The sequence below is a fragment of the Microbacterium sp. A93 genome, from assembly GCF_051842835.1.
In genome coordinates this window covers 793697-850548 of the sequence record NZ_JBPXMT010000001.1, presented here as the reverse complement: position 1 = coordinate 850548, position 56852 = coordinate 793697, and the positions used below count along the sequence as shown (strand labels likewise).

Sequence of the window (56852 nt, the reverse complement as noted above, 5' to 3'; positions counted from 1 at the left end):
TGGCGCCATGAGCGTGGTAGGCCACGGTCTCCCATGAGGTAGGTGACCTGGTGAGCGGACTCGGGCGAGAGGGTCCAGAAGTCCCACTGCATGTCGGCATCGCGCAGACCGGAGCCGGTGAGGCGCTTCTGCGAGTGGATGAAGTCGGGGAACTTGATGCCATCACGCAGGAAGAACGTCGGGGTGTTGTTGCCGACGATGTCGAGGTTGCCCTCGGTCGTGTAGAAACGCAGTGAGAAGCCGCGGACGTCGCGCCAGGTGTCGGGGGAGCCCTGCTCACCTGCGACGGAGGAGAAGCGAATCAGTGTCTCGCTCGTGGCGCCCTTCTGGAAGACGGCCGCGCGGGTGTACTGCGAGACGTCTTCGGTGATGACGAGCTCGCCGAAGGCGCCGCCACCCTTGGCGTGCGGGTTGCGCTCCGGCACACGCTCACGGTTGAACGATGCGAGCTTCTCGACCAGGTAACGGTCGTGTAGCGCGGTGGTGCCGTCAGCACCGGCAGTCAGCGAATGGGCGTCGCTGGCAACCGGGGTGCCGGTCTGGGTGGTGGTGAAGGATTGGGAAGTCATTCACTTTTCCTTTCGCAATCAGAACAGATGGCTCGATACGTCACAGAGGCTTCGATGATCCGCATCCCGTGATCGTGGGATGGGTGCAGGCAAGGGGCGGCGCCGAGAGCGCACGCGACATCTTCTACGCGCCCGCATCGGACGCACTGCAGGTGGTGATGGTTATCGTCTGCGTGCTGTACCTCGTAGAGGGCGCTCGCGGCATCGGGAAGGCTCACCCTGCGAACGATGCCCGCATTTGTGAGATCGCCAAGGATGCCGTGGACAGTGGGCAGAGCAACACCGTTGAACGTGTCGCGCAGCGCACCGTACACCGAATCGGCAGAGGTGTGTGGGCGAGAGATCAGGGCATTGAGCACGGCAACGCGCTGCACCGTCACACGAAGCCCCGCGGCGCGCAGGCGCTCGGGTGCTTCCAGCGTGACGTTCAGGTCCATACCCTCATTGTGTCACTGTTCTGAATGATTCGCAAAAAGGAATCATTCAGGAAAGCGCCTAGAGGCGGCCCGCCGCCTTGAGCTCGAGATACCGGTCGGCGATCTTCGGAGGCAGGCTCTCCGGATCAGCGGTGATCGCCTCGCCACCCGCACGGCGGACGGCATCCGCGACGTTCTCCGCGTCTCTCATGGTGCGCTCCGCGGCGGCGGCGAGGTAGATCTCCTCGCGAGAACCTCGCTGCTGTGCAAGCTCGCCGATCGCGTCATCGGTGACCGAACCGACCAGCACGGTTGTCGAGCGGGAGGGATTCGGGAACGCGCCGAGGAACCCACGCGCAGACTCGGCGGCATCCTGCGCGGTGAGTACGACAACAAGCGAAGGGCGGGTCGTGAGCGTGCGGATAGCGGCAAAGGCGCCGGCCCAGTCGGTGTCAACCAAACGCGCGTGCACCGGGGCCATCGCATCCGTCATCGCGGGCAGGAGTCCCGTTCCATCGATGCCAGTCACACGCGCACGCACTGTGCGGTCATACAGCAGCAGATGCACGTGGTCTCCGGCACGGGTCGCGAGCGCGGCGAGCAGCAGCGAGGCCTCCAACGAGGCATCCAGTCGCGTGCCGTCACCAACGCGGGCAGCGGCCGTGCGTCCCGTGTCGATCAGGATCACGACATGGCGGTCGCGTTCGGGGCGCCACGTGCGCAGCATCGTCGTGCCGGCACGCGCGGTCGCACGCCAGTCGATGGAGCGCACATCATCGCCACGCACATATTCACGCAGCGAATCGAACTCGGTTCCCTGACCGCGCACCTGGATGCTGGTGTTCCCGTCCAATTCACGCAGTCGGGCCAGGCGCGAGGGAAGGTGCTTGCGAGAGGAGAATGCGGGCAGCACGCGGATGGCCCCGCGCACCTGGTGGCGTGTTTGACGGCCGCCCAATCCGAGCGGTCCTCGTGAGCGGATGAAGACGAACTCGCTGGCGAGCTCGCCACGGCGCCGGGGGACGAGCGGCACGATGACTCGCCGGCGTTCACCTGCCGGAATCGTCGCCTGCAATCGCTGGGAGCTTGCCCCTGCTGTCGGCTGCCAGCCGTCGCGGATGAGCGCGTTCAGCGTTCGCGTGCCGTGATTGTGTACGGAGACCTGCGCATCGACCGCCTCGCCCATCCTGGCGCGGCCTGGTACCCGTCTCGCCACCGTGACCGTGCGCGCGCTCGCCGCGGCGGCGACGTCGACGATGAGGAGCGCGGCGCACAGCAGAATCCATCCACCCAGCACCGCCCACACCGGCATACCCGCCGCGGTGAGAGCGACGAGAGGGATGAGCCCGAGCCCGAGGGCCAGGGCGAGGCGAGACGAGATGAACACCTTAGATCGGCACCCGCGTCTGCTGGATCACGGATGCCAGGACGGCATCCGCAGAGACACCTTCCATCTCGGCGTCAGGGCGCAGCTGCAGACGATGACGCCACACCGGCACGAGCATGGTCTGCACGTGGTCGGGGGTGACGGCGGTGGACGCGTTCAACCATGCCCAGGCCTTCGCCGCGGCGAGCAGCCCGGTCGAGGCACGTGGACTCGCCCCCAGCAGCACAGACGGCGACTGGCGCGTGGCGCGGGCAAGATCGACGACGTAGCCGAGTACTTCGTCGGTCACCTCGACGCGTGCTGCGGCATCCTGCGCGGCGCGGATTTCCTCCGCGGTCACGGTGGGCTCGACGCCGGTCAGCGCACGGGGCGAGAATCCGCTGGCGTGCAGGCGCAATACGCCGACCTCGGCATCGCGCTCCGGCATGCCCACCACAAGCTTCATCAAGAACCGGTCAAGCTGCGCTTCGGGGAGGGAGTAGGTGCCCTCGTGCTCGATCGGGTTCTGCGTTGCTGCCACCAGGAACGGATCTGGCAGATCTCTGCTGACTCCATCGGCCGAGATCTGACGCTCTTCCATCGCTTCGAGGAGGGCCGCCTGCGTCTTCGGAGGTGTGCGGTTGATCTCGTCCGCCAGCATGATGTTCGTGAACACCGGTCCCTGGCGGAACTCGAACTCGCCGGTGCGCGCGTCGTACACGAGCGATCCGGTCACATCTCCGGGCATCAGGTCCGGGGTGAACTGCACACGTTTGGTGTCGAGTCCGAGCGCACGGGCGAATGAACGCACGACGAGCGTCTTAGCGACGCCGGGCACACCCTCCAGGAGGACGTGTCCGCGCGAGAGCAGGCAGACCAGAAGCCCGGTGACAGTGCCGGCCTGGCCGATGACGGCCTTGTCGACCTCAGCGCGCACGCGGTGCATGGCCTGGCGCAGCTCGCCCTCGTTGAACGTGGTTGATGGGGTGGTCACGGTGTGTTGTTCCTTTCCACGTGCACGGCGGTTTCAACCGCCGTTTCAAGCTCGGCAAGTCGACGGGCTGTGTCGATCAGTTCTGCGTCGTTCGCGGGCAGGGGGCCTGCGAGCAGTTGGTGAAGGGAGCCACGCGGGATACGCAGCCGATCGGATGCCGCGTCGGCCACTTCGGCGGGCGTGGAACGCGCGGTGAGCCCGAGCCGCCCGGCGAGCCGTCGCAGCGACCCGTCACGCAGCGACTCGGCAGCGTGTGCTGAGTCAGCGGCCTTCGCAGTGAGGTGGGCGCGACCATGCATCGTCTCAGAGGCTCTGACGGTAACTGGCAGCGTCTCTGCGACCAGGGGGCCGAATCGCTGTCCCCGCGAGATCACAACGACGATCCCGGCCAGCAGCAGGAGCAGAATCGCGGGTGTCACCCAAACAGGTGTGAGTGCGGCGAGCGTGTCGGCGCCCTGCGCTTCGATATCGGTGTCGGCGAACGAGGGCACGTACCAGACGATGTTGTCGGTCTGTCCGAGCAGAGCGAGGCCGAGGGCAGCGTTGCCGTTCTCGGCAAGATGCTCATTGCTGAAGAGGCTGCTGCCCTCGATCAGTGCGGTGCGGATGCCGCCGCGATCATCCACGAGCAGGCCCGCATTGCCGGCGTCATCCACGTAGCATCCGGTCACGCCTGCTGCCGGAGTGAAGAATCGTTCAGGTTGGATTGTGCCGGTCTTGGCGAGCTCGGGCACTTCGCACCGTGCGGTGAAATCGCCCGCTGCCACTGGCGCGTTCTCGCCCAGATCGAGCAGACGCAGCAGCCGGCTCGCGCTGGACAGGAAAACGGTGTGACCTGCGGGCTCGATCAGCTCGGCCACGGCATCGTCGGAGAGATTGAAGGGATCAGCCATCACCAAAGTGGTGTCATCGCTGATCGCGGCTCGCGCTTGCGCGCGGGTACGGACAACCGTGATCTCAGCTCCCTGATCGCGCATGATCTCGGCAAGGGCGAGCGCGCCGGAGTCCTTGGCGCTTTCCGGATCGAGGGTTCCGCGCGAGTCCGGGCTGGTGAAGCTGATGCCGCCGATGAAGAGCGCGAAGAGGACCACTGCGACGATGATTGCGATCCAGCCGAGTGCAGAGCGTAGCCTGCCCGTGCGCCGTACGGCGGTGCTGGGGAGGTCAGCGAATGCCACGGCATCCTGCTCTGCAGTGAGAGTCATGCCGGTACCGCCTCAGACGGAGTCGCTGTCTGCAGGGCGGTCGGATGCTGCGAGGCGAGCAGATCATCGGTGGCTGCCAGTGCTAGATAGCTCTCTTCGGATGCGGGATGGCGGAGATAGCGAACATCATCGAAGGCTCCGGCTGCAGCTGTCACCGCGACATGGTGTGCGTTGAAGACGCGCGCGGCTTCGCGAGCGATCGCTTGGGCGGTGGCTCCAGGGGCGGGGTCGATGATGTCGCGTTCCAAAAGGCCGCGTGCGAGCGCGCGGAAGCGCAGCACTGTCGCGGCGTCCCAGTCTCCACTTTTAGCGCTGCGCTCAGCGTCCGCTCGTAGCTGCGCAGCCGTGCGATCGTCACGCTCGCCGAGAAGTTCGGTGCTGTGTCGCCTCACGCGGCGCGACATGCGTGGCTTGCCCCACAGGATCAGCACGGTGATGAGCGCTGCGACGATCACAACGGTGACGATGATCAGCGCGGTGTTGCCGGCCTGCGCGCCGGTGTCGTTCGAGAAGAGACTGGCAATGAAATCCGCGACATCCTCAGCCAGATAGTCGAACCACGTCGGTTTCGCTTCGGCGTAGCGCGGATTCTGGAGTTCCTGCTCCGCCCAGCGGCGTGCTTGCTCACCGTCTGGAACGAAAGGATCAACGTCGAATCGAATCATGCACTGCCTGACCCGGGGGGAGCCCAGGGGCTCTCACTGGACGGTGGAATCGGCTGCGCTGCTGGCGGAACAGGTGTCTGCGGAGCGGGCGGGGGAGGCGTCGCACCGACATATGGCGCATTCTGCTGCTGTGGCGAGTATGGCTGCGCGGCGGGGTACGGCGGGGCAGCGGGGTACTGCTGTGGCGGGTATGGCTGCGCGGCGGGGTACCCCTGCGGCGGGTACTGGGCCCAACCGACCGGTGCCGCAGCAAACGCCGGCGTCTGCTGCTGCGGCGGCGCGCTACTCACAGCGCGGGCAGGGTCCACAGCAAACGGGTCTCCCAGCTGCTCTGCGGTTGCTCCGCGGTCGCGGCGCTCCAGATAGCTGATGAGGCTGTGGTCAAGGCCCTCATATCGCATCCGGCAGTCCAGATAGATGAAGGCGGCCGCGGCACACTGCACCACGATCGCGACAGCCTGCAGTACGTAGATCAGCAGCTGAGGAGCGATCGCTGTCAGCAGATATGCCCCGATCTCCGACGCGTCGTTGGGGCCGGTCGGGGCGATGATCGAGCCGAACAGTGAACCGATGAGAGACAGTGGAACGCTGACCAGCCCCACGGCCGTGTTCATGATCAGGCTGACGAGCAAGATGACAGCGAAGGTGTTCCAGAATCGTCCTCGCGTCAGGCGCCACGAGCGCACAAGACCTTCTCGGAGGCTGACACCTTCCAGAACCAGCACAGATGGCACCAGCAGCAGCTTGGTATTCAGCCAGACTCCCAGCGGAATCATGCCCAGCACGAGCAGTATGCCGACCACGACGGTCAGGCCGACTCCCTCTGCCGAGCCACCGGCACCGGCCAGCACACCGAGGGCGATGATGCCGCCGACGATGGCGATGAGCACGAGCGCGGCGAGCGCCTGCAACAGGCTCCAACCGATGAGACGCCACAGCGCGGGGCGCATCCGGCGCCAGAGCGTGCCCAACGACGGCTTCTCACCGAGTGCGGCGTACCCGATGTTCGCTGCGACGATGCCCTGCATGATTGCGGTGAATGCGACGCTCACCAGGCTCATGGCGATCGCCACGATGGCGTTGATCGCGATCGATCCCCACAGCACTGGGTAGAAATCCGGGCTGCTGGGGGAGAGTGACTCCATGCGTAGGAACGTGCCGTACACGACCGCACCGACCACGGCGACGGTGATCGCGGCGACAATGAGCTGCACGACGATCGCGAACCCGAACAGCACCTTGGGATTGTGCCTCAGCGCCGCGAAGGGTTTCCCCAACAGGGCACCGAAGGTAAGCGGGTGCAACGGAATGAGCCCCGGTTTCGGGGCAGGCGTCCAAATCTGTGCGCTCATGACGCTCCCTCCGACGTACAGAACCATCGTGTCATACTCGTCGCCTCTCACGGAGAATCGTCGGGAGCGCTACCGTGATCCAAACGTTGTCATGAAGTACGCTGGGAAAAGTTGCGTCCGTCCTCAACCGCAGGGCGGCGTACAAGCGAAGAAAGATGAGGCTGGGACCAGATGACCTCACGGATCCTCGTGGTCGACGATGACACCGCGCTCGCCGAGATGATCGGGATCGTGTTGCGCACCGAGGGCTTTGAGCCGGTGTTCTGCGCGGACGGCGCGAAAGCAGTCGAACAGTGGCGCACACAGCGCCCCGACCTTGTGCTGCTCGATTTGATGCTGCCCGGCATGGACGGCATAGAGATCTGCACGCGGATCAGGGCCGAGTCCGGCATCCCCATCATCATGCTCACCGCGCGCAGCGACACCGCCGATGTGGTGCGCGGGCTGGAAGTGGGGGCCGATGACTACATGGTCAAGCCCTTCAACCCGAAGGAGCTCGTCGCTCGGATTCGCACGCGACTGCGTCCGATGGCGACGGCGACCAACGAGATTCTGCGTATCGGTGATCTCGTTGTCGATGTCGATGCACACGAGGTGCGCCGTGGCACTATGGCGATTCCGCTGACTCCGCTCGAGTTTCAGTTGCTCGTTGCCTTGGCGTCGAAGCCCCAGCAGGTGTTCTCGCGCGAGATGCTTCTCGAGCAGGTCTGGGGTTATCACTACAAGGCCGATACTCGGCTGGTGAATGTGCACGTTCAGCGGCTGCGCGCGAAGGTTGAGCTTGACCCCGACGCACCGAAGATCGTGATGACGGTTCGTGGCGTTGGCTACCGGGCCGGGAGTGTCGGCTAGGAGATCGAGTTGACCGCGACGAACCCGGCGACAACGACGGTCGCGGTGTTGCGTGACTGGCGTGGATGGCTGGAGACCGTTGCGAATCTTTGGCGACGCTCGCTGCGCTTTCGCACCATCTCTGTCACGCTGCTGCTCACGTCGTTCGCGATCTTCGTCACGAGCCTGACGATGGCGCTGGTCATCCAGAACAACCTGTTCGAGTCACGCCGAGACGAAGTGCTCGCCGACGCGCGCAGCGCCGTCGCGGCGGCGCAGAGGACGCTTGATTCTGCCGACGTGTCTGATGACCCTTCGGCTCTGCGCGGAGCGTGGGGCGAGGTGCAGGACACCATCCCACGGGCTGCGGCATCCACGCATATCGCGGTGTTCCCGATCGATGAGCTTCCGGTTGGCAGCGGGGTGCGTGGCTTCACGTATGACCTCAGTGGCGACCTGCTCAGTTCGGCACTACGCCTGCAGGTGGTTTCGTTCTCCGACCGGCAGTCGTGGCAGTCTGTCGCGCTGCCGATGACTGATGGAACGATCGCGCCCGGAATCGTCGTTGGCCAGCAGCTTCTTCTCCCGGAGGTCGGTGCGTTCGAGGTCTACATCGCTTACGACCTTGCCGACTCGGAGCAGACGCTTCAATTCGTGCAGAGCACACTATGGGCGGCTGGTCTCATCCTCATCGCGATCATTGCCGGAATCTCGTGGACCGTGCTGCGGACGGTGTCCAGGCCCATCATCGAGGCATCCGAGACAAGTGCAAGGCTCGCCGCTGGCGATTTGGCAGTGCGGCTGCCGGTGTACGGGGAGGACGAGCTGGCCACCCTGGCAGGTTCGTTCAATGCGATGGCGGACAGTATCGAATCGCAGATCAAGGAGCTGGGCGAGCTCTCGCTTGTGCAGCAGCGTTTCGTTTCTGACGTCTCGCACGAGCTGCGTACGCCGCTGACCACGATCCGCCTCGCCGCCGACATGCTGAACGACCAGCGCGATCAGTTTGACCCGACCATGAACCGGACCGCTGAGCTGCTGCACACTCAGGTGCAGCGTTTCGAGACCTTGCTGTCTGACCTGCTGGAGATCAGCAGATACGACGCCGGTTCCGTGCAGTTGGAACTCGAAGCGACGAGTCTCGCCGATTTGGCGGAGGACATCATCGACCAGATGAGCACCCTTGCCGAGGAGCGCGGATCGGAGCTGCGCTTGGTCGCGCCTGGGGGATACTCTCTCGTCGACATGGACCCGCGTCGCGTACGGCGCGTTCTGCGGAACCTGATCGGAAACGCGATTGAACACGGCGAAGGACGACCGATCGTCATCACGGTCGACAGCAATCAGCATGCGGTTGCCGTCGGCGTGCGCGATTTCGGTCTCGGCATGGAACCTGCCGACGTCGAGCGCGTCTTCGACCGGTTCTGGCGGGCGGATCCTTCGCGTCAGCGCACGCTCGGCGGGACCGGTCTCGGACTCTCGATCGCTCTCGGGGATGCGCGATTGCACGGCGGCACGCTCGTGGTCTGGTCAGAGCTCGCGGTCGGCACCCACTTCGTGCTGACCCTGCCTCGGAGTTCAGGCGAACTGGAGGGGCCGTCGCCTCTCTCCGCAGAACCGCAGGAGACACTCTCCGATGTCAGTCGCGAGACTCAGCCGATTCAGCTCACCGAGCTGCGTGAGCTGTACTTCACTGACTCCATTCCGACCGCTGAGGAGAACTCATGATTCGCGGGCGACGAGGCCTCATGGTCGCTATGGTCGCGGTTTTCGCCGTCGTCCTCACGGCCTGTTCTGGGCTGCCGACATCAGGCGACGTCACACCGGGAATGCCATTGGGAGACACCGATCTGCCACCAGATATCAGCCAGATCGCAGCGGGGCCGCTGGTGGGGGCGAGCCCGGAGGAGATCGTTGAGGGCTTCATGGATGCCGCACTCACGCCGACGGACAGCTGGGCGACGGCGCGTCAGTTCCTGAGCGCCGAACTGGCCGAAACGTGGAAACCCAGCGTCGAGGTGACCATTGATTCGGGTGCGGCTCGCCGGGAGTTTGCGGCTGATCTTGACAGTGAACAGGAGACAGCGAGTTCCGCTGACGTGGAAGTTCTGATGGATCAGGTTGCGATCGTCGATGAGTTCGGCGCCTACACCGAGCTCTCGGGTGAATCCTCGGTGAAGTCTTTCGAGTTGGCGCGAGACGATGCGGGTGAATGGCGGATCACGACGGCAGCGAATGGCATCGTACTGGACGCTGAGGCCTTCCCTCAGGTGTTCCGGCGGTACGCGCTGCAGTACTACGACCAGAGCTGGACGCGTTTGATTCCGGACATCCGATGGTATCCGCGGCGTCCGCAGATCGCTACGACGCTCACCCAGGCGCTGCTTTCCGGCTCTCCCAGCGGCTGGTTGACATCCGCGGTGCGCAGCGCTTTCCCGAGCGATGTCGCGCTGGCTGGTGCTGCTGTGCCGGTCGACCCAGAGAAGGTGGCCACCGTCGAGTTGACCGCCTCCGCGCTCTCGCTGGATGCCACCGAGCTCTCGCGCATGCGGACGCAGCTGGAGGAGACGCTGCGATTGGCCGGCGTCAGCGAAGTGCGCCTGATGGTGAATGGTCGCGATCTGAATGCAGGCAAGGCAACGATCGATGTGCTGAAACCTGAGCCAGGCACAGTGGTGCTCACCGCAACCGAGTTCGGGTCATACGTGGGTGACGAGATCACTGCGTACGAGGGCATCACTCCCAAGCTCGTCGACATCGCACCATCTGTGAGAGCGGTCGATGTCGCCGTAGACGGCACTCGTACGGCCGTGCAGTTGGATACCGGCGCGGTCTGGACAATGGCGAGTGGCAGCGCCGACGTGTTGGATTCGAGGGAGGGACTCATCGAGCCGTCGATGGACCCGTATGGCTACACGTGGTCTGTGCCGACAGGTTCTCCGCAGGCGCTGACGGCCTGGCGGTCAGATGTCACGTCCTTCGAGATCGCGGATGCGTTCCCTGAGGCGGCCTCGATTTCACACATCCGTGTGGGACCGGACGGTGTTCGTCTTGCCGCGATCGTGATGGTGGGCGGGCAGCGCTGGATCGGGCTTGCCGCGATCATCCGTGATGAGGACGAGGTTCCTGTGGAGCTCGGCGCGATGCACATGGTCGCCCAGCTCGACACCACAGCGCTGGGCTTGTCCTGGGTTGGTGAAGACACACTCAGCGTGCTGCTTGATGTGGAAGGGAACCGAACGGTGCTCACTCAGGATGTCGGCGGGCCGGGCACGTTTGCCGCGGCACCGGCGGGTGCGCAATCGCTCTCCGGCGGTCGTACGTTGACGGCGGTGCGAATTCTCAACGGTGATGGGGTGCTTTTCGCCCAACGTGGCACGACGTGGCAGATCGGGCTATCGGATGTCCTGGTGCTCGGCACTCACGCAGGCCAGTAGTTCTGCAGGCCACCACTTCTGCACTGGTATTGCTGGCGGCGAGTTCTCCCCAGATGCGGCGTTCTCGCACATGACGACGTCCAGGGCGAGAGCACAATCGGGTCATGTGGAACCCGAGCTGGTGGGTAGGGCTTGCCGACGAGCTGGCGGCGTTCCTGCTGTCCGGGTGCTGTGCCGGCTGTGACACGCCCGGCACGCTGCTCTGTGCCGCCTGCACGCAGGAGCTGATCGCCATACCCGTGCACAGCCAGACGCCGGAGGGGATTCCGGTGGTGTCTGCCTTCACGTACGAGTCGGTGGCCGCGCGTTGCATCCGCCGTGTCAAGGAAGACGGTGAGACGCTGCTCACGCGCCCGTTAGGAGCGGCGCTCGCGGCCGCGGTGGGTGAGATCGCGGTGAGTGAAGGTGCGGTGGGTGGCCCAGCGCCGCTGATGGTCCCTATGCCCACAGGAAGGGCAGCGTTCAGGCGACGCGGCTATCGCGTACCGGAGTTGTTGATGCGACGCGCCGGGCTGCCGGTCAGCCGAATCCTCACACAGACGCGGCGCACCGCAGATCAGCGAGGTCTCGATATCGCGGAGCGTGGACGCAACGTGTCGATGAGCATGCGCGCACGACACGCCCGGGAATCTCAGGACGTGCTGCTATTTGACGACGTAGTGACAACCGGAGCAACTCTCGACGAGGCCGCGCGTGCCCTGAGAGAGGCGGGATACCGCGTGTGTGGTGCGGTCACGCTCGCTGCGACTCCGAAACATCAGCACTTCAATACGAACACCTCGTGAATGAGTGGTGACATCTGGGGAAACGGGGACTACGTTGGGGGTCACAAGGCGACCACGGTCCGCCCTTGGCCGGGAGGACCGGGACAAGGAGGCAGCAATGGAAACAAGCATCGTTGGCGTCGGGGTGGGTATCACCGATCGCTTCCGAACCGTTGTCGAGGAGAAGATCGCCCGCGTTCAGCAGTTCGCGGCAAAGGCGCAGCGTCTGGATGTGAAGGTCACGCATCGTGCGTATCGAGGCGGGCGCGTTCCAGATGAGACCGTTGAGCTCACGCTCGTCGGCAAGGGTCCGGTCGTGCGAGCGGAGGCTGTCGACGGAGACAAATTCGTCGCCCTCGATCTCGCGGTCGACAAAATGTCGGAGCAGTTGCGTCGAGCGAAGGAGAAGCGCGTCGACGGACGTCAGCATCCGCGTGGGGCGCACTACGAGAAGGGTAGTGGTTCCCTGGAGGGAATTGATGTGCAGCCCGCATCCGCTGACCTCCTGCACGCGGTTGCGACCGGTGCCGTGCCCGTTCAAGTTGACGAGGAAGAGGCGTACTCGCCCGTCGTCATCCGCACCAAGAACTTCGATGCGGAATGGATGTCGGTGGAGGAAGCAGTCGACCGGATGGAGCTGGTCGGACACGACTTCTTCCTGTTCGTCGATGTCCGCACCGACCACCCCAGTGTCGTTTACCGCCGCAAGGGCTGGGACTACGGTGTGATCTCGCTTACCGCGCAGGCTCCACCGGAGCAGGCGCTCGCGTCCTGACCTCGAGTCAACAAAACCACGCCGAGAATGCAGCGTTTCACCGCATTCTCGGCGTGGTTTTGTCGTTTCGTGAGATCGTCGGAACGTCAGTCGAAGAGACCGTCCAGGATGCTGCCGATGACAAGGCCGCCCATGATGCCGGAGGCGAGGTTGCTGCCGCCGCCACGGCGTCCGCCGCCCCATCCGTCATCGCCCCAGCCCTGCTGCTGCGGACGGGCAGAGTCGATGTCGTGCTGTGCGAGCTGTAGGGCCTCAGCGGCCAGCTGAGCCACGCGGCGCGAGGCAGTGAGAGCCTGCTCGCGGGTTTCCTCGGCGTCGATGAGTTCGGGGACGTCCACGCGAAGCCGCTCCGCCTCAGCAAGGCGAGTGCGAGCATCGGCGCCGATCCACCCGCGGTGCCCGGAGATCAGTCCGCGTGCAACCCCGAGCTGACGGTCCGCGTCATCGAGAGAGTGCTGCACGTGAGCGACGCTCGGCAGCGGGTTCTGTGCGCGGTAATGCGCCTTGGCGATCACTTCATCGAGAGCGGTGTTCGCGGTGCGCAACTGAGACAGCTCCGCGAAGGGATCATTACGAGTCGCGGCAGGGCTCAACGCACCAAGAGCATTCTCGAGGTCGGCGATCGCGGCGGATACGGCAGGCACCTTCGGAGCGCTGCGTGCCGCGACGATGTCGCCGCGGGAATCAGCGACAACTTCCGCGAGCGTGGACTCTGCGCGGAGCGCTTCGATCTCGAAGTCCTCGACGGCATCCAATAGGGCGCTCGCACGCCGGGTCGCTTCGGTCGCCGTCTCGAGAGCGAGGTTCGCTTCTTCGTTCTGGCGGGCGTCGCGGCGGCGCTCAGACACTTGTGCACCGTGCGTGGCGAAGGCGATGAGCTGCTCGGCCTCGTCTGCGGATGCTGAGATCTGGCGCATCGCTGAGTCTGAGTAGCGGGCGGACAAACGCTCGATGGAGGTTCGAATCTGGGGGAGACGATCGCTCAGCGTTTCGGCATCCTTGCGCACTCGCGCGATGATCTGCGGTGCCTGACGAACCCGCGAGATGGACTCAGCGAGCGTGGCCGTCTTCTCATCCAGCAGGTCTTCGGCCCACTCGCACAACTGCACGATGCGCGCGTTGCGAGTGCGAAGTTCCTCGTCGGTGTCCGGGATCTCGTCGTGATTGAGCTGATGCAGCTGGAAGGCCTCGCGCAGGTGGGTGCGGACGGCGTCAAGCGCTGTCTTTAGATCCTTGGTGAGCGATACGCCCAGCTCTGCCTCAGCGAATGCGAGTTCGTCACCGGCGGTGCGAATCCGCTCGTCGGTCGCGACCAGACCCTGTTCTGCCCTGCGTGCGAGATCGGCATCCTGCGCCGCTCGAGCTGCTTCTTCTTCGCGCTTGCGTTTACCCCAGAATCCGGCCATAACTCGATCCTACTTTCTCGGCGTATGACGCGGCTGAGTTGCGCGAGGACATTCAGCCGATGCGGCGGATCAGGATGCGCCAGCGCTCGGGCCCGCGGTCGAGGTGCTCGGTGGTGTATGTGTCGCCGTGCCGGTCGGCGAGCTGGGTCAGCAGCGGAACGGGGTCATGGGTGGCCGAGATGATCAGCCCAGAGCCCGGCTGCAGGCTCTCCAGTGCACCGAAGATCGACGCGTGTCGGATCGAGTGCGGGATCGTCTGCACGTCGAGTTCTGGTAGCTCGTCGTCGTGGCCTCCGCATGCGCAGCCCTGTGTGGGCTGGGCGACGGCGTCTGCATGTGAACGATGAATTTCGATTTCGGCCATGTCCGCTTCCTCTGGTTCGCTCAGGCGTGTTCGCCAGGTGGCTCTGAGTTTATTACAATGAAACCTGTGGAAAATACATCCCCGCAGAATCCGATGGCGCCGGTGGCTACGCCGCGTCGCACGGCATCCACCGGTCGACGGCATTCCTCGACTCGCGAATTGGTGCTGCGCATGGTCGAGGCCCAGTCCGCGCCCATTTCCACCCGCGCGATCGCGGCGGAATCTGGGCTGCACGAGAACACGGTGCGCGGTCACCTCGAGCACCTGCTCGCCGACGGATACGTGGCGTGCGATTCTGCGCCTGCGGGCGGTCGCGGTCGTCCCCGCAGACTGTGGTCCGCGCGCATCGATAGCGCTGCCGCACCCTACGCAGCACTCGCCGTAGCGCTGGCCGCCAGCCTCGCGCAGACCAGCACAGAGCCCGAAATCGTCGCCCGTGCGGCCGGCCGAGCGTGGGGTGCGCGGCTGGCCGCCGATGCGCCGCCGGCTGAGGATGGCGATGCCGCCCACCGTGCAGTCGTGGAGGTCATGCGCGAACAGGGCTTCGCGCCGCACGATGACGGCGACGTTGTGCGGCTGCGTCGCTGCCCTCTGATCGAGGCGGCCGTGCGGCATCCATCAATCGTCTGCACAGTGCATCTCGGCATGGTCGATGGCGTGCTTGATGGGATCGGACACAGTGGTGAGGTGGCGCTGTCTGCGTTCACCGCTCCGAATGAATGCACGCTCCGCCTGAACGTGGCATCGTGAGCGGTTCCCCGCCACGGGCCACCTCGAACACCGGCAGGCGACGTACGCCCTCGTGGCGGCTTGTGTGGATGCTGCCTGCCGGTTTCGCATTGCTCGCCGGACTCGATGCGGCCCTGCTGTTGCTCGGGCTCCCCGCGCCGGTGACCGCAGAGCGCCTTCCGGCCGTGCACGGAATCGTGCTCGTTCTCGGTTTCGTCGGTACCCTGATCGCGCTGGAGCGGGCCACGGCGCTGGGTCGCTGGTACGGATTCGTCGCGCCGGGCATGCTCGGACTCGGCAGCCTCCTGATTCTCATCGACAGCGTGCCCCTGACCGTCGGCAAGGTGGTGCTGGTGGTGGGCACAGCTGCTTTTACGCTGCTGTATGTGCCGCTGTGGCAGCGGCAGTACGACCATCCGCTGCTGACTCAATTGCTGGCAGCAGGTCTTGCCTGTGCAGGATCGATCCTGTGGCTCGGTGGCGTCGGGTTCGTCGATGTGCTGCCGTGGTTGATCGGATTCGTCGTCCTCACGATCGCCGCCGAGCGGGTCGAACTTGCCCGCATCACCATGGGACCGCGTGCGGGAGTGCGCCTCCTCGCGCTCGCCTGGGCCGTGACGGGTGCGCTTCTCATCGGCCTTGCGCTGCCGGATGCGGGCGCCATCATCCTTGGTGTGGTTCTGGCCATACTCACCGGCTGGCTCGTCGTGCACGACGTCGCACGCCGCACGGTCCGTGCCAGTGGTGTGACTCGCTACATGGCGGCCTGCATCCTCGCCGGCTACGTGTGGCTCGCCGTGGCCGCGGTGATCCTGTTGTTCGGGCATCCGGTCGACGCACGCTACGACGCAGTCGTGCACGCGGTGTTCCTCGGTTACACAATGTCGATGATCATGGCGCATGCGACGACGATCTTGCCCGCTGTGCTGCGCATCGCACTCCCATACCGCCCGGCCTTCTGGCTACCGGTGGCGCTGCTCCAGGTAAGTCTCCTGGTCAGGATCTGGCCGGGAGACGGCCTCGGCTGGCCTGCCGCCTGGCAGCTCGGGGGTGCCGGCAGTGTGGCAGCGCTCGTACTGTTCTTCGCCACGGCGATCGTCAGTGCGATCCTCGGTCCGCCGCGTAAGCATGCAGGCACTGTCGATACCGACCGCGCCCGCGTATCCCAGGAGGCGGGGGCATGAGCGTGAATCTGTCTGCAGGTGGGGCGAAGAAGGTCCCGACGCGCGGGTTCCAACCGCTACGAGATCTGCCCACGGTGCTCTGGTTGCTGCTCGTGGTGGCTGCGGCCCTCGCTCATCGTGAGCTCCCTGCGCCCCGGTGGCTGATGATCCACCTGTTGTTGCTCGGCGCGGTGACCCACGCGATCCTGGTGTGGAGCCAGCATTTCTCCTTCGCGCTGCTGCGCACTGCTCCCGCAAGGCAGGACCAGCGGCATCAGATGTGGCGCCTTACGCTCGCGAACAGTGGTGCGGCACTCGTCATCACCGGCGTGCTGACCTCGGTCTGGCTGGTGACGGCGGCTGGCGCAGCCGCGCTGCTCGTTGCCGTGATCTGGCATGGAACGAGTCTTGTGCTGCGCTCACGGCGGGCGCTCGCGGGACGCTTCGGGCGCACGATTCGCTACTACATCGCCGCAGCGGCGTTCCTGCCGATCGGGATCGTGATCGGTGCCTGGCTCGCTCGTGAGGCATCCGACGCTCTGACTCTCACGCACGCGCTGATCAATGTGCTCGGCTGGATCGGACTCACCGTCGCCGGCACGCTCGTCACGCTGTGGCCGACGATCCTGCGCACCAGGGCGGACGACGACGCCGCGCCCGGTGCGGCTCGGGCGCTGCCTGTGCTCGTCGCCGGGGTCGCTCTTTCTGCGGTCGGCGCCGCTGGGTCGTGGATCGTCGTGCTCGCAGTGGGCCTCATCGGTTATCTGGCTGGGCTGGGGATCATCGGGATCTCGCTGTGGCGAGCGGCGCGACGCTCACCCCCACGCACGTTCGCGGCGCTGTCGGTGGCCGCGGCGATGCTCTGGTGGATCGGTGCGATGGTGGTGCTCGTCATCGCGGTGGTCTCTGCGTGGGTAAGTGGCAACGGCCTTCCTGCCGTGCAGGCGGGCGTCGACGCCATCGTGCCGTATCTCGCGGCGGGCTTTGTCGCGCAGGTGCTCATCGGTGCGCTGAGCTACCTCGTGCCGGTCGTGTTCGGTGGTGGTCCGTCCCCAGTGCGGGTCGGCACAGCGGCGTTCGACCGCGCCGGTGCGCTGCGCATCGCAGTGGCGAACACAGCCCTTTTCGTCTGCGCACTGCCGGTGTCGAGTCTGATTCGGGTGGTGGTATCCGCTCTTTACCTCGTGGCGGTCGCATCGTTCCTGCCGATTCTGTTCGTGGCGATGCGTGCGCAACGGCGTGCCAAGGCGGACGGCGTGCGCCTGAGCGAACCACGACAGGGGCCGATCGTTCCCGAGGGTGATCGCCCACCGGGGCGGCGTGCGGGACAGGCGGTGGCGGGCATGCTCTCTGTCGTGCTCGCCGTGGCCGTCTGCGCTGCCATAGCCCCTCAGTCGATGGGGTTGACCAGTGCTCCGGTGGGCGCCGATGACGCGGACGCTCCGGTCATAACGGTCGCCGTGGAGGCAGCCAATATGCGCTTCACGCCCGACGTGATCGATGTCCCTGTGGGGACGCGCCTGGTGATCGAGTTGACCAACACCGATGCGGGACAGCTGCATGACCTGGTGTTCGCGAACGGTGCGGGCGGATCCCGGCTTGCCCCTGGAGACACCGAGACGATCGATGTCGGTGTCATCACCGCGGACGTCGACGGCTGGTGTTCGATCGCTGGTCATCGGCAGATGGGGATGACGCTGACTGTGCGGGCGACCGGAGCGGCAACCCCAGATGCCGAGGATCACGATCATGGATCGTCCGATGCCACCGGTCATGATCGTGGATCATCTGGTGCAGGGGAGTCGCTGCCGGAGATCGACCTGGCGGCGGATCCGGGCGAGGGGTTCGAGCCCTACGACGCTGTGCTGCCGTCGCTGCCGGTCTCGGACTCGCCGGTAACGCACGAGATCACACTTCCCGTGACCGAACAGGTGCAGGAGGTGGCACCCGGTATTCGGCAACGGCTGTGGACCTTCGGTGGCACGGCTCCAGGTCCTGTGCTGCACGGCAGGGTCGGCGACACGTTCGTCATCACACTCGTCAACGATGGCACGATCGGACACTCGATCGACTTCCACGCCGGCGCTCTCGCCCCTGACGAGCCGATGCGCACGATCGCCCCCGGCGAGAGTCTCACCTACACGTTCACGGCGACGCGCTCGGGCATCTGGATGTATCACTGCTCCACTGCGCCGATGTCTGCGCACATCGCCAACGGCATGTACGGAGCGGTGATCATCGAACCCGCCGAACTGCCTCCCGTCGACCGCAGTTATGTGCTGGTGCAGGGGGAGTACTACCTCGGCGCGCAGGACAGTGAGATCGACATGGATAAATTGGCTGCCGGTGACGCTGACCTGGTCACCTTCAACGGTTACGCGATGCAGTACGCGCACGCGCCTCTTCCCGCGCGAGTCGGAGAACGGGTTCGGATCTGGGTTTTGGATGCCGGACCCGACCGAGCCTCGAGCTTCCACGTCGTCGGCGGACAGTTTGACACGGTCTGGTCGGAGGGGCGGTACCTCATCGATCGCGCTGCCGACACCGGCTCTCAGGCGCTCGGATTACTGCCGGCGCAGGGCGGTTTCGTAGAGCTCGTCTTCCCAGAGGCGGGGCACTATCCGTTCGTCTCGCACATCATGACGGATGCCGAGCGCGGTGCGCATGGCATGTTCGAAGTCATCGAGTGAGCAGGCCCGGCATCATGCGATCGCCGTGCGTCGAGTGAGATCTGGCCGTCGGGTCGGAAGCAGCCAGCTCACGACCGCGATCGCGAGCGGCAGTCCCACGGCGAGCAGTACGAGCCATGGCCACGGCGTATCCGCCATCGTTGGCGCGCTGTCGTCGGTGAGGTTGCTCTGCATCGCAATGCCGAACATCGGGATCACTCCGGCGATCGTTCCGGTCACCGAACCAATTCCGACGATGATGAGTGCCTGCCAGAACGCGATGCGACGTCGGATGCCTGGGCTCGCGCCGATTGCGGCGAGAGTCGCATCGTCCGGTCGGCGCTCGACTCGCGCGAGGCCGAGGGCGACGCCGCCGGCACCGAGTACGAGCACGCCGGCGCCACCGAGTATCAGCCACAGGGCGGGAGCCGGTGACGGCGGTCCGTTTTCGACTGAGTAGGTGAACCCACCGGTTTCACCCCACGGCTGTCCGGCAGCCAGCGCCAGGCGATCCAGCGCCTGCTGCGACGGCGGCGTTGAGTACACACCGATGAGGCTCGCTGGAGAGGTTTCGTATCCGAACTCGTCGGCTACGACCGGGGAGAGGATTACCGGCCACGGCAGGGGATGCGGTGTGGAGATCTGCTGGGCTGGGACGCGCAGAGTGTCCAGCGGCTTCGGCAGCTCCGCTCCGTGGATCTGCTCCCAATGGTCGTTCGTCTCGGCGCGATCCCAGCGATTGAGTACGACATCGCCCCGATCGGTGAAGGACGCGCCGTCATCCAGCCACCAGGTCGTGTTGCTGAGTACGATCGCGCCACCGGCCGCGAACTCGTCGCGGGCGTGTTCGCCGATCGACACTCCCAACACCGCCTCCAAATCGTCCGGCACGATGACGACCGGAGGGGACGTGCCGAACAGTGCCGAGCCGCGACTCGTGCAGGCACCTTCTTCTATCGTCGTGCAATCGACGTAGTCGAAGAGTTCCGGATACACGGAGTCCTCAGGCTCTTCGTCGGTTGCGCTCTGAAAGCGGTCGATGCTCTCTCGCACGACTCCGATCGCCTCAGGTTCTGTCTGCTCCAATGCGGCGTTTGCCAGGTCGGGAATCATCTTCTCTCCGGGGCTGACCCAGACGTTCACGACGACCGATCCGAGTGGAGCCCCGTACCCGTATGCGCGGCTCTGTGACGTCATGAAGACGCCGACGGAGGTCAGCGCGAACGACGCGATGAACACGCACGCAGCGATCACCGCGAAGGCGGGGACGATCCGTGCAGGGTTCGCCGCGGCATCCCGCGCCGCGATGCGAGGAGCCAGTCCCAATCGTGACGCCCCGCGGGAGACGAGCGAGAGCAGCCAATGGCCGGCGACGATGGTACCGATCTGGAACAGCAGGGGCCCCGCGACGATCCCGACCACGCACACGGTGCGCAGTGGGTTGTTGTAATCAATAGTTTCCGCAGCGTTGAGGGCGGCGAGACCCAGACCGCCGGCGATGGTCAATGCGATCCCAACGATTCCGAGAAGCGTTCCCCAGAACGGCCGGTTCACCCGCACCTGCACGGGCTTGCGCGACCCGCGAAGAGAAGAGAGCACGTCGCCGCGTGTCGCGGCGCGCGCGGGCATGACAGCGGATGCGGTGCCCACCGCTACGGCGAACAGCACGATCCCGGCGATCCCCCACCACGGCACGTGGAAACCCCAGAAGCTGGCCGCGGCACCGTCGTCGAAGATGCGCAGCGCCGGGTAGGCGAGACCGATTCCGATGCCTGCACCGAGGATGCCGCCGATAAGGCCGAGGACGCTGCCCTGCAGCACCACGATGCGGAAGATTGATCCGCGGCCCGCGCCGACGCTGGCTACGACTGCGAGCGAACGTTGTTGCCTGCGGGCGCTGACGGCGAAGCCGGCACCTGCGAGCAGGATGACGAGATATGCCGTGCAAGCGCCGATGATCAGAGTGACTGCGGCGATGGTCCACGCCATCCCCGGGTCGATGTATTCCTGGGCATCCTCCGCGAAGACGAGATCGTGTGCGTACGCGACCACACCTGCCTGGTTCAGCGCAGGAAGATCCTCCGCGCCAGGCTGCCATTGTGGCGAGAACCACACTGTGTCAAGGGGCGCGCGATCGTCGGTAGGGACAATGGATGCCGCGACGAACAGTGACTGCTCGGTATCCCGTGCGGTGGTCTCTTTCATCACACCGACGATGGTCAGTGCCGCCGCAGGCTCGGTGAGCGTTACCGTGTCGCCGATCTGCGCGTCAAGACGTTGCAGCGTGCCGGGGGAGGCCGCGGCCTCCGAGTCGTTCTGCGGGCGCCGCCCGTCCAATAGCTCGTATCGTCCGTCCAAGGCGGGATCGATTGCGTCGCCGACAATTCCGTCAAACAGACCCACTCCGCCAGGAGTCTCCGCGACGATCTGGGCGCGAGAGACCTCGAGCAGAGGCGTGTCGGGGATGAGACCGTCGAGGCCGGTGGGTGGCGGGAGCTCCGGATTCACCGGATTCCAGTCGTTGTCGCGCTCGATGTCGTACCAGTAGGGGTCTGACGTTGATTGGCTCCGCGTCGGATCCTCGCCTCCAACGACCATGAACCACGCCTGTGCGCTGCCGAGCTCTGAGGTGATCAGTTGGCCCGGCGAGGCCACTCGACTGGTCATGAAGGTCGCGGCTCCGGCGAGAAGAGACATGGGGATGGCGACCAGTGCGATCACCAGCACGCTCGTCGTCCATGCGCGGAGAGTTTGGCGGCTTGCGAGCCGGAGCTCGACGCGTCGCCTGGGCCAGGACCCACCCCGACGCGCGGCCGCGGCCGCTGCTCTGGGGTGTTCGGCATTTTCCGGAGCGGCCCGCTCCAGGGTCGTGCTCATCGCACCGATCCACTCAGCAGGGTTTCAGCCCCGGCGCGGCGTGATTCGTCGACCAGCTTGCCGTCGCGCAGGAACACGATCCGATCAGCCCAGGCGGCGTGCCTGGCCTCATGCGTCACGAGGATCGCAGCGGCGCCGGCATCCACTCGGGATCGCAGCATTCGCAGCACGCTTTCGCCGGTCACCGAGTCCAGCGCGCCGGTCGGTTCGTCCGCGAGGATCAGTGAACGTCCGCCGACGACCGCCCTGGCGATCGCGACACGCTGCTGTTGGCCACCGGAGAGATCATCGGGGAAGGAATCCAGGCGATCGCCCAGCCCCACCGAATCCAGAGCATCACGACCGGCCCGGCGGGCGACGCGCTGCCGAAAGCCGTCCAACTCCAATGGCAGCATCACATTCTCCACGGCGGTGAGTGTGGGGATGAGGTTGAAGTCCTGGAACACAAAACCCATCGAACGGCGGCGGAGTTGGGCGACCTCCGTGGCGTTCATACCGCCCATGCGGCGTCCCTCGATGTAGACACCCCCGCCCGCCGGCGTTTGCAGGCCGCCAGCGATCGACAGCAGGGTGGATTTTCCCGAGCCGGAGGGGCCCATGATCGCGACGAGTTCACGGCGGTGCACAGACAGGTTCACGTCCTGCAGCGCCCGCACGAGCAGATCGCCCTCGCCGTACTCCTGAGTGACGCCGTCGAGGCGCAGAATCGGTTCCTGGTCCTGCTCAGCGGCGCTCATGCCCGCCCGCCCGCGCGTGCCGCATCTACCTTCGCCGGCCGTCCCCGTTTCGGACGCTCGGTTGCGAGTTCGAGGGTCATCGCATGTTGTGGATGCATGGCGAGGCGTTGCTCCGTGTGGTCGAGCCAGCGCACCTCTGCTTCGGCGGTGAAGATCATTGAATCCACAACCAACGACCAAGCGAGCTCCTCTGGGCCATCGGGATCCTCGCCGGCATACTTCGCGCGCTGAAGCGACTGCATCTGTTGCAGGGAAGCCATCCGCTGCGCCTGAATCACCGCGCCGACATCCACGCCGGGCAGCGTGGCCGCGACAGCGAGTTTGATCGCCAACTCATCCCTCGTGGCCTGGCCGCGGATGACGGGAGAGGAAAGCCACTGCGCGACTTCGGCGGATCCGGCATCCGTGATCTGCCAGTACACATGTCCGTGTTCATCGGCCTCGCCCCGGTCGACCAGACCATCGCGCTCCAGCCGCTCGAGCGTGTTGTAGATCTGCCCGACGTTCAAAGGCCACGTGGATCCCGTGCGCCGATCGAACTCGCTGCGCAACTGATAGCCGTAGCAGGGACCCTGATCCAGAATGGCAAGCAGACTCTGACGCACCGACATGGTGACCTCCCGGTCGATCAATAAGACAATACCGAGTATATACATACAGGGAAATGTGCGAGAGTCTGCGACTCGCAGGCGACGCAAAGGTCACCGGCCGGTAACATAGCGAGGTATGCCCGGCACTGAAGCCCCGATCTGGGTGGCCGGGTTTTGACCCACAACAGGGAGATGACAAAAGTGGCGAATCCTCTTGAAAAGTTGCTGCGCGCAGGCGAAGGTCGCGTTATCCGCCGCCTGAACCAAGTGGTGAAGGCAGTCAACGCGCTCGAGGCGGATTTCGAGAAGCTCACTGACGAAGAGTTGGCGAACGAGACGGCTGAGCTTCGCGCCCGGTTCGACAACGGGGAGACCCTCGACCAGCTGATGCCTGAGGCATTCGCCGCGGTCCGTCAGGCGGCCAAGCGCACCCTCGGTATGCGCGCCTACGATGTGCAGCTGATGGGTGGGGCTGCGCTTCATGAGGGCAGCATCGCCGAGATGAAGACCGGTGAGGGTAAGACACTCGTCGCTACCTTCCCCGCGTATCTCAATGCGATCGCCGGCAAGGGCGTGCACATCATCACCGTCAACGACTTCCTTGCGTCGTATCAGGCCGAGCTCATGGGTCGCGTCTTCCGCGCCCTGGGCATGAAGACGGGCATCATCGTCTCCGGTCAGACGCCGGCCGTGCGCCGGGAGCAGTACGCCGCTGATATCACTTACGGCACGAACAACGAGTTCGGCTTCGACTACCTGCGCGACAACATGGCGTGGCGCAAGGAAGATCTCGTTCAGCGCGATCACTTCTTCGCTGTGGTCGATGAGGTCGACTCGATCCTGATCGATGAGGCTCGTACCCCGTTGATCATCTCTGGGCCGTCCTCGGGCGAAGCCAACCGGTGGTTCACCGAGTTCGCGAAGATCGCACGCACCCTTGAGGCTGGCGTCGACTACGAAGTCGACGAGAAGAAGCGCACCGTGGGCGTGCTTGAGCCCGGCATCGAGAAGGTCGAGGACTACCTCGGCATCGAGAACCTCTACGAGTCGGCGAACACTCCGCTCATCTCGTTCCTGAACAACTCGATCAAGGCTCTCGCGCTGTTCAAGAAGAACACCGACTATGTCGTGATGAACGACGAGGTCATGATCGTCGATGAGCACACCGGCCGCATCCTGGTCGGGCGCCGTTACAACGAAGGCATCCACCAGGCCATCGAGGCCAAGGAAGCCGTGCCGGTCAAGGCAGAGAACCAGACCCTCGCCACGGTGACACTGCAGAACTACTTCCGCCTCTACGACAAGCTCGCCGGCATGACCGGTACAGCCGAGACCGAGGCCGCAGAGTTCATGTCGACCTACAAACTCGGCGTCGTGCAGATCCCGACGAATCGGCCGATGATCCGCAAGGACAATGCCGACCTCGTGTACAAGAACGAGGCGGCGAAGTTCACGCAGGTCGTGGAAGACATCGTCGAACGCCATGCAGCTGGTCAGCCTGTGCTGGTCGGAACGGTGAGTGTCGAAAAGAGCGAGTATCTTTCGCGGCTGCTTGCCAAGAAGGGCATCAAGCACGAGGTTCTGAACGCGAAGAACCACGCACGCGAAGCGGAGATCGTCGCCCGTGCCGGTCGCCTCGGTGGTGTGACCGTGGCCACCAACATGGCCGGTCGAGGCACCGACATCATGCTCGGCGGAAACGCCGAGTTCCTCGCCGTGCAGGAGCTGAAGGCTAAGGGACTTGACCCGGCGGAGACGCCGGAAGAGTACGAGGCGGCCTGGGACGAGGCCTATGAGTCGATGAAGGCGATCGTCGCCGAAGAAAGCACCAAGGTCACCGAGGCCGGCGGTCTCTACGTGCTCGGCACCGAGCGTCACGAGTCGCGTCGTATCGACAACCAGCTGCGCGGTCGCTCCGGTCGCCAGGGCGACCCAGGAGAGAGTCGCTTCTACCTGAGCCTCACCGACGACTTGATGCGTCTGTTCCAGTCGGGTGCAGCCGAAGCGATCCTCGCGCGCACCAACTTCCCCGATGACGTACCGATCGAATCAGGTCTGGTCTCGCGCGCCATTCGCAGCGCACAGTCGCAGGTTGAAGCTCGCAACGCTGAGATGCGTAAGAACGTCCTCAAGTACGACGACGTTCTCAACCGTCAGCGTGAAGCGATCTACACCGATCGCCGTCAGATTCTGCACGGCGATGACATCGCCGATCGTGTGCAGCACTTCATCGAGGATGCCATCAGCGGCGTCGTCACGGATCACACCGGCGAGGGGCATAACGAGAGTTGGGACTTTGATGCCCTGTGGACTGAGCTGAAGACGCTCTATCCGGTTGGTGTAACGATCGATGAGGTTGTGGCCGAGGGCGGCGGGCGCAAGGGCGGGATCACTGCGGGTGAGCTCACCCGAGAGCTGCTGTCGGATGCGAACATCGCTTACGAGAAGCGCGAAGAGACGCTCGGCGAGGCTGCCACGCGCGAGCTCGAACGGCGTGTGGTGCTTCAGGTTCTCGACCGCCGCTGGCGTGACCACCTCTACGAGATGGACTACCTCAAGGACGGCATCGGGCTTCGCGCCATGGCGCAGCGCGATCCGCTGATCGAGTATCAGCGTGAGGGCTTCGCCATGTTCCAGTCGATGATGGGCCAGATCAAGGAAGAGTCGGTCGGCTACCTCTACAACCTCGAGGTCGAGGTGCGCCGTGTCGGCGACTCGCAGGCCACCGAGGTCGAGGCGAAGGGGCTGGCCTCCGACGGCGGCGAGCAGCGACTCGAGTACTCTGCCCCTAACGACGCCGGAGACGTCGAGGTGCGTAACGATCGCGGTCAGGTGCAGCAGTCAGCAACCGATCGTCTTCAGCAAGCCGCAGCCGTGGCCGCGGCATCCGAAGGAGAAGCTCCTGCGGCGCCTCAGCAGCGGGGCGCCTTCGGACAGCCCACAGACGCCGCGGCGCCCGCACCGAACCAAGCTCAGAATCGTGAACAGCGTCGCGCTACGGGTAAGAAGAAGAAGAAGTAGGCGCGAGCTGAGTTGAGTTGAGAAAGCCTGCCGGCATAAGCCGGTAGGCTTTCTCAATGACCCCTACGCGCCACTTCGATCAATCGTCGAAGCTCAAGAACGTCCTGTACGAGATTCGCGGTAAAGCGCTCGTCGAGGCGGCGCACCTGGAGGCCGAGGGGCATAACATCCTCAAGCTCCACACCGGCAACCCCGCAATCTTCGGCTTCGATGCACCGCATCAGATCGTGCACGACATGCTTGCGGCGCTGCCCACCGCGCACGGTTACAGCGACAGCCGCGGCATCATCTCCGCGCGACGGGCGGTAGTGAGCCGCTATGAGCAGATCGAAGGCTTCCCACAGTTTGGCCCCGATGACGTCTATCTCGGCAACGGTGTCTCCGAGCTGATCACGATGACCATGCAGGCGCTCCTCGACGAGGGGGATGAGGTGCTCATCCCGGCCCCGGACTATCCGCTGTGGACGGCCATGACCAGCCTGGCTGGTGGCACCCCGGTGCACTACGTCTGTGATGAGCAGAGCGGCTGGGAGCCTGACCTGGAGGATATCCGGTCCAAGGTGACGCCGCAGACGAAAGCGATCGTCATCATCAACCCGAACAATCCGACCGGTGCGGTCTACTCCCGTGAGGTGCTCGAAGGCATCGTGCAGATAGCCCGTGAACACGAGCTGCTGCTCCTGTCAGATGAGATCTACGATCGGATCCTGTTCGACGACGCGGTGCACATTCCTACAGCCACGCTCGCGCCCGACCTGCTGTGCCTGACGTTCAACGGTCTGTCCAAGACGTATCGGGTTGCCGGGTACCGTTCCGGGTGGGTCGTCGTCACAGGTCCGCAGCAGTATGCGAAGGGCTTCCTGGAGGGAATCACGCTCCTCGCCTCGACCCGCCTCTGCCCGAACGTGCCCGGTCAGCACGCTGTGCAGGCAGCTCTCGGTGGCGTGCAGTCGATCGACAGCCTCATCGCCCCGAGCGGTCGCCTGCACGAGCAGCGTGACGTCGCATGGCAGGCTCTGGAGTCGATTCCCGGCGTCTCATGCGTGAAGCCGCAGGGAGCGCTATACGCCTTCCCGCGCTTGGATCCGAACGTCCACGCGATCCACGATGATGAGAAGTTCATCTACGACCTGCTTGTCTCTGAGCACATCCTTCTCGTGCAGGGCACCGGGTTCAATTGGCCCACTCCGGATCACTTCCGCGTGGTGACGCTGCCAGAGCCGCGCGTCCTGGGCGAAGCCATTGAGCGACTCGGGAACTTCCTCGCAAGCTACCGGCAGTGACTTCGGCGTGGTGCGCCCGTGGCGGTTCCAGACCCTCCGCGAGTCGACGGATGGCAGAGACCAGCGCTGATCGAGGGGTGATATCCGCCATCGGGCGAGCGTGCAGCAGCGCGGCGTCGGCTGCGCGCTGATCGAACGGTAGGAAGGTCACATCGGTGATGCTCGCGAACCGTTCGAGGGCGCGCCGAATCTGACCGCGCGCATCGATGCCGAGCGGCCCAGGCCGCACCTGATTGGCGACGACCGCGATCCGCGTGGTTGAACCGATGAGACCGCGAAGCTCGGCATGGTCGCGGAGGAATCGCGACATCGACAGCGGATCGGCAGCAGTGACTGCCACGACCACGTCTGCTTCTTGCAGCACCGCTGTGGTCGCGGCATGCCTTCTGGGTCCGGTGAGATCATCCGAGATCTCCTCGTCCGCGTCGAAGGACGCGGAAACATCGACGATCGTCTCATCCACCCAGTCCCTGCAGAGCCGGAGCGCTGTGCTCAGTCGAGTGGCAGAGAGCTCGGGCCAGCGAGAGGGGCGATTAAGACCGCCCAGAACCTCGAGGCTGCCGGCGCTCGTCTCCACCCTGGTGGCGAGTCTGCTGAGCTCGGTGGCATCCAACCCGCCCAGTTCAGCACGTCGGCAGGCGGCGGCGATTCCAGGAGCATCGTCGCCGAGTCCGAGCAGGAGCGCCAGCGCGGGCGCGACGGTGTCGGCATCGATCAGAGCGCAATTGCGTCCTGATCGGGTCAGCTCGACGGCCAGCTGGATGGCGACGGTGGAGCGCCCCGGTGCGCCGTGCGCTCCCCACACGGCGATGATGCGTCGCCGTGACGGCAGCACAGGCGGCGCGATTTCCGGATCCTCTTCAGCGAGTGCATCGGCGATCTGCCAGGATTCGGCATCCTCGGGGAGTGCCTCGGGGAGACCGTACCGGCTCAGCAGACGAGACTCGCCGACGCCGAGGGTCACGATTCGAACGCCCGCGCGGTCGCAGGAAGCCACCAGCTCGCCCGTGAGGGCCGCGCGTGTGGCAGGAAGGATGATCGCGTCTGCGGCAGACAGCAGCGCCGTGGTGACGCGCGCAGGCGACACAATATCGATGACCCGAATGCCATCCCGTTCGAGCGCGGCGCCGAGCGATGAGGCGCGCGGCTCATCCAGTGCGATCAGTACCGCCGTCATGAGCTTGACCCGAGGGGCACCACAGACAACGCAGCGCCTCCGGTGATCGCAGCCAGCACCGCGGCGACATCCGCACGATCGATCACGAGCTCAACTGCCGCGCTGCGTTGCGTGAGCATGCCGTTCGCCTCTGGGACGGACGCGACCACGACGTCAGCCGCGAGAATCCTCGGGGCATCGAAGCTATCGCCATCCGCGACGAGCGGCGAATACCAGAGCTCGACCGGCGTCCCTGCCCCAACGGTCTCAGGCAGGCCGACACTGCTCTCGACCACGATGTTGGTGGTGCGGCTGCTCTGCGCGTCGACAGCAGCTGCTGCCGGGAGGAGTTCACCGTCTGCCAGTGTGCGCGAGGCGATCAACCCGGCGATCAAGTCTTGTGGGGACAGATAGCCGTCCACGACGCTGCCAAGACTGACTTCCACCACGCGGAAGTCATCAGAGACCAGCGCCTCGCCCTGAGTGATCGTGCGGTTCGCCTGCAGCACAGGGGTGGTTTGTCGCGCCGAAGACACGATGAGCCAGACCCCGAGAATCGAAAGAATCACCAGGGCGAGCCCGACAAGGAATCGGACGTCGCCCCAGAAGGCGCGACGGACGCGCGGTTGGGTCGTCATGCACACATCGTCACAGAATCCGCAGATTCGAGTAAGAAGTTATCCACAGGGCTTGAAAGCCGTTAGGGGACAGGCCTTGGGCACGACAGAATGGTGGCATGGTCGATACGCCCGCATCTCCTCCTCGTTTCCTCGCTCCTGCGCAGGTTGCCGAGCTGCTCGGTGTTGAGGTCGACGAGATCATTGCGCTTGTCATGGCCGGCCGGCTCCGTGGAGCGCAGCTCGGCTCCCCTGCGCGCTGGCGAGTGGAAGAGCAGAGCATCTCCGACTATCTGGCTGAGCAGACCGAACAGGCGCGGCGCATGGCGCTGTGGCATCAGGCAGACGAGGCGAGCTTCCCCGAGGTGTGGGGACCCCAAACGCGGTAGCTCGTTAGTTACTGGAGAGTCGGTTGTGAGGGCGCCGGTAGCTAGATCGCCGTGCTGTCGGTACGCGCCCACACGAGCGCATCGAACGGCACGATGCGAAATGTGCGCACCGCAGCAGCTCGTCGTGCCTCACCGGCGTCATGCACGGCCAGATCGAGATGGTCGCTGCCGGCGCGGTCGATCGTTCCGTGAAGCGTCTCACCGTCGCGGAGTGCGATGTGCAGCGGGATGCGACGGCGAGCGAGGTCTCGCAGGAGGAATCCCAGCGTCATCCGATCGCGTAGCCCGTCTGAGGGCAGGGGAGAGTCCTCCAAGGTCTCCAACAGTGCGCCATGGTGTGTCTCTACGCTTGTCAGCGCCGCCAGTGGAACGATCATGGCGGTCGGTGCATCCTGTAGCTGCACGGCTATCCAATCGGCGCCGACGGCCTGGAGCAGCACGGATCGACGCTCACCGTCGACCAGCCGCAGCATGAGCGGAGCCCCTCGCAGCTCGAGCACGCGCAATCTCGTGCGAAGGCTGAGCCTCGCGATGCGCAGGCGTTCGGATTCGGCATCCAACACGGCCCGCTCCGCCTCCCATTCGGCGGCGAGCTGACCTTCGAGGTCTTCGAACAAGCGATCCCAGTGCACGCGACCGAGCGTAGAGGACAACCGCCGAGCGCGTACGAGTTATCCACATCTTGCGCTCGCAGGCCTGCGAGCGGGAGGTGTCGCGTGATCTACTGGCTCGCATCAAAGACTGAAAGTGACAACGATGACGCTTCATGAGTACTTTGCCCCGCAGCCGACCGCTGCCACCGAGCTTCCCAACCCCACGCAGCTGCTGCGCAGCCTGACCCAGGGTGTTCTGGAGGTGTTCGCCGGGGTACGAGAGCTGGATCAGCTGGCGCGTTGGTTCAGCGAGGACGCGTATCGAAAGCTGGGAGCGCGGTCGAATCTCTCCGCTCGAGCGCGAAGCGCGCGGGACACGCACCCGACCCGACCCGTCTTCGAGATCCTGTCGATCCGTCAGACGACACCTGCCGACGGGGTTGTCGAAGCCGTGGTCATCGTCGCAGGGCCAGGCCGGACGAGGGCCGTGGCGATCCGGCTCGAGGGGTTGGACCACCGATGGCGGGCGACGTCCTTCGCCGTGCTCTGATCGGGGCCTGTTGCGTCTCGACACCCGAGCTGTCGCGGCGTGGCACGAGCTGTGGCCTTGGGGTTCTAGGCTGGAGTCGTGTCAACCCTCAGTGATCTCGTCCATGCCCAGGGCTGCCTGACCGATAACGACGTCGAGTGGCTTCATCGCCTCTCCGGGGACGGTCAGCTGCTCGCTGATCTCGCATCCGCCGACATCGTCATCTGGGTTGCTACGAATGACGGCTCCTTTGTGGCCGTGGCGCACACGCGCCCGAGCGGCGCCGCGACGCTTTTCTACCGCGACATCGTGGGAGATCAAGTGCGGCCGCAGTGGCGCACTCAGGTGCAGGGTGCGTTCGATTCGGGCGACATCGTCGACTCATCATCGCCGGACTGGTTCGAAGAGACACCTACCAGGGTGCGCGCCGTGCCGATCGTGCGCGAGCGGGGCAAGGCGGGTGAGCGTCCGCCGGTGATCGGCGTGGTGACCAGGCACACCAACCTCGGTGAGGCGCGGGTTCCGTCCCGGCAGCAGATCACCTTCGACGAGTGCGCGAATGACCTGTTCCGGATGATCCGCTCGGGTGAGTTTCCTGATCTCGCGGCCCCGACATCGCCCCGTCGTGGTGCGCCCCGTGCCTCAGACGGTCTGATCCGCATTGATGTGGACGGCATCAGCACGTTCGCCAGTCCCAACGCGCTGTCCGCGTTCAACAGGATGGGCTTCGAGGACGAACTGGAGGGGGAGTCTCTGGCCGAAGTCACGACCGGAATCCTGCCAGTGACTCGTCAGGTAGACGAATCGCTTCCTGTCGTGGTGACCGGGCGCGCGCCGTGGCGCACGGATATCGAAGCACGCGGAGTCACAGTGTCTCTGCGGGCGATTCCGCTGAAGGATCACGGCAACCGTATCGGCGCGATCATCCTGTGCCGTGACGTGAGTGAACTGCGTCACCAGGAGCAGGAGTTGATCACGAAGGATGCCACGATTCGTGAGATCCACCACCGCGTCAAGAACAACCTGCAGACGGTGGCATCTCTGTTGCGCATCCAGGCACGACGCACGCACTCGGATGAGGCTCGCGACGCGCTCACCCAGGCGATGCGTCGGGTCGACGCCATTGCCGTCGTGCACGACACCCTGGCGCAGGGACTCACACAGACGGTCGACTTCGATGAGGTCTTCCACCGCGTGCTCAAGCTGGTCGCCGAGGTGGCCGCTGCCCCCAACACCAGAGCGAGCACCAAGTTCACGGGACATTTCGGAGTTCTGCCGAGCGAGTACGCCACCCCACTGGCGCTCGCGCTGACCGAGGTGGTCACCAACGCCGTCGAGCACGGTCTTGCGGGCAAGGAAGGCACGATCACGATCGATGCCGTGCGCACCGACGAGAACCTGCATGTCTCTGTACACGACACCGGACACGGGCTTCCGGAAGGGCGGATCGGTCAGGGCCTTGGCACGCAGATCATCCGCACGCTGATCCAGGGAGAGCTGAGCGGCACGATCGAGTGGCGCGGCAGCGAGGGTGAGGGCACCGAGGTGGTCATCAACCTGCCAATGCGCTGGCTCAAGAAGTAGCGCCACTTACGTGAAAACGGCCGGTCCCGCATCAGCGGGACCGGCCGTTTCTCAGTGTGGAAAGCTCAGGATGCGCGGCGGGCGCGCGCAGCACGGCGCTTGAGAGCGCGACGCTCGTCCTCAGAGAGACCGCCCCATACACCCGAGTCCTGGCTGGTCTCCAGGGCGTACTGCAGGCAGACCTCGGTGACTGTGCACGTAGCGCAGACAGCCTTGGCCTTTTCAATCTGGTCGACAGCCGGCCCGGTGTTCCCGACGGGGAAGAACAGCTCGGGGTCGACGGTGAGGCAGGCGGATTTATCGCGCCAGTCCATTGGGGCTCCTTGGGTGGATCTCGGTGAGCGTTCGCGGTACGAATGCTCAGTTCGGGCGACGAAATCGGGTATCGTCGCTCAGTTGAGTGCGAGCGGATGCTCGCCCCACGCCGCTGTGGGAGCACATGACTGTTAACATTGTGTTACAGCTCGGGCTCGAAATCAAGGATTTTGTGCCTACAAATCTGATTTCTCAGGAGACATTGTGCATTCACCCGTCCTGGCGGCTGCTGCAGCGGCGGTGTTGGCCCTCGAAGGTGCCGTTCTGACCGTGCTTATGGTGATGGAATTCATCGGCTTGGGATCCGGAGATGCAGCCTCGCTTCCCACTGCGATCGCGCTCATCGTGCTGACCCTGATCGGGGCTGTGGCGCTGTTTGCCTTCGCTGTGGGTACGCGCCGAGGTTACATGTGGGCGCGCTCTGGCGGTGTGGTGCTGCAGATTCTGGCGATTGCACTGGCGCTCGCGTCGCTCACCGTGCCGCCGGTGGCGTGGGCCTTCGTGCTCGGCGTCGGAATCCCCGGACTCCTTGGACTCATCCTGCTGGTCGCCAGCACTCGTAAAGAGTCAATCCGCACGGACGAGCCCACCCAGGATGAGCCCACCCAGGATGATCCAGGCAAGGGGCCGGTCTCGGACTAAGGCGTCAAGGCGTCAAGACGTCAGGCGTCGAGGCCGAGCGTCTTGCGCAGTCGGGCGACGTGACCCGTGGCCTTCACGTTGTACTGGGCATGTGTGAGCGTGCTGTTCTCGTCCAGCACGAATGTCGAGCGGATGACTCCCTCGATGACCTTTCCGTAGTTCATCTTCTCGCCCCAGACGCCGTACGCCGTGTGCACAGCGTGGTCTGGGTCGCTCAGCAGCGTGAACGGGAGAGCGTCGCGGTCGCGGAACTGCGCGAGCTTGCTTGGCTCGTCGCGTGAGATGCCGATGACGCGGTAGCCGGCACCCTGCAACGAGGCGATGCTGTCGCGGAAGTCGCACGCCTGAGTTGTGCAGCCGGGCGTCATCGCAGCGGGGTAGAAGTAGAGGATCACCTTCTGCCCGCGCAGGTCGGAAAGGCTTACAGCGGAGCCATCCTGATCCTGCAGGGTGAAGTCGGGGGCGGCGGTACCGGGTTCCAGGCGCAGATTCGTCACGTTCTCCAGCCTATCGACCGGAAGAAGATCCTGTGCTCGCATCCGCTTTGTCCGCGAACGTCTGCAGCATGCGTTGTAGCGAATCCAGGCGAGACCGCTCGGCGTCGTTCAATCTGCCTTCCGCGGCCGCTTCGATCAGAGCGCAGTCCGGGGCATCCGTCAGGTGTGTACACCCCCGCGGGCAGTTCTCAGCGATGCCGGCGAGCTCGGTGAACGACGCGAGGATGTTCGCTGGGTCCACATGTCCGAGCCCAAACGAGCGCACTCCAGGCGTGTCGATCACCCAGCCGGTGCCGCCCACACCCTCGTAGCGGAGCGAGACCGTTGAGGACGACGTGTGGCGTCCACGCCCGGTGACCTGGTTCACATGCCCCGTCGCACGCTGTGCGGACGGTACGAGGGCATTCACCAGGGTGGACTTACCCACTCCCGAGTGGCCGACGAAGACCGTCGAGTGCCCGATCAGCGCGGCACCGATCTCGTCGAGCGGCATCTGATCGTTCGCGCTCGTGAACACCCGCAGATCGAGCCCGTCAAAGTGCGACAGGAACGCTGTCGGGTCGGCGAGATCGGTCTTCGTGACGACGAGGAGAGGGCGGATGCCAGCATCCAGGGCCGCCACGAGATAGCGATCGACCAGGCGGGCTCTCGGTTCGGGGTCGGCGGCCGCGACGACGATAAGCATCTGGTCGGCGTTGGCCACGATGACGCGCTCGACCAGATCAGTGTCATCGGCGCTGCGCCGTAGCAAGGACGTGCGTTCGACGATCCCGACGATGCGCGCCAGCGTTCCCTCCGCGCCGGAGACGTCGCCGACAACGCGGGCCTGATCGCCCGTCACGATCGGGGTGCGGCGCAGTTCCCGCGCACGTGTGGTCGTGATGGCGCGTTCGTCAGCGGTGTGCTCATCCATCATCACGCTGTAACGGCCGCGATCGACTCCGAGAACGCGACCGATCTGTGCGTCATCGTGTGCGGGGCGCCGCTTTGTGCGCGGACGATTCGCCTTGGGATTCGGGCGCGTGCGGAAGCTGTTCTCGTCGAAACCCTCGAAGCCGTCTTCGAGGTCGTCATCTGGAGGGAGCCAGCTCACGCGGTGGTGCCTCCCAGCATCCGCTCCCAGAGCTGGGTGAACTCCGGCAGTGTCTTCGCGGTCGTGCCGATGTCGTCGATGACGACGCCGGGCACGCGGAGACCGACCAGCGCACCGGTTGTGGCCATGCGGTGATCGTTGTGCGCGGCCCAGTGCCCGCCGTGCAGGGGACGGGGAATGACGCGCAGGCCGTCGGAGAGCTCCTCCACTTCGCCGCCCAGCGCAGTGAGGTTGCCGATCAGTGCGGCAATCCGGTCGGTTTCATGCATGCGGATATGACCGATACCGCGGATCGTTGTCGGAGCATTCGCGAAAGCAGCGAGGCCGACGATGGTCGGAGACAACTCGCTAGCGGCAGAGAGATCGAGATCCAGACCGCGGATGCTGTCACCCGCACGCACGGTCATCGTGCCGCTATGGCGGCCGACGTGAGCGCCCATCGCCTGCAGGATGTCGGGCAGTAGTGCGCCGGGCTGCGTGGAGTGCAGCGGCCAGTTGGTGATCGAGACCTCGCCGCCAGTCACCATCGCGGCCGCGAGGAACGGCGCCGCATTGGAGAGATCCGGTTCGATCGAGATCTCTTTGGCACGCGGGACACCGGCCTCGACGAGCCATTCGCCTGTTGCGGGCCGCTCGATGCGGATGCCGCGACGGCTGAGTGACTCGATGGTCATATCGATGTGCGGCAGGCTCGGCAGGTGATCACCGGTGTGCACCAGGTGCAGCCCGACGTCGAAGCGAGGAGCCGCGAGGAGGAGACCGGAGACGAACTGGCTTGATGCGGAAGCATCGATCTCGAGGCGGCCACCGCGGATGCGACCCTGACCACGGATCGTGAAGGGCAGTGACCAGGTGCCTTCGTCATCGATGTCGACTCCGAGGTCGCGCAGGGCGGTGATCATGGCACCCATCGGACGGTGCAGAGCATTCTCGTGCGCCGTGACATGCACGTCGTGTGCGGCGAGTCCCGCAAGCGGGGCGATGAACCGCATGACGGTGCCGGCCTGGCCGCAGTCGACGGTGGCGCCGCCGCGCAGGGGAGCAGGAGTTACGAGCAGGTCGGGACCGAACTCGCCCGCGCCTTCGATCTCTTCTATGCCGATGCCGAGGGCGCGCAGCGCTTCGACCATCCGCAGCGAATCGTCCGAGTGCAACGGGGCAAGCAGACGGCCGGGGCCGTCCGCGATCGCCGCGATAATCAGCTCGCGGTTGGTGAGTGACTTCGACCCCGGAATGGTCAGCGTCGAGTTCACAGCGCTCGTTGTTTCGGGCGCGGCATAGGCGCCCCGGGCGGGGGATGGGGAATACCTTGTGTCGCTCATCGGTTCCACCTTAGTGAATGGTGCCGAAAGCGCCGAGAAGGAGTGGGGATGATCGCGACGCTGGAAAGAGAAGTGGAAGACATCTCAGGCCTAGACTGGCCAGTGATGGATGACACGGCACCCGCAGACACACTCCGCGACGCGCAGCGCGAGTTCGAGGAACAGGCGATTCCTTTCATGGATCAGCTGTATGCGGCGGCGATGCGCATGACGCGCAACCCCGCCGACGCGGCAGACCTTGTGCAGGAGACCTTCGTCAAGGCTTTCGCGTCCTGGGCGTCGTTCACGCAGGGCACGAATCTGAAGGCGTGGCTCTACCGCATCCTCACGAACACTTACATCAACATCTACCGCAAAAAGCAGCGTGAGCCGTTCCAAGGCACCATCGATGAGCTGGAAGACTGGCAGATGGGTGGCGCAGAGTCGACCACCGCATCCCACAGCCGTTCTGCCGAGGCCGAAGCGATCGACCGCATGCCTGCTTCCGTGGTGAAAGACGCGCTCCAGGAGGTCCCTGAGGACTTCCGTCTGGCGGTGTACCTGGCCGATGTCGAAGGATTCGCATACCAGGAGATCGCGGACATCATGAAGACCCCCATCGGCACCGTAATGAGTCGTCTGCATCGTGGCAGACGGATGCTGCGGGAGATGCTGGCTGACTATGCCGCTGAGCGAGGAATTGCCACGGCCGCTACAAGGAGCAAGAAATGAGCGATTGCGGCTGCGACAAGGCCCGTAAGGACCTGGAGGAATACCTCCGCAACGAGGTGTGCAGCACCGAGCACACCGAGATTCGTGAGCACATCGAGAACTGCCCCTCCTGCCAGGGAGAGGCATTGGTCGCCAGCACGCTGACCGAGGTCGTGGCTCGCGCCTGCAAGGAGACCGCTCCGGAGGAGCTGCGCGATCAGGTGCTCGCTAAGCTTCGAGCTGCCCAGGCCGCAGCGCACTGACGCCTGGCACTGACACCGCTGGGGCTTCCCGTCAGTGTTCATGAAGGCGCCTGCCTTTAGGCTGGTGTGATGACCGACGCACGCACTGTCCCCGTCGACCCCACGTCCTTTGAGCGCCTCGATGCTCAGCAGCTGACCTACCGGCTGATTGATACGTCAGCGGATGCCGATACTGAAGCGTTCGTCCGGGCGGATGCGCGCGGGTTCCTGGACGTCGATCCGGCAGCTGACCTCGTTGCCGCCGATAGTGGCGCGATTGCAGATCGTCGCAACATCGGGGTCTTCGAGGCTGACTCTCCGGTCGGCACCTGGCCCGTCGCGACGGTGAATTCCTGGGTGACGCCGCTGACCATCCCCGGTGGCGAGATCGGTATGTGGGCGATCAGCTCTGTCACAGTGTCCGGTACTCACCGTCGTCGCGGCATTGCTCGGGCGCTCCTTGAGGGCGAGCTTCGTGCCGCGGCATCCGCCGGCGTGGCGATTGCCGGCCTCACCGTCTCCGAGGCAACAATCTACGGCCGCTACGGTTTCGCATCCGCGGTTCCGGTCGCACGGATCACGGTCGACACCCGCCGCGCTGGGTGGGCCGGCGGAACACCCGCAGGTCGCTTGGAGTACCTCGACAAAAACGCGTTGAAGACCAACATCGCCACGCTGCATGAGGTCGAGCGCACTCAGCGATCCGGACAGATCGCCGGGTGGGATCGTCGGTGGGATCGAGTTGCCGGACTTGCGCCTGGGCACTCTGCGCCCGCGGCGGTGCGCGGGGTGCGCTACCTCGACGAACAGGGCGCGGTTCGCGGTGTTATGGCGTACAAGCTTGCCGAGATCCCGGGTACCTTCCACTCAGAGATGACCATCTTCCAGATGTCGACGGTGACTCCGGATGCGCTTCGGGCGCTCTGGGGCTTCGCTCTGCAGCATGATCTGGTCGACAAGGTGAACGTCGATCTGCGTCCGATCGATGACCCGCTTCCGTGGCTGGTGAATGATCGCCGTGGCGTTGAGGTCACAGTGCACGACCACGGCTGGCTACGCATTCTTGACGTTGCTGCCGCCCTCACCGCACGCACCTACCGGGCGCCACTCGATGTCGTGCTGCTGGTGGAAGATGCGCTCGGCTTCGCCGTGGGGTCGTGGCGAGTCAGTGTGGTCGATGGCCATGCCACGGTCACCGCGGCTGACGGCGATACAGCAGACGTGACACTCGACGTCGGCGCGCTTTCCGCGCTGTACGCCGGGGGAGTGAGTGCGGTCGAGTTGCGCGCCGCGGGCCGGCTGGATGCCACAGCAGAGCGCGCGGCATCCATCGACGATGCATTCCGTGCCGCCGAGGCACCGGTTCTGGGTATCTGGTACTAGGCAGGAACGCGCATCGTCAGTGCCTGCGGCAGCAGGTCGACGGTGATCGGTAGAGCGCCCATCGGGTCGCCGTCGGCGTAGCCGGTGAGCCCTGCCGATTCGAGGCGGATGCTGCGCACGCGGTGCGTGATGACCTCTGGCTCGTGCACGTGTCTGCCACGGAACGCCTTGGCGAGCACGCCGACCAGTCGCAGGCGTGACGCAGGGCGGACGAAGGTGAGATCGAGCAGCCCGTCGGATGGATCGGCGTTCGGCGAGATCGGTACTCCGCCGCCGTAGGTCGTGGTGTTCGCGACGGCGGTGAGCAGCAGCGGTCCGTCGTACTCGCCGGGATTGCCCTGGTCATCGATCCACGAGAGTCGATACTCGATCGGCCGGAGCAGAGCGAATTCGATTGCGATGGCGATGTTGTAGCGCGCGCGGCCCTGTGGCCAGCGCATCCGGTTGGCGCGCTCGTTGACCTTGGAATCGAAGCCACTGGCGAGGATCGTGGCGAACAGCTGGGATGAGCCGTCGGCGCGCGTCGCTCGTGCGATATCAAGGCTCGTGAGCCGGCCGTCGAAGGCGAGATCGGCGGCGACGAGCGGATCGCGGGGGATGCCCAGCGCGGTCGCGAAGTCGTTGCCAGTACCCACCGGAATCAGAGTGAGCGGTATCTGTGTGCCGTGCAGCGCCTCGACAGCCAGACGCATCGTTCCATCGCCGCCCACGACCACGACAGCGTCTGGGCGGCCGGTGCGTGCCTCATCGAGTGCGCGACGCGTGTCCTCGAACGAGCGGCCGTCGTCGACGGTCACCGATGCACCGCGTTCGCGCAGCCGCTCGATTGCTCGAACGGCTGCGCGTCCCGCTGTGCCGCCGCGTGCCGTCGGGTTGATGACGACCATCACGCGCAGCGCGGCGATGGTCAGTCCAGAGTGAGGGCGCGCTTGAGCAGATCAGCCTGCTCAGCCGCGTGCACCTTCGACGAACCGGTCGCGGGCGAAGCGGACGCCGCACGAGCGATCACGCGGAAGCCGCGCTCACGCACTGCAGCGAACTCCAGAGCCAGGAACGGCCATGCGCCCTGGTTCTCGGGCTCGTCCTGCACCCACACCAGTTCCGCGTTGGGGTACGAGTTGGTGAGAGTCCTCAGCGTGTCGAGCGGCGTCGGGTACAGCTGCTCGAGCCGCACCAGTGCGATCTCTGGGTTCGGGTTCTTGTCGAGTTCGCTGCGCAGATCCCAATGGATCTTGCCGGAGTGCACCAGCACGCGCTTGACGGCATCGCGGTCCAGGCCGCGGTCGTCGTCCAGCACCGGCTCGAAGCGACCGCTCGTGAAGTCCTCGACCGCGCTGGTCGCGCCGCGCAGGCGCAGCATGGCCTTCGGTGTGAAGACGATGAGCGGCTTGCGGGGGCGTGCATATGCCTGACGACGCAGCAGGTGGAAGTGCGATGCCGGTGTCGACGGTCGTGCCACGATCATGTTCTCCTGGGCGCACAGCTGCAGGAAACGTTCGATGCGTGCCGAGGAGTGGTCCGGCCCCTGGCCCTCGTAGCCGTGCGGCAGCAGCAACGTGAGGCCGGACTGCTGGCCCCACTTCTGCTCAGCGGACGAGATGTACTCGTCGATAACGGCCTGCGCGGTGTTGGCAAAGTCGCCGAACTGCGCCTCCCAGAGCACGAGTGCTTCCGGAGCCTCCACCGAGTAGCCATACTCGTACGCCATGGCGGCGTACTCGCTCAGCAACGAGTCATAGACGAAGAAACGGCCCTGGCTCTCGGACAGGTTCGACAGCGGCAGCCATTCCTGGCCGTTCGCGCGATCGTGCATGACAGCGTGACGCTGCACGAACGTGCCGCGGCGCGAATCCTGCCCGACAAGGCGCACCGACGTGCCCTCAGCAAGCACCGAACCGAAGGCAAGAAGCTCGCCGAAGCCCCAGTCGATCTTGCCACTGCGCGTCATCTCGACACGCTTGTCGAGAAGCTGCTGGATCTTCGGGTGCACGGTGAAGCCTTCGGGCTTGTTCGCGAACGCTTCAGCGATGAGGCCGACGACCTCGGTCGAGATGCCGGTGACCTCTGGTGCTCCGACGACCTCGTCCACAGGGGGCAGTTCAGGGGCAATCGGAGTCGCACCGGTCTCTGCGGCGTGCGTCTCGGCAAAGGCGATCTCCAGACGACCCTGGAAGTCGTCCTTCGCCTGCTCATACTCTTCTTCGGTGATGTCACCGCGGCCGACGAGCGCCTCGGTGTAGAGCTTGCGCACCGAACGCTTCGCCTGGATGAGATCCGTCATGAGTGGCTGCGTCATCGAGGGATCGTCGCCCTCGTTGTGGCCGCGACGGCGGTAGCAGATGAGGTCGATCACGACGTCGCTGTGGAAGCGCTCGCGGTACTCGAACGCAAGCTGGGCGACGCGGATGACGGACTCTGGGTCATCGCCGTTCACATGGAAGATCGGTGACTGGATGGTCTTGGCGACGTCGGTCGCGTAGACCGAGGTGCGAGCATCCGTCGGTGTCGTCGTAAAGCCGACCTGGTTGTTGACGACCACGTGAATCGTGCCGCCGATACGGTAACCGCGCAGCTGAGACATCTGCAGGGATTCGACGACGACGCCCTGGCCCGCGAAGGCAGCGTCGCCGTGGACGAGGATCGGTAGCCACGAGAACGTGCCGATGGGCTTGCGGTCCTGCTTGGCGCGGACGATGCCCTCAAGCACGCCGTCGACAGTCTCGAGGTGCGAGGGGTTCGCAGCGAGATAGATCGGCAGCTCGGACTTGTCGTCGGCCACGAAGGTTCCCTCGGTGCCGAGGTGGTACTTCACGTCACCGGAACCGCGCTGGTTGCCTGTCGCCTGAAGGCCTTCGAACTCGCGGAACACATGACCGTAGGTCTTGCCGGCGATGTTGGTCAGCACATTCAGACGGCCACGGTGGGCCATGCCGATCGCAGCACCTTCAAGACCGGAGGAGGCCGCGCCCTGAAGGATCTCGTCGAGCAGCGGGATCAGCGACTCGCCACCTTCGAGAGAGAACCGCTTCTGACCGACGAACTTCGTCTGCAGGAAGGTCTCGAATGCCTCTGCTTCGTTGAGCTTGCGGAGGACCCGCAGTTGCTCATCGTGGCCGGGCTTCTGATACTTGATCTCGAGCTGCTCCTGGAACCAACGACGCTGCTCCGGGTCCTGGATGTGCATGTACTCGATGCCGAGGGTGCGGCAGTAAGAGTCGCGGAGCACGCCGAGGATTTCGCGAAGCTTCATCACGCGCTTGCCGCCGAAGCCGCCGGTGACGAACTCACGGTCAAGGTCCCAGAAAGTGAGGCCGTGGCTCTCGATCTCCAGGTCAGGGTGCGAGCGCTGCACGTACTCGAGCGGGTCGATATCGGCCATGAGGTGGCCGCGCACACGATACGAGTTGATGAGCTCCTGCACGCGGGACTGCTTGTCGACGCGCTCGGCAAGGTCGACAGCGATGTCGGAGTTCCAGCGGATCGGCGCGTACGGGATGCGCATTGCCGCGAAGATGCCGTCGTAGAAGCCGCGCTGACCGATGAGGGCCTCGTGCACCTTCTTCAGGAACTCGCCGGAGCCGGCACCCTGGATGACACGGTGGTCGTAGGTGCTGGTCAGGGTGATCGTTTTGCCGATGCCGAGCTCAGCCAGCGTCCTGCTGCTCGAGCCCTGGAACTCGGCCGGGTAATCAAGGGCGCCGGCGCCGATGATGCAGCCCTGGCCCTTCATCAGGCGCGGAACGGAGTGCACTGTTCCGATACCGCCCGGGTTCGTGAGCGAGACCGTCGTACCGGCGAAGTCAGTGGCAGTGAGCTTGTTGGCGCGGGCGCGGGTGACGAGGTCTTCGTAGGCGGCGAGGAACTCGGTGAACGTCAGCGTGTCGGCGCGCTTGATGCTCGGCACCATGAGGGCACGGGTGCCATCAGGCTTGGGCAGGTCGATGGCAATGCCGAGGTTGACGTGCGCCGGGGCGACGACGGACGGCTTGCCCTCGATCTCTGCGTAGAAGACGTTCTGGCTCGGGAACTCCTTCAGCGTCTGGATGAGTGCCCAGCCGATGAGGTGCGTGAAGCTGATCTTGCCGCCGCGTGTGCGTGACATGTGGTTGTTGATGACGATGCGGTTGTCGATCATCAACTTCGCGGGGATCGTGCGCACGCTGGTTGCGGTGGGAACCGTCAGTGACTGGTCCATGTTCGCGGCGAGGGTCTTCGTCATTCCGCGCAGCGGGGTGACTTTGTCTTCGTCAGCGGACTCTTCGGCGGTCTTCGCCACGGGCTTGGGCGCCTGAGCCGGGATCGGCGCTGGCGCGGCAGGCTTGGCAGTGGTGCGAGCCACCGGCTGCGAGCCGATCACGGGGATCGGTGCCGTGACCGGGTGCTCAGCGGCGGCGGCAGAAGCTGCCGGACTGGTCACCGCGGGAGACGCGGGAGCTGTCTCCGGCTTGTAGTTCTCCAGGATCGGCCACCACTCCTTGTCAACGGAGTTGCGGTCAATCTTGAACTGTTCGTAGAGTTCGTCGACGAGCCACGAATTGGCTCCGAAATCCCCGTCGTCTGAACCCCCGACGCCGGCTGCCTGGTTCGCCACGCGCTATCGCCCTCTTTCATCGCTGAAGCTTTAGTTCGTGCGCGCCCCGGAGTCCCCGGATTCGCGCACCGTACGTTCTAGCCTAACGTGTTCTTGCACATGAATACGCGTGCAGACCCGCGCGTTTTGCGCCGCGGAAAGCTACCGTGGAGACATGAAGTTCGTCAACGAGCAACCCGCCGTAGATCTCACCTATTCGGACGTCTTTTTGGTGCCACGACGTTCGGACATCACGAGCAGGCTTGAGGTGGACCTCGCGCCCCACGACGGTACCCCCGCGACCATTCCGCTCGTGGCATCAAACATGAACTCGGTCACAGGGCCCCGGCTCGCCGCCGTGCTGGCGCGGCGAGGTGGTCTCGGCATCCTTCCGCAAGACATGCCATTGCAGGATCTGGATGCCGCTATTCGTGAGGTCAAGGCACAACCGGTCGCCTGGGACACCCCACTCGTGCTGTCTCCTGCTGCCTCGGTTGCAGATGCGCTGCGCCTGCTGCCGCCGACTGCCGGACATGGCATCGTCGTTGCCGAGGGCTCCTTCGTCGATGGTGGAATGCGCATCGACGCGGCCGGGGTGCGTGGCATCGTGCCTGCCACGCGACTCGGAGTGGCGCTTCCGGACGCGCAGCTGGGTGACCTGGTGCACTCTGGCACACCTGCATTGGCCGCCGAAGACATCACGGACGCACGCGCGGCGTTCGACGTCATCACTGAGACCGGTGCGGATTTGGTCACGGTCGTCGATCACGGACATCTGGTCGGAACGCTCAGCGCACGCAGCGCCCTGCGCTCGACTCTGTACTCTCCATCGCTCGATGCCGACGGGCGCCTCGCAGTGGGGGCAGCCGTAGGGATCAATGGTGACGTCGCTGCGAAGGCTCGAGCTCTGGCCGCCGCTGGCGTCGACGTGCTCGTCATTGATACTGCGCACGGACACCAGGAGGGGATGCTGCGTGCTCTGTCTGCGGTGGCCGCACTGAACCTCGGCATCCCACTTGTGGCAGGCAACATCGTCACTGCGGACGGCGTGCACGATCTCGTCAATGCAGGGGCATCGATTCTCAAGGTCGGCGTCGGTCCCGGCGCGATGTGCACCACGCGCATGATGACCGCGGTTGGTCGGCCGCAGTTCTCCGCGGTGCTGGAAACTGCCGAGGCAGCGCGATCGCTGGGCGCACACGTGTGGGCCGACGGGGGAGTGCGGTACCCGCGCGATGTTGCGCTCGCACTCGCGGCTGGCGCGGCATCCGTCATGATCGGCTCCTGGTTCGCTGGCACGATCGAGGCACCAGGGCAGCTGCAGACTGATGCCGAAGGACGCATCTACAAGGAGTCGTGGGGCATGGCATCGACCAAGGCCGTGCAGGCGCGATTCGGACGGCTCGACGCCTACGATCGTGCGCGCAAGGAGCTCTTCGCCGAGGGGATCTCGTCGTCGAAGATCTACCTCGACCCGCTGCGCCCTGGCCTTGAGGACCTGCTGGATATGATCACTTCCGGCGTGCGCTCCTCGTTCACATACGCCGGTGCGGCATCGGTTTCGCAGTTCCACGACCGAGCCCTGGTCGGCCGCCAGTCGGCTGCCGGGTACGAAGAAGGAAAAGCGCTGCCGGTCAGCTGGTAGCGGCCTGCGGACCTTCGCACGGCCAAGGGCGAGCTGACAGGACTGGTTCTGTAGAATCGAAGCACCATGGATGACCCTCCCAGTAGTAGTACACAGCCCCACAGCCTGCCGTTCTTCTCTGAGGAGGGGAGCGACTGATGGATTACGTCATGCTGGGCGTGGGGCTCCTTCTCACGGTAGGAACGGGATTGTTCGTCGCGAGTGAGTTCGCGCTCGTCAACCTCGACCGGGCTGAACTCGAGGCACGCCAGGCCCGCGGAGAATCGCGACTGGCGCTCACGATCAGCGCACTGAAGCACACGTCGACCCATCTTTCGTCCGCGCAGCTCGGCATCACGCTGACCACGCTGCTCACCGGTTACACGATGGAACCGGCACTTTCTAACCTGCTCGGACCGGTGCTGATGTCATGGGGCATCGCCGAAGCCACCGTCCGTCCCATTGCGACCGTGGTGGCCATGACCATCGCTACCGTTCTGTCGATGATTCTCGGCGAACTGGTGCCGAAGAACTTCGCCCTTGCGTTGCCGCGCCAGACCGCCAAACTTGTGATCCCGTTCCAGACCGGATTCACGGCCGTCTTCCGACCGATTATCGTGGTGCTCAACGGCAGTGCCAACGGCGTTCTACGCTCGATGGGCATCGAGCCCAAGGAAGAGCTTTCCGGCGCTCGAACGGCCGAGGAGCTCTCTTCGCTCGTGCGCCGCTCTGCCAGCGCTGGCTTTCTGGAGGCGGACACTGCCAGCCTGCTCGACCGCAGCCTCACGTTTGCCCGCCTCTCCGCAGACGACGTGATGACCCCGCGTCCGAGCATGCACGCGATCTTCGCCGGTGATTCTGCGGAGGACGTCATTCAGCTTGCCCGACGCACAGGGCTCAGTCGCTTCCCGGTCTACGGCGACGATCTTGACGACATCACCGGTGTTGTGCACCTCAAGGCGGCAGTCTCTGTGCCCCGCGAGCGTCGTGCCGATGTGCCGGCCGGGGCACTGGCCACCGAACCACTGCGCGTTCCGGAGACGCTCCATCTGGATGTGTTGATCTCCGAACTGCGTGCAAAGGGATACCAGCTAGCCATCGTGGTCGACGAGTACGGCGGAACCGCCGGGATCGTGACGCTCGAAGACTTGGTCGAGGAGATTGTCGGCGAGGTCTCCGATGAGCACGACCGCAGCCGTGCCGGCGTGGTTGTCGGGCTCGACTCGATCACCTTCCCGGGCGAGTTCCGTCCGGACGAATTGCGCAGTCGCACCGGAGTCCAGGTTCCTGAAGGAGATGTGTACGACACCGTGGGCGGCTACATGATGAGTGTGCTTGAGCGCGTTCCGGTCATCGGTGACGCGGTGACGCTCGACTCGGGTGTACTGCAGGTGATCCGCATGGACGGGCGCCGCGTGGATCGCGTTCGGTACACGGCGACCGCGGTCGATGCTGCAAGCGAAGAGGTGACCCGATGAACGATTGGGAAGGAATCGTCTGGCTCGTCGTGCTTCTCGTCGCGAATGCTTTCTTCGTCGGAGCCGAGTTCGCAGTGATCTCGGCACGACGTTCGCAGATCGAGCCACGCGCCGAGCAGGGCTCGCGTGCTGCCAAGACCGCGCTGTACGCAATGGAGCACGCGACGCTTATGCTTGCGACCTCGCAGCTTGGCATCACGATCTGCTCGCTGCTGATTCTGAATGTCTCAGAACCGGCAATTCACCATCTCCTCGGCATCCCGATGCACGCCTTCGGATGGTCGGATGCTGTCGTCGATATCGTCGGGTTTGTGATCGCGCTGTTGCTGGTTTCCTACCTGCACGTGGTGTTCGGCGAGATGGTGCCGAAGAACCTCGCGTTCTCGGTGCCGGATCGCGCAGTGCTCATCCTCGCCCCGCCGCTGGTGTGGGTATCGAAGGTGTTCATGCCGGTGATCTGGGTGCTCAATGCGGCGGCCAACGGCGTGCTGCGGTTGTTCCGCGTCGAGCCGAAGAACGAAGCGGCATCCACCTTCACGATCGAAGAGGTGGCGACGATCGTCAATCAGTCGCGTCGTGAAGGGGTACTTTCGGACACCTCGGGCGCCGTGACGAAGGCTGTGGAGTTCACCGATAAGAAGGCACGCGATATCGCCGTCCCGCTGAGCGATCTGGTGACATTGCCGCAGACCACCACGCCGGATGACATCGAGCGCGCTGTCGCCCGGTACGGCTTCTCCCGATACGTGATCGTCGACGACGACAGTGTGCCGCTCGGCTACGTGCACCTGAAAGACATTCTGCGCGCCTCAGAGGGGGAGGATGCCGCGACCATGACTGTGGAGCCGATCCCGCAGAAGCGCATCCACCACATGGCGCCCGTGCAGGAGGACACCGACCTGGAGGATGCGCTCGCGGTCATGCGCCGAGCCGGTCGCCACCTGGCGAAGGTGCGCAATGCGCAGGGCGAGACAACGGCCGTGTTGTTCCTGGAAGACATCCTGGAGGAGCTCGTCGGCGAGGTGCAGGACGCAACGCGGAAGGTCCACGGCCGCTGACGCGCCCATCCCGCCCGGTTGACGGGCGGGATGACGGTACGTCAGCGCCAGCGGGCGCGGGTGTATTGCGCGGGCCAGGGGATGCTGGCACCGAGTTCATGCGCGGCCCGCAGGCCGAAGTGCGGGTCGCGCAACCATTCGCGTCCGGCGAAGACGGCATCTGCCGCGCCATCGGCGAGCACCTGCTCTGCCTGTTCGGCAGCGGTGATGAGCCCCACCGCTGTCACCGGGATCCGTCCGCTTCGCCGCACCGTCTCGGCGAGCGGAACCTGGTACCCGGGGTGTACGTCGATCTGCTGGTGCGCGACGAGCCCGCCGCTGGAGACGTCGATGAGGTCGGCGCCGCGCTCCACAGCCCACTCGCTCACGATCGCAGCCTCTTCGGTCATGAACCCGCCCTCCGCATGATCGGTCGCCGAGATTCGCACGAACACCGGCACGCCGTCACCGGCAACACCGCGCACAGCGTCGACGATACGCAGCAGCAGGCGCGCCCGGTTCTCCAGCGAGCCACCGTACGAATCATCGCGCAGATTCGACAGCGGCGAGAGAAACTGATGCAGCAGATACCCGTGGGCCGCGTGGATCTCCAGCACATCGAACCCCGCGTCGAGCGCACGACGGGCGGCATCGCGGAAAGCATCGACCACGTGCTCTATCCCCGCTGAATCCAGCGCGACCGGCGCTTCGAAGCCGTCGAAGGCCACAGCGGATGGTGCGCCAGTTTGCCAGCCACCGTCAGCGATCGACACGGATCCGCGCTCGTCAGCCCACGGCCACCAGGTCGACGCTTTGCGCCCGGCGTGTGCGAGTTGGATGCCAGCGAGCGCACCGCGTTCGTGAATGGCCCGCACGATCGGTGCCCACGCATCGCGCTGCCGGTCGTTCCACAGCCCGGCGTCGCGCGGAGAGATGCGTCCTTCGGCGACGACTGCGGTGGCTTCGGTGATGATGAGTCCGGCGCCACCGTCGGCGAACTGGGTGAGATGTGTGTGATGCCATTCCTGCACCACTCCGTCTACGGCGCTATACATGCACATCGGCGAGACCCAGAGGCGGTTAGGGAACGTGACAGAGCGGATGCTGAGCGGGGAGAAGAGAAGACTCACTCGTTGACCGTATCGCGCTCAGACAGGGGCGGCGCGCTAGCGTGGAACCATGGTCGACGTCCGCGAATGGTCCCGTGCAGATACCGGACGCCTGTTGCAGGTGCCGGCTGCAGCGGATGACAAGTACTCCCGCGGTGTCGTTGCGCTGCGCACAGGATCGAACGAGTATCCCGGAGCTGCCGTGCTGGGCGTCGAAGCAGCCTGGCGCACGGGCGCCGGCTTCGTGCGATTCGTCGGCGGCGGACGTGCAGCGGATGCGGTGATCGCCCGCAGGCCGGAGACCGTGGCCGCCTCCGACACGGGACGAACCCAGATCGATGCCTGGGTCATCGGCTCTGGCACCAATGCCGCGGAGCGCACACCGGACGAAGAGGCCGCGCTGCGCACCATTCTCTCCGGATCCGCTCCTGTCGTGGTCGACGCCGGAGCGCTCGATCTCGCACTTGGTGCGACGGCACCCGTACTCGTCACACCACACGCCGGGGAGTTTGCGCGACTGCGCGCCCAGCTCCGGCTGCGAGATCGTGCTGATGCTGCGGATCGTGCTGATGCTGCGGATCGCGCTGCCGATGCCGCGCAGACAGCCGAGGCCCTTGGCGCCGCGGTGCTGGTGAAGGGTTCGACGACGCTGGTCGCGGCATCCGACGGCACCGTCATCTCCGTCTCATCTGCGCCCAGCTGGCTCGCGACGGCTGGTGCAGGTGACGTGCTTGCCGGCATCCTCGGTGCATTGATTGCCGTGAACCCGAAGACTCCGATTGCTGAGGTCGCGGCGGCGGGCGCCTGGCTGCACGGGTACGCGGCACGACTGGCATCCGGCGCAATCGAGGGTCGGGTCGGGCATCCGATCGTGGCACTCGACGTCGCTGAGGCGCTGCCCACAGCGATCGGAGATCTGCTTTCGTGAAGTTCCGGACAATCGGTCTGTGGGGCGCATTCCTCGCAGTGCATATACTCATCGCCTGGCAGGGGTGGGCGTACCCGAGTCAACCGATGGGCGATGTCGTCCTCGTCTACGAACCGTGGTCGGCGGCTGCCCTCAGCGGCGGTTCGATCGTCGGCATCACAGAGCCGTGGGTATATCCCCAACTGGCGCTGCTGCCGATGCTGCTCACTCAGCTGCTCGCCTGGCCGCTGACAGCCTTGGTCGGTATGCCCGGCGCGTACCTGATCGGGTGGGCAGTGCTGATCACTGCTCTGGATGCTGTCGCCTTCGGCGTGCTCGTCGGACGCACAGGTTCAGCGCCTCGCCGTGCGGCCGGATGGTTCTGGACCGCAGCACTTCTGCTGCTCGGCCCGATCGCGATGTACCGCATCGATGCCGTCACTGTGCCGCTGGCGGTCATCGGCGGGTTCTGGCTCGTCAAGCGCCCTGGCGTGGCGACGGTGCTGCTCACGATCGCGGCCTGGATCAAGATCTGGCCCGGCGCCCTTGTGCTCGCTGCCGTTGTCGCGGCCAAGAGTCGGATGCGCGTGTTGCTTACGGCAGCCGCCGTCAGCGCAGCGACCGTGGTGGTGCTGTTCCTGCGCGGCGCCGATCGGCATCTGTTCGGTTTTCTCACCGAGCAGACCGGACGCGGTCTGCAGATTGAGGCTGTCGCGGCGACGCCGTTCATGTGGATGGCGCATTTCGGCGCAGCATCCGTCGACTACAGCTTCGACATCCTGACCTTCCAGATCAGCGCACCGGGTGCCGAGGTGCTCGCCGCATTCCTGACCCCGCTGATGGTGCTGGTGACGCTCGCTGTCGTCGTGCTCGGCGCCGTCAAAGCGATGAGGGGAGCATCCTTTCCTCGCCTGTTCCCACCGCTCACTCTCGCGATCGTGGTGACGCTGATCGTGACCAACAAGGTGGGCTCACCGCAGTTCCAGACCTGGCTGATCGCTCCGGTCGTCCTCTGGATCATCTTCGACCGCACCCGATCGGGCGTGCCCGCCGGTCTCGTGCTCGCGCTGTGCGGTCTGACATGTCTGATCTACCCGCTGACCTACGACGCGCTGCTACGAACGGAACTGCTGCCGGTGCTGCTCCTGACCGCGCGCAACCTGCTGCTCGTCGTACTGCTGGTCATCTCCACGCGCGCCTTGGTGCGTGTGCCCACCAGCCACATATCTGCCAGACGCTGAAAGTCCCAGTCATCGAACCGAAGGAACACCATGCTCATCGCATTCTCCGTCGCACCATCCGGCACCGGCGGCGAGGACGGATCCGTCCATGACGCTGTCGCGGCCGCAGTCAAGGTCGTCCGCGACTCCGGCCTGCCGCACCGCACGACCAGCATGTTCACCGAGATCGAGGGCCCCGATTGGGACACGGTGATGGAGGTCGTCAAGCGCGCCACCGAAGCCGTGATGCCGTTCGGATCCCGCGTGTCGCTCGTGCTGAAGGCAGACATTCGCCCGGGGTACTCGGGCGAGCTCGATGCGAAGGTCGAGCGTCTCGAAGCGGCGATTGAGGATGCCTCTGACCAGTAGCATTGACGGGTGAACCACTCCTCGACACTCTCGAGGGGTGCGGCGATGACGGCGCTCCTCTCTCTCGCCATCGGCTCCTTCGGGATCGGTATGACCGAATTCGTCGTCATGGGGCTGCTGCCCGACATCGCCCAGGATTTGCTCCCGGACGTATGGGCGGCGTCGCACGAAGAGGCGATCGCGCAGACGGGCATCCTGATCTCCCTCTACGCGCTCGGCGTCGTGATCGGTGCGCCGACGATCGCCGGCTTCGTGGCACGCTTCCCACGACACCATGTGATGTTCGGGCTCGCACTGGCATTGACGCTGTTCAACGCGCTGACGATCGTGCTGCCGACATTCGAGTTGGTCGGTATGTCGCGCTTTCTAGCCGGGCTCCCGCACGGCGCCTACTTCGGGATCGGGGCACTGGTCGCCGCAGACGTGCTGGGTCCCGGCAAGCGTGCCAAGGGCGTCGCGTTCATCCTTACCGGGCTCACCATCGCGAACGTCATCGGCGTGCCGCTCGGCACGTACCTCGGGCAACAGTGGGGCTGGCGCACGGCCTTCATGATCGTCACCATCGTCTTCGCGGTGGCGACGATCTGCATTGTCAGATTCGTCCCGAAGCATCCGGGAGAACCGGGCCGCACCATGCGGTCCGAGCTCGGCGTGTTCCGGGTCGGCCAGGTCTGGCTCACGCTCGGTATCGGAGCCATCGGCTTCGGCGGCTTCTTCGCCGTTTACAGCTACATCGCGCCCCTCGTGACAGATGTTGCCGGGTCGCCCCAATGGGCGGTGCCGATCGTGCTCGTGCTCGTCGGACTCGGCATGACTGTCGGCAACATCCTCGGTGGCTACATGGCCGACCGCGACCTGCGGCGCACGCTGTTGATCGGCATGGGCGCTCTGGCACTGGTGCTTGTCCTGCTGGCACTGCTGTCGTTCCAGATGATCCTGCTGGCCTTCTTCGCATTCGCGGTGGGGCTGGTGTCCTCCGTGCTGAGCCCGGCGATACAGACCAGGCTCATGGACGTCGCGGGCGACAACCAATCCATCGCGGCGGCGATGAATCATTCCGCGCTGAACATCGGCAACAGCCTCGGCGCCTTCCTCGGAGGGATGGTGATCGCCATCGGCTGGGGATTCACCGCGCCGGCCTGGGTCGGAGCCGCATTGGCTCTCGTCGGTCTTGCGATAACTGTGGTCGCGTTCCGCACCGAGCGGGTCGCACTCGCTGTCTGACGGGTGCACCACCCTTACAGTGAGGGCATGGATGCGACGATGCCCGTGGCCGGAACGGCAGTGTTACTGCGTGATCGAGCCGACGGACCCGAGGTTCTGCTGACGCGGCGTCCCGACCGAGGATCGTTCGCCGCGGCATGGGTGTTTCCCGGAGGCATGGTTGAACCCGAGGATGCCGTCGCCGGTGCGAGCGAGCAGCAGACCGCGGCGCGCGCAGCCATCCGCGAATGCGATGAAGAGGTCGGGATCCGACCGGCCGAACTGGTCACCCTGTCGTGTTGGGTGCCTCCAGTGGAGGCCCCCAAACGCGTGCGTACCTGGTTCTTCCTTGCGACTGCGCCCGAGGGTGAGCTGACGCTGTCACCTGATGAAGTGGAGGAATCGCGCTGGCCGACGCCCGCCGAGGCGCTCAGGCTCCATGCGTCCGGTGAGTTGCGTCTGTTTCCGCCGACCTGGGTGACGCTGCACACACTGGCACAACTGGCCAGCATCGACGCGGCGTTCGCAGCAGCATCCGCCCCTGAGCTCTACGCCACGCACATCGTCGGCGATGGGGTGTTCGTGTGGGGTGGGGACGCGGAGCATCCGGAGGGCGGAGATGGACGGCACCGGCTGGAGACCGCCTCCCGCCCGTGGCAGTATCTGCGCGACTGAATCAGCTCTCGAGCAGGCGGCGCAGATGCGCGCCGACCTCTTCGGTTTCGATGAGGAATCCGTCGTGGCCGAAATCGCTTGTCAGAACGACAGCCTCGTTGCCATCGAGGGTATTCGGGATGCTTCGTGCAATACGGTGCTGCCCGTCGACGGGGAACAGCCGGTCAGTGTCGATGCCGAGCACGAGCGTTGTCGCGGTGACGCCATGCAGCGCTTCTTCCACGCCGCCGCGGTCGCGGCCGACGTCGTGCGAACTCATGGCTTCGACCACGGTGATGTAGCTGTTCGCATCGAATCGGCGGGTGAACTTGTTGCCATGGAAGTCGAGGTAGCTCTCGACTGCGAAACGACCGCCTCGTCCCAGAGGAGACACGCCGGACTGCCACGACCTTTGGAAGCGCTGATTGAGCTCGATCGGGCTGCGGTAGTTCAACAGCGCCATTCTGCGTGCGAGCGCGAGTCCGCGGTGCGGGCCCTCACCTTCAGTCAGGTCGTAATACTCTCCGCCCTGGAACCGCGGGTCGATGCGGATGGCTTCGATCTGTACTGAGTTCAGAGCGACCTGATCGGCGGTGGATGTCGGGGGAGAGGAGAGGATCGCCAGGCGCTCGACGCGTTCTGGGTGCGTCACCGCCCATTCGAGCGCGTGCATGCCGCCCATCGAGCCGCCGATGACGGCGGCCCAGCGATCGATACCGAGCTCATCTGCGAGCAGCGCTTGGGCGGCGACCTGGTCGCGGATCGTGAGGTACGGGAAGCGGGATGCCCACTCGTAACCGTTTGGTGCAACGCTGGCTGGGCCGGTGGAGCCCTGGCATCCACCCAGCATGTTCGGCGCGATCACGCACCAGCGATCGGTGTCCAGCGGTGCGCCAGGGCCGACGATGTCTTCCCACCATCCGGCGGTGGGGTGACCCGCACCCGCCTTGCCACGCAGATGGCTGTCGCCTGTCAGCGCGTGCAGCACGAGGATCGCGTTGTCTCGGGCTGCGTTGAGCTCGCCCCAGGACTCATAGGCGATGCGGATGCTGGGCAGCTCCTGCTCGCTCTCGGTGCGGAACGATCCGAATGCTGCGAACTTCCGGTCACCGACGGGGTCACCGTCACGCCATGCACCTGTGACGGGCGGGCGTGCTCGGAGGAGGCGCGCATCGGCCGCCGTCACGCGCGCCGAGGGCACGGTGTCTTCGGAGGTGCTCTGCCAGTCCATGCATCCATTCTCGTCTGCTCGGCGGCCAAGCGGGTAAACGTTACGAGTGGGCGCTACTTGCTAGGTTCAGAGGATGCCACAACATGTGCTCTTCGACGCGGATGACGTCATCCAATTCACGCCCGGCGGGTGGGTCGCCGCGATCGAGCCGCATGTCGGTGCACGCGTCGATGAGTTCATCTCAGGTCTCGGGCCGATCGAAGCTCCGTCAATGATCGGCGCGGGGGAGTTCTTGCCCGCCCTAGGTGAGCGTCTGGTCGAATTCGGCTCAGCATCGACCGCGGCGACGTTGCATGCGGATGCCTGGTGCCGGATCGCGGTAGATGAGGCATCCCTCGCCGTGGTGCAGAGCGTTCGTCGCTCCGGTCTTGGCGCGCATCTCGGTACGAACCAGGGCAGCGATCGAGCCGCCTACATGCGCAGTGTGCTCAAATATGACGATCATTTCGACGAGAGCTTCTACTCGTGCGAGGTCGGCTTCGCGAAGCCCGATCCGCAGTTCTTCGTGCGTATCGCCGAACAACTGATGGCGGAGCCGCAGTCGATCCTGTTTATTGACGACCGCCAGGAGAACGTCGATAGCGCTTGTTCGGTCGGGCTACGAGGCATCCACTGGTTCCGCGAGGACGGCCACGACATTCTCCGGGAGGCGCTGCACGAGCACGGAGTGGTGCTCGCACCGGCGCTGCGCGGGTGAGCAGTACGCCGTTAGGTTGGACGCATGAGTGAGAACGTGATCAGGCACGTGCTGTTCGACGCAGACGGCGTGCTCCAGGACCCGCCTGGTGGCTGGTACGCGTTGATGGAGCCGTTTGCAGGGGAGCGCGCCCGCGAGTTCTTGCACTACACGTGGAAGCACGAGAAGCCCTCGCTGTCCGGTAACGGCGACTATCGAGCGCTGCTGGCTGAGGACCTGCGTACCTTCGCGATCGAAGCATCCGTCGACGAGATCCTCGCGGAGGTCTGGTTCCGGATCGAAGTCGACGACACGTCCCTCGATCTTGTGCATCGAGTTCGCGCGCTGGGTCTCGGCGTGCACCTCGGCACGAATCAGGATGTGCTCCGTGCCGAGTACATGCGTGAAAACCTCGGCTACCAGGAGCGGTTCGACACGTGCTTCTATTCCTGCGACGTCGGCGTCGCGAAGCCTGATCGAGGATTCTTCGATCATGTCGCACAGCAGGTGGGCGCTGACCCCGCAGAGATCCTCTTCATCGACGACAGCGAGGCCAACGTGGAGGGCGCCCGTGCGGCCGGTCTCGCCAGCATCCATTGGTGCATCCGCGATGGTCATGACGTCCTGCGGGCAGCGCTTGCGACCCACGGCGTCCACGTCTGATCGACAGCTGAAACAGACAATCCCCCTCCAGTGTTGCCGGAGGGGGATTGTCTAATCCGATGAGGATGCTTACGCGCGAGCGGCCTCCGAGACGCGACGTGCGGCAGCCAGAGCCTGCTCCAGGTCGGCCTTGAGGTCCTCGATGTTCTCGAGTCCCACCGACAGCCGTACCAGGCCCGGCGTGACGCCAGCGGTGAGCTGCTGCTCAGGCGAGAGCTGCGAGTGCGTCGTGGATGCCGGGTGGATGACGAGCGAGCGTACATCACCGATGTTTGCCAGGTGGCTGAACAGCGACAGGCTGTTGACGAACTCGCGACCGGCTTCGACGCCGCCCTTGAGCTCGAACGACAGCACAGCGCCGACACCCTTCGGTGCGTACTCGTTGGCCTTGGCGTACCAGGGCGACGAGGGGAGCCCCGAGTAGTTCACGGTGGCGACGTCCGTGTGGCTCTCGAGCCACTCAGCGATCTCCTGCGCGTTCTGCACGTGACGCTCGATGCGCAGCGACAGTGTCTCGATGCCCTGGATGAGGTTCCAGGCACTCTGCGGCGAGATGGCCGAGCCGAGGTCGCGCAGCAGCTGCACGCGGGCCTTGATGATGTATGCGAGAGCGTCGCCGACCGCCGTGGTGTAGACCGCCCCGTGGTACGAAGGGTCAGGCTCGCTGAGGCCGGGGAACTTGGCAGCGTTCTTGCTCCACTCGAACGTGCCGCCGTCGATGATCGCACCGCCGATGGTGGTGCCGTGGCCGCCAAGGAACTTCGTGACCGAGTGCACGATGATGTCGGCGCCATGCTCGAACGGACGAATCAGGTACGGTGTGGCGATCGTGTTGTCGACGATCAGCGGGAGGCCGGCGGCATGCGCGACATCAGCGATGCCGCGGATGTCGAGCACGTTGATCTTCGGGTTGCCGATGGTCTCGGCGAAGAAGAGCTTGGTGTTCGGGCGTACTGCGCCACGCCACTCCTCGATGTCGTCCTGGTTCTCGACGAACGTGACCTCGATGCCGAGCTTGGCGAGCGTGTACTTGAAGAGGTTGTACGTGCCGCCGTAGATCGAGCTGGACGAGACGATGTGATCGCCGGCCTGCGCGATGTTCAGCACGGAGAACGTCGATGCTGCCTGCCCGCTTGCGAGCACCAATGCTCCAGTGCCACCTTCGAGCGCGGCCAGGCGCTGCTCGAGGACATCCTGCGTGGGGTTCTGGATGCGCGTGTAGATGTTGCCGAACTCGGCAAGCGCGAACAGGTTCGCGGCGTGATCGGCGTTATCGAAGACATACGAAGTGGTCTGGTAGATCGGCGTGGCGCGCGCCTTGGTGACCGGGTCGGGTGCGGCACCCGAGTGAATCTGCTTGGTCTCGAAACGCCAGGTCTCAGCTGCGGACATGTTGATCTCCCTGGATCGGATTGAGGTCAGTGCGGCAGATGCCGCTTATGAGAGAGTACGTAATGGCCTCGCTGTCAACAACGCGCCGGAAATGTTACGTAACATCCGCGGACCCGGAAACGTCGTACGGTGGAGGCATGGTGATCAGGCGTGCAGTCGTGACCGGTGCAAGTTCAGGGATCGGGGAGGCCACGGTTCGTGACCTTCGCTCCCGCGGGTGGGATGTCGTCGGCGTCGCCAGACGCGAAGACCGGCTTCAGAAACTCGTCGATGAGACCGGCGCATCGGCCATCGCGTGCGATCTCACCGACGCGGATGCTGTCGCATCCCTCATCGTGAGCCTTGAGGAATCGGGCCCCGTGCACGCACTCGTTCAGATCGCGGGCGGCGCGCGCGGCACCGACCGGGTCGAGGACAGCAGTGTCGATGACTGGCAGTGGATGTTCGATGTGAA

52 protein-coding genes (2 of these 52 running past the window's edge) are annotated in these 56852 nt (G+C 65.0%); 28 read left to right on the top strand and 24 right to left on the bottom strand.

The window, feature by feature from the left end; translation table 11 throughout:
* The 7 genes in view from ACSU1G_RS04230 to ACSU1G_RS04200 are tightly spaced (at most 58 nt apart) and all read right to left on the bottom strand, a layout consistent with a single transcriptional unit that may run on beyond the window.
* Positions 1 to 569, bottom strand: partial view of a catalase gene (locus tag ACSU1G_RS04230; protein WP_439278636.1) — the start only. The gene continues 928 nt to the left of window position 1, outside the view; the window shows 569 of its 1497 coding nt (coding positions 1-569); the start codon lies at positions 567 to 569; its stop codon lies beyond the left edge, outside the window.
* On the bottom strand, positions 566 to 1006 hold the full coding sequence (locus tag ACSU1G_RS04225) for a Fur family transcriptional regulator (RefSeq protein ID WP_439278635.1): 441 nt from the start codon (positions 1004 to 1006) through the stop codon (positions 566 to 568). The genes ACSU1G_RS04230 and ACSU1G_RS04225 overlap by 4 nt, the downstream gene beginning before the upstream one ends.
* A gap of 58 nt (positions 1007 to 1064) precedes the next feature.
* Complete coding sequence (locus ACSU1G_RS04220) at positions 1065 to 2372, bottom strand: DUF58 domain-containing protein (protein ID WP_439278634.1); 1308 nt, start codon at positions 2370 to 2372, stop codon at positions 1065 to 1067.
* Position 2373: 1 nt separating this feature from the next.
* Positions 2374 to 3297, bottom strand: a complete 924-nt coding sequence (locus ACSU1G_RS04215) for an AAA family ATPase (protein WP_439278693.1) — start codon at positions 3295 to 3297, stop codon at positions 2374 to 2376.
* Positions 3298 to 3341: 44 nt separating this feature from the next.
* Positions 3342 to 4550 (bottom strand): DUF4350 domain-containing protein, encoded by a 1209-nt coding sequence (locus ACSU1G_RS04210; RefSeq protein ID WP_439278633.1) that lies wholly within the window; start codon positions 4548 to 4550, stop codon positions 3342 to 3344.
* Positions 4547 to 5215, bottom strand: a complete 669-nt coding sequence (locus tag ACSU1G_RS04205) for a DUF4129 domain-containing protein (RefSeq protein ID WP_439278632.1) — start codon at positions 5213 to 5215, stop codon at positions 4547 to 4549. The genes ACSU1G_RS04210 and ACSU1G_RS04205 overlap by 4 nt, the downstream gene beginning before the upstream one ends.
* Positions 5212 to 6567, bottom strand: a complete 1356-nt coding sequence (locus ACSU1G_RS04200) for a glycerophosphoryl diester phosphodiesterase membrane domain-containing protein (protein ID WP_439278631.1) — start codon at positions 6565 to 6567, stop codon at positions 5212 to 5214. The genes ACSU1G_RS04205 and ACSU1G_RS04200 overlap by 4 nt, the downstream gene beginning before the upstream one ends.
* Positions 6568 to 6738: 171 nt before the next feature.
* Between ACSU1G_RS04200 and mtrA the strand changes: the two genes are divergently transcribed.
* From mtrA to hpf, 5 genes are all read left to right on the top strand, one after another.
* Positions 6739 to 7419 carry an MtrAB system response regulator MtrA gene (gene mtrA / locus ACSU1G_RS04195; RefSeq protein WP_439278630.1) on the top strand — a complete coding sequence of 227 codons (681 nt, stop codon included), beginning with the start codon at positions 6739 to 6741 and terminating at the stop codon, positions 7417 to 7419.
* Positions 7420 to 7428: 9 nt separating this feature from the next.
* Positions 7429 to 9126 carry an MtrAB system histidine kinase MtrB gene (gene mtrB / locus ACSU1G_RS04190; protein ID WP_439278629.1) on the top strand — a complete coding sequence of 566 codons (1698 nt, stop codon included), beginning with the start codon at positions 7429 to 7431 and terminating at the stop codon, positions 9124 to 9126.
* Entirely contained in the window at positions 9123 to 10835 is a 1713-nt protein-coding gene (locus ACSU1G_RS04185; protein ID WP_439278628.1) for a GerMN domain-containing protein, read from the top strand. Before mtrB ends, ACSU1G_RS04185 begins: the two co-directional genes overlap by 4 nt.
* 104 nt (positions 10836 to 10939) lie before the next feature.
* The gene (locus ACSU1G_RS04180; protein ID WP_439278627.1) at positions 10940 to 11620 is read left to right on the top strand and encodes a ComF family protein; all 681 of its coding nucleotides are present in this window, start codon (positions 10940 to 10942) and stop codon (positions 11618 to 11620) included.
* Positions 11621 to 11717: 97 nt separating this feature from the next.
* Entirely contained in the window at positions 11718 to 12374 is a 657-nt protein-coding gene (hpf, locus tag ACSU1G_RS04175) for a ribosome hibernation-promoting factor, HPF/YfiA family (protein WP_439278626.1), read from the top strand.
* Between the two features lie 86 nt (positions 12375 to 12460).
* Here the strand turns inward: hpf and ACSU1G_RS04170 are convergent, their stop codons facing one another.
* Together ACSU1G_RS04170 and ACSU1G_RS04165 are read right to left on the bottom strand one after the other, a co-directional pair.
* Complete coding sequence (locus tag ACSU1G_RS04170) at positions 12461 to 13780, bottom strand: hypothetical protein (RefSeq protein ID WP_439278625.1); 1320 nt, start codon at positions 13778 to 13780, stop codon at positions 12461 to 12463.
* A 52-nt stretch (positions 13781 to 13832) separates the two neighbouring features.
* Positions 13833 to 14144 (bottom strand): DUF2249 domain-containing protein, encoded by a 312-nt coding sequence (locus ACSU1G_RS04165; protein ID WP_439278624.1) that lies wholly within the window; start codon positions 14142 to 14144, stop codon positions 13833 to 13835.
* 66 nt (positions 14145 to 14210) lie between these two features.
* On the opposite strand from ACSU1G_RS04165, the gene ACSU1G_RS04160 reads away from it, so the two are divergent.
* From ACSU1G_RS04160 to ACSU1G_RS04150, 3 genes are read left to right on the top strand one after another with little or no spacing between them, the layout of a single operon-like run.
* Positions 14211 to 14894: a helix-turn-helix transcriptional regulator gene (locus tag ACSU1G_RS04160; protein ID WP_439278623.1), complete on the top strand. Its 684-nt coding sequence runs from the start codon at positions 14211 to 14213 to the stop codon at positions 14892 to 14894.
* The gene (locus tag ACSU1G_RS04155) at positions 14891 to 16057 is read left to right on the top strand and encodes a hypothetical protein (RefSeq protein WP_439278622.1); all 1167 of its coding nucleotides are present in this window, start codon (positions 14891 to 14893) and stop codon (positions 16055 to 16057) included. Before ACSU1G_RS04160 ends, ACSU1G_RS04155 begins: the two co-directional genes overlap by 4 nt.
* Positions 16054 to 18726, top strand: coding sequence for a multicopper oxidase domain-containing protein (locus ACSU1G_RS04150; protein ID WP_439278621.1), 2673 nt, complete (start codon positions 16054 to 16056; stop codon positions 18724 to 18726). The genes ACSU1G_RS04155 and ACSU1G_RS04150 overlap by 4 nt, the downstream gene beginning before the upstream one ends.
* A 12-nt stretch (positions 18727 to 18738) precedes the next feature.
* On the opposite strand, the gene ACSU1G_RS04145 is transcribed toward ACSU1G_RS04150, so the two are convergent.
* Genes ACSU1G_RS04145 through ACSU1G_RS04135 form a run of 3 tightly spaced genes read right to left on the bottom strand, consistent with a single transcriptional unit; the run spans position 18739 to position 22930 of the window.
* Positions 18739 to 21582: an FtsX-like permease family protein gene (locus tag ACSU1G_RS04145; RefSeq protein WP_439278620.1), complete on the bottom strand. Its 2844-nt coding sequence runs from the start codon at positions 21580 to 21582 to the stop codon at positions 18739 to 18741.
* On the bottom strand, positions 21579 to 22319 hold the full coding sequence (locus tag ACSU1G_RS04140; protein WP_439278619.1) for an ABC transporter ATP-binding protein: 741 nt from the start codon (positions 22317 to 22319) through the stop codon (positions 21579 to 21581). The genes ACSU1G_RS04145 and ACSU1G_RS04140 overlap by 4 nt, the downstream gene beginning before the upstream one ends.
* Positions 22316 to 22930 carry a PadR family transcriptional regulator gene (locus ACSU1G_RS04135; protein WP_439278618.1) on the bottom strand — a complete coding sequence of 205 codons (615 nt, stop codon included), beginning with the start codon at positions 22928 to 22930 and terminating at the stop codon, positions 22316 to 22318. The genes ACSU1G_RS04140 and ACSU1G_RS04135 overlap by 4 nt, the downstream gene beginning before the upstream one ends.
* Before the next feature lie 180 nt (positions 22931 to 23110).
* On the opposite strand from ACSU1G_RS04135, the gene secA reads away from it, so the two are divergent.
* A complete protein-coding gene (secA, locus tag ACSU1G_RS04130) occupies positions 23111 to 25930 on the top strand; it encodes a preprotein translocase subunit SecA (protein ID WP_439278617.1) in 2820 nt (939 codons plus the stop codon).
* Positions 25931 to 25986: 56 nt separating this feature from the next.
* On the top strand, positions 25987 to 27213 hold the full coding sequence (locus ACSU1G_RS04125) for a pyridoxal phosphate-dependent aminotransferase (protein ID WP_439278616.1): 1227 nt from the start codon (positions 25987 to 25989) through the stop codon (positions 27211 to 27213).
* Here ACSU1G_RS04125 and ACSU1G_RS04120 read toward each other — a convergent pair.
* Both ACSU1G_RS04120 and ACSU1G_RS04115 read right to left on the bottom strand, forming a co-directional pair.
* A complete protein-coding gene (locus ACSU1G_RS04120) occupies positions 27104 to 28390 on the bottom strand; it encodes an AAA family ATPase (protein WP_439278615.1) in 1287 nt (428 codons plus the stop codon). The two genes, ACSU1G_RS04125 and ACSU1G_RS04120, sit on opposite strands and share 110 nt — an antisense overlap.
* Positions 28387 to 29007: an SAF domain-containing protein gene (locus ACSU1G_RS04115; protein WP_439278614.1), complete on the bottom strand. Its 621-nt coding sequence runs from the start codon at positions 29005 to 29007 to the stop codon at positions 28387 to 28389. Before ACSU1G_RS04115 ends, ACSU1G_RS04120 begins: the two co-directional genes overlap by 4 nt.
* A gap of 98 nt (positions 29008 to 29105) precedes the next feature.
* On the opposite strand from ACSU1G_RS04115, the gene ACSU1G_RS04110 reads away from it, so the two are divergent.
* Positions 29106 to 29375 carry a helix-turn-helix domain-containing protein gene (locus ACSU1G_RS04110; RefSeq protein ID WP_439278613.1) on the top strand — a complete coding sequence of 90 codons (270 nt, stop codon included), beginning with the start codon at positions 29106 to 29108 and terminating at the stop codon, positions 29373 to 29375.
* Positions 29376 to 29416: 41 nt separating this feature from the next.
* Here the strand turns inward: ACSU1G_RS04110 and ACSU1G_RS04105 are convergent, their stop codons facing one another.
* The gene (locus ACSU1G_RS04105) at positions 29417 to 30007 is read right to left on the bottom strand and encodes a hypothetical protein (protein ID WP_439278612.1); all 591 of its coding nucleotides are present in this window, start codon (positions 30005 to 30007) and stop codon (positions 29417 to 29419) included.
* A 124-nt stretch (positions 30008 to 30131) separates the two neighbouring features.
* On the opposite strand from ACSU1G_RS04105, the gene ACSU1G_RS04100 reads away from it, so the two are divergent.
* Together ACSU1G_RS04100 and ACSU1G_RS04095 are read left to right on the top strand one after the other, a co-directional pair.
* On the top strand, positions 30132 to 30518 hold the full coding sequence (locus ACSU1G_RS04100) for an Rv3235 family protein (RefSeq protein WP_439278611.1): 387 nt from the start codon (positions 30132 to 30134) through the stop codon (positions 30516 to 30518).
* A 78-nt stretch (positions 30519 to 30596) separates the two neighbouring features.
* Positions 30597 to 32081, top strand: coding sequence for a sensor histidine kinase (locus ACSU1G_RS04095; protein ID WP_439278610.1), 1485 nt, complete (start codon positions 30597 to 30599; stop codon positions 32079 to 32081).
* A gap of 65 nt (positions 32082 to 32146) precedes the next feature.
* Here the strand turns inward: ACSU1G_RS04095 and ACSU1G_RS04090 are convergent, their stop codons facing one another.
* Complete coding sequence (locus tag ACSU1G_RS04090) at positions 32147 to 32395, bottom strand: WhiB family transcriptional regulator (RefSeq protein WP_438253564.1); 249 nt, start codon at positions 32393 to 32395, stop codon at positions 32147 to 32149.
* A 205-nt stretch (positions 32396 to 32600) separates the two neighbouring features.
* Here ACSU1G_RS04090 and ACSU1G_RS04085 point away from each other — a divergent pair, with 205 nt between their 5' ends.
* Positions 32601 to 33038, top strand: coding sequence for a hypothetical protein (locus ACSU1G_RS04085; protein WP_439278609.1), 438 nt, complete (start codon positions 32601 to 32603; stop codon positions 33036 to 33038).
* A 20-nt stretch (positions 33039 to 33058) separates the two neighbouring features.
* Here ACSU1G_RS04085 and bcp read toward each other — a convergent pair whose 3' ends face one another.
* Genes bcp through aroA form a run of 3 tightly spaced genes read right to left on the bottom strand, consistent with a single transcriptional unit; the run spans position 33059 to position 35950 of the window.
* Positions 33059 to 33577 carry a thioredoxin-dependent thiol peroxidase gene (gene bcp, locus ACSU1G_RS04080; RefSeq protein ID WP_439278608.1) on the bottom strand — a complete coding sequence of 173 codons (519 nt, stop codon included), beginning with the start codon at positions 33575 to 33577 and terminating at the stop codon, positions 33059 to 33061.
* On the bottom strand, positions 33546 to 34628 hold the full coding sequence (rsgA, locus tag ACSU1G_RS04075; RefSeq protein WP_439278607.1) for a ribosome small subunit-dependent GTPase A: 1083 nt from the start codon (positions 34626 to 34628) through the stop codon (positions 33546 to 33548). The genes bcp and rsgA overlap by 32 nt, the downstream gene beginning before the upstream one ends.
* Positions 34625 to 35950, bottom strand: coding sequence for a 3-phosphoshikimate 1-carboxyvinyltransferase (gene aroA, locus ACSU1G_RS04070; RefSeq protein WP_439278606.1), 1326 nt, complete (start codon positions 35948 to 35950; stop codon positions 34625 to 34627). The genes rsgA and aroA overlap by 4 nt, the downstream gene beginning before the upstream one ends.
* Positions 35951 to 35998: 48 nt before the next feature.
* Between aroA and ACSU1G_RS04065 the strand changes: the two genes are divergently transcribed.
* The 3 genes from ACSU1G_RS04065 (at position 35999) to ACSU1G_RS04055 (ending at position 38265) form a co-directional block, all read left to right on the top strand.
* Entirely contained in the window at positions 35999 to 36661 is a 663-nt protein-coding gene (locus ACSU1G_RS04065) for a sigma-70 family RNA polymerase sigma factor (RefSeq protein ID WP_439278605.1), read from the top strand.
* Positions 36658 to 36903 carry a zf-HC2 domain-containing protein gene (locus ACSU1G_RS04060; RefSeq protein ID WP_439278604.1) on the top strand — a complete coding sequence of 82 codons (246 nt, stop codon included), beginning with the start codon at positions 36658 to 36660 and terminating at the stop codon, positions 36901 to 36903. Before ACSU1G_RS04065 ends, ACSU1G_RS04060 begins: the two co-directional genes overlap by 4 nt.
* 69 nt (positions 36904 to 36972) lie before the next feature.
* Positions 36973 to 38265 (top strand): GNAT family N-acetyltransferase, encoded by a 1293-nt coding sequence (locus tag ACSU1G_RS04055; protein WP_439278603.1) that lies wholly within the window; start codon positions 36973 to 36975, stop codon positions 38263 to 38265.
* Here the strand turns inward: ACSU1G_RS04055 and ACSU1G_RS04050 are convergent.
* Positions 38262 to 39152: a YegS/Rv2252/BmrU family lipid kinase gene (locus ACSU1G_RS04050; protein ID WP_439278602.1), complete on the bottom strand. Its 891-nt coding sequence runs from the start codon at positions 39150 to 39152 to the stop codon at positions 38262 to 38264. The genes ACSU1G_RS04055 and ACSU1G_RS04050 overlap by 4 nt on opposite strands.
* A gap of 20 nt (positions 39153 to 39172) precedes the next feature.
* Positions 39173 to 42856: a multifunctional oxoglutarate decarboxylase/oxoglutarate dehydrogenase thiamine pyrophosphate-binding subunit/dihydrolipoyllysine-residue succinyltransferase subunit gene (locus tag ACSU1G_RS04045; protein ID WP_439278601.1), complete on the bottom strand. Its 3684-nt coding sequence runs from the start codon at positions 42854 to 42856 to the stop codon at positions 39173 to 39175.
* Positions 42857 to 43010: 154 nt separating this feature from the next.
* On the opposite strand from ACSU1G_RS04045, the gene ACSU1G_RS04040 reads away from it, so the two are divergent.
* The 3 genes from ACSU1G_RS04040 to ACSU1G_RS04030 all read left to right on the top strand — a co-directional run bounded on the left by ACSU1G_RS04040 (position 43011) and on the right by ACSU1G_RS04030 (position 46995).
* On the top strand, positions 43011 to 44480 hold the full coding sequence (locus tag ACSU1G_RS04040; protein WP_439278600.1) for a GuaB1 family IMP dehydrogenase-related protein: 1470 nt from the start codon (positions 43011 to 43013) through the stop codon (positions 44478 to 44480).
* Between the two features lie 137 nt (positions 44481 to 44617).
* Positions 44618 to 45937: a hemolysin family protein gene (locus ACSU1G_RS04035; protein WP_439278599.1), complete on the top strand. Its 1320-nt coding sequence runs from the start codon at positions 44618 to 44620 to the stop codon at positions 45935 to 45937.
* A complete protein-coding gene (locus ACSU1G_RS04030; protein WP_439278598.1) occupies positions 45934 to 46995 on the top strand; it encodes a hemolysin family protein in 1062 nt (353 codons plus the stop codon). Before ACSU1G_RS04035 ends, ACSU1G_RS04030 begins: the two co-directional genes overlap by 4 nt.
* Positions 46996 to 47036: 41 nt before the next feature.
* Here the strand turns inward: ACSU1G_RS04030 and ACSU1G_RS04025 are convergent, their stop codons facing one another.
* Entirely contained in the window at positions 47037 to 48104 is a 1068-nt protein-coding gene (locus tag ACSU1G_RS04025; protein ID WP_439278597.1) for an NADH:flavin oxidoreductase/NADH oxidase, read from the bottom strand.
* Positions 48105 to 48153: 49 nt separating this feature from the next.
* Here ACSU1G_RS04025 and ACSU1G_RS04020 point away from each other — a divergent pair, with 49 nt between their 5' ends.
* The 5 genes from ACSU1G_RS04020 to ACSU1G_RS04000 are packed head-to-tail and all read left to right on the top strand — an operon-like array spanning position 48154 to position 52457.
* A complete protein-coding gene (locus ACSU1G_RS04020) occupies positions 48154 to 49011 on the top strand; it encodes an ADP-dependent NAD(P)H-hydrate dehydratase (RefSeq protein ID WP_439278596.1) in 858 nt (285 codons plus the stop codon).
* A complete protein-coding gene (locus ACSU1G_RS04015) occupies positions 49008 to 50231 on the top strand; it encodes a hypothetical protein (RefSeq protein WP_439278595.1) in 1224 nt (407 codons plus the stop codon). Before ACSU1G_RS04020 ends, ACSU1G_RS04015 begins: the two co-directional genes overlap by 4 nt.
* Positions 50232 to 50261: 30 nt before the next feature.
* Complete coding sequence (locus tag ACSU1G_RS04010) at positions 50262 to 50579, top strand: thiamine-binding protein (protein WP_439278594.1); 318 nt, start codon at positions 50262 to 50264, stop codon at positions 50577 to 50579.
* A 9-nt stretch (positions 50580 to 50588) separates the two neighbouring features.
* Positions 50589 to 51803: an MFS transporter gene (locus ACSU1G_RS04005; protein WP_439278593.1), complete on the top strand. Its 1215-nt coding sequence runs from the start codon at positions 50589 to 50591 to the stop codon at positions 51801 to 51803.
* A 27-nt stretch (positions 51804 to 51830) separates the two neighbouring features.
* The gene (locus ACSU1G_RS04000; RefSeq protein ID WP_439278592.1) at positions 51831 to 52457 is read left to right on the top strand and encodes an NUDIX hydrolase; all 627 of its coding nucleotides are present in this window, start codon (positions 51831 to 51833) and stop codon (positions 52455 to 52457) included.
* A 1-nt stretch (position 52458) separates the two neighbouring features.
* Here the strand turns inward: ACSU1G_RS04000 and metX are convergent, their stop codons facing one another.
* A complete protein-coding gene (metX, locus tag ACSU1G_RS03995; RefSeq protein ID WP_439278591.1) occupies positions 52459 to 53667 on the bottom strand; it encodes a homoserine O-acetyltransferase MetX in 1209 nt (402 codons plus the stop codon).
* Positions 53668 to 53740: 73 nt separating this feature from the next.
* Between metX and ACSU1G_RS03990 the strand changes: the two genes are divergently transcribed.
* On the top strand, positions 53741 to 54364 hold the full coding sequence (locus ACSU1G_RS03990; RefSeq protein ID WP_439278590.1) for an HAD-IA family hydrolase: 624 nt from the start codon (positions 53741 to 53743) through the stop codon (positions 54362 to 54364).
* A gap of 24 nt (positions 54365 to 54388) precedes the next feature.
* Positions 54389 to 55006, top strand: a complete 618-nt coding sequence (locus ACSU1G_RS03985) for an HAD family hydrolase (protein ID WP_439278589.1) — start codon at positions 54389 to 54391, stop codon at positions 55004 to 55006.
* Between the two features lie 69 nt (positions 55007 to 55075).
* Here the strand turns inward: ACSU1G_RS03985 and ACSU1G_RS03980 are convergent, their stop codons facing one another.
* Positions 55076 to 56398, bottom strand: a complete 1323-nt coding sequence (locus ACSU1G_RS03980; RefSeq protein WP_439278588.1) for a bifunctional o-acetylhomoserine/o-acetylserine sulfhydrylase — start codon at positions 56396 to 56398, stop codon at positions 55076 to 55078.
* A 137-nt stretch (positions 56399 to 56535) separates the two neighbouring features.
* Here ACSU1G_RS03980 and ACSU1G_RS03975 point away from each other — a divergent pair, with 137 nt between their 5' ends.
* Positions 56536 to 56852: the beginning of an SDR family oxidoreductase gene (locus ACSU1G_RS03975; RefSeq protein WP_439278587.1), read on the top strand. It continues 472 nt past the right edge of the window; the window shows 317 of its 789 coding nt (coding positions 1-317); the start codon lies at positions 56536 to 56538; its stop codon lies off the right edge, out of view.

Excerpts from the sequence above, each read along its gene's own strand:
- ACSU1G_RS04215 (WP_439278693.1), bottom strand. The coding sequence starts at position 3,297 with ATGCACCGCGTGCGCGCTGAGGTCGACAAGGCCGTCATCGGCCAGGCC.
- ACSU1G_RS04020 (WP_439278596.1), top strand. The coding sequence starts at position 48,154 with ATGGTCGACGTCCGCGAATGGTCCCGTGCAGATACCGGACGCCTGTTG.
- ACSU1G_RS04010 (WP_439278594.1), top strand. The coding sequence starts at position 50,262 with ATGCTCATCGCATTCTCCGTCGCACCATCCGGCACCGGCGGCGAGGAC.
- ACSU1G_RS04200 (WP_439278631.1), bottom strand. The coding sequence starts at position 6,567 with ATGAGCGCACAGATTTGGACGCCTGCCCCGAAACCGGGGCTCATTCCG.
- aroA (WP_439278606.1), bottom strand. The coding sequence starts at position 35,950 with ATGAGCGACACAAGGTATTCCCCATCCCCCGCCCGGGGCGCCTATGCC.
- ACSU1G_RS04050 (WP_439278602.1), bottom strand. The coding sequence starts at position 39,152 with ATGGTCGTCATCAACCCGACGGCACGCGGCGGCACAGCGGGACGCGCA.
- ACSU1G_RS04030 (WP_439278598.1), top strand. The coding sequence starts at position 45,934 with ATGAACGATTGGGAAGGAATCGTCTGGCTCGTCGTGCTTCTCGTCGCG.
- ACSU1G_RS04065 (WP_439278605.1), top strand. The coding sequence starts at position 35,999 with ATGATCGCGACGCTGGAAAGAGAAGTGGAAGACATCTCAGGCCTAGAC.
- ACSU1G_RS04090 (WP_438253564.1), bottom strand. The coding sequence starts at position 32,395 with ATGGACTGGCGCGATAAATCCGCCTGCCTCACCGTCGACCCCGAGCTG.
- ACSU1G_RS03980 (WP_439278588.1), bottom strand. The coding sequence starts at position 56,398 with ATGTCCGCAGCTGAGACCTGGCGTTTCGAGACCAAGCAGATTCACTCG.
- ACSU1G_RS04205 (WP_439278632.1), bottom strand. The coding sequence starts at position 5,215 with ATGATTCGATTCGACGTTGATCCTTTCGTTCCAGACGGTGAGCAAGCA.
- ACSU1G_RS03990 (WP_439278590.1), top strand. The coding sequence starts at position 53,741 with ATGCCACAACATGTGCTCTTCGACGCGGATGACGTCATCCAATTCACG.
- ACSU1G_RS04135 (WP_439278618.1), bottom strand. The coding sequence starts at position 22,930 with ATGTCGGTGCGTCAGAGTCTGCTTGCCATTCTGGATCAGGGTCCCTGC.
- ACSU1G_RS04035 (WP_439278599.1), top strand. The coding sequence starts at position 44,618 with ATGGATTACGTCATGCTGGGCGTGGGGCTCCTTCTCACGGTAGGAACG.
- ACSU1G_RS04115 (WP_439278614.1), bottom strand. The coding sequence starts at position 29,007 with ATGACGACCCAACCGCGCGTCCGTCGCGCCTTCTGGGGCGACGTCCGA.
- bcp (WP_439278608.1), bottom strand. The coding sequence starts at position 33,577 with ATGCGAGCACAGGATCTTCTTCCGGTCGATAGGCTGGAGAACGTGACG.
- metX (WP_439278591.1), bottom strand. The coding sequence starts at position 53,667 with ATGGACTGGCAGAGCACCTCCGAAGACACCGTGCCCTCGGCGCGCGTG.
- ACSU1G_RS04140 (WP_439278619.1), bottom strand. The coding sequence starts at position 22,319 with ATGAGCGCCGCTGAGCAGGACCAGGAACCGATTCTGCGCCTCGACGGC.
- ACSU1G_RS04110 (WP_439278613.1), top strand. The coding sequence starts at position 29,106 with ATGGTCGATACGCCCGCATCTCCTCCTCGTTTCCTCGCTCCTGCGCAG.
- ACSU1G_RS04185 (WP_439278628.1), top strand. The coding sequence starts at position 9,123 with ATGATTCGCGGGCGACGAGGCCTCATGGTCGCTATGGTCGCGGTTTTC.
- ACSU1G_RS04100 (WP_439278611.1), top strand. The coding sequence starts at position 30,132 with ATGACGCTTCATGAGTACTTTGCCCCGCAGCCGACCGCTGCCACCGAG.
- hpf (WP_439278626.1), top strand. The coding sequence starts at position 11,718 with ATGGAAACAAGCATCGTTGGCGTCGGGGTGGGTATCACCGATCGCTTC.
- ACSU1G_RS04180 (WP_439278627.1), top strand. The coding sequence starts at position 10,940 with ATGTGGAACCCGAGCTGGTGGGTAGGGCTTGCCGACGAGCTGGCGGCG.
- ACSU1G_RS04150 (WP_439278621.1), top strand. The coding sequence starts at position 16,054 with ATGAGCGTGAATCTGTCTGCAGGTGGGGCGAAGAAGGTCCCGACGCGC.
- ACSU1G_RS04040 (WP_439278600.1), top strand. The coding sequence starts at position 43,011 with ATGAAGTTCGTCAACGAGCAACCCGCCGTAGATCTCACCTATTCGGAC.
- ACSU1G_RS04145 (WP_439278620.1), bottom strand. The coding sequence starts at position 21,582 with ATGAGCACGACCCTGGAGCGGGCCGCTCCGGAAAATGCCGAACACCCC.
- ACSU1G_RS04000 (WP_439278592.1), top strand. The coding sequence starts at position 51,831 with ATGGATGCGACGATGCCCGTGGCCGGAACGGCAGTGTTACTGCGTGAT.
- ACSU1G_RS04060 (WP_439278604.1), top strand. The coding sequence starts at position 36,658 with ATGAGCGATTGCGGCTGCGACAAGGCCCGTAAGGACCTGGAGGAATAC.
- ACSU1G_RS04170 (WP_439278625.1), bottom strand. The coding sequence starts at position 13,780 with ATGGCCGGATTCTGGGGTAAACGCAAGCGCGAAGAAGAAGCAGCTCGA.
- ACSU1G_RS04165 (WP_439278624.1), bottom strand. The coding sequence starts at position 14,144 with ATGGCCGAAATCGAAATTCATCGTTCACATGCAGACGCCGTCGCCCAG.
- ACSU1G_RS03985 (WP_439278589.1), top strand. The coding sequence starts at position 54,389 with ATGAGTGAGAACGTGATCAGGCACGTGCTGTTCGACGCAGACGGCGTG.
- ACSU1G_RS04210 (WP_439278633.1), bottom strand. The coding sequence starts at position 4,550 with ATGACTCTCACTGCAGAGCAGGATGCCGTGGCATTCGCTGACCTCCCC.
- ACSU1G_RS04125 (WP_439278616.1), top strand. The coding sequence starts at position 25,987 with ATGACCCCTACGCGCCACTTCGATCAATCGTCGAAGCTCAAGAACGTC.
- ACSU1G_RS04055 (WP_439278603.1), top strand. The coding sequence starts at position 36,973 with ATGACCGACGCACGCACTGTCCCCGTCGACCCCACGTCCTTTGAGCGC.
- ACSU1G_RS04225 (WP_439278635.1), bottom strand. The coding sequence starts at position 1,006 with ATGGACCTGAACGTCACGCTGGAAGCACCCGAGCGCCTGCGCGCCGCG.
- ACSU1G_RS04120 (WP_439278615.1), bottom strand. The coding sequence starts at position 28,390 with ATGACGGCGGTACTGATCGCACTGGATGAGCCGCGCGCCTCATCGCTC.
- mtrA (WP_439278630.1), top strand. The coding sequence starts at position 6,739 with ATGACCTCACGGATCCTCGTGGTCGACGATGACACCGCGCTCGCCGAG.